At 64.3% G+C, this 57,671-nt stretch carries 47 protein-coding genes, 3 tRNA genes and 6 pseudogenes (2 of these 56 only partly in view); 15 read left to right on the top strand and 41 right to left on the bottom strand.

Annotated features, from left to right (window positions below):
* The 28 genes and pseudogenes from AB3L03_RS36050 to AB3L03_RS35915 all read right to left on the bottom strand — a co-directional run.
* On the bottom strand, positions 1-480 hold the 5' end (the start) of the coding sequence (locus tag AB3L03_RS36050; protein WP_204511344.1) for an ABC transporter ATP-binding protein. 501 nt of this gene lie to the left of the window's left edge; only the first 480 of its 981 coding nucleotides appear in the window; it begins with the start codon at positions 478-480; its stop codon lies off the left edge, out of view.
* Positions 477-1,298 (bottom strand): ABC transporter permease, encoded by an 822-nt coding sequence (locus tag AB3L03_RS36045; protein ID WP_368507979.1) that lies wholly within the window; start codon positions 1,296-1,298, stop codon positions 477-479. Before AB3L03_RS36045 ends, AB3L03_RS36050 begins: the two co-directional genes overlap by 4 nt.
* Positions 1,295-2,218: an ABC transporter permease gene (locus AB3L03_RS36040; protein ID WP_018455074.1), complete on the bottom strand. Its 924-nt coding sequence runs from the start codon at positions 2,216-2,218 to the stop codon at positions 1,295-1,297. Before AB3L03_RS36040 ends, AB3L03_RS36045 begins: the two co-directional genes overlap by 4 nt.
* 60 nt (positions 2,219-2,278) lie before the next feature.
* Positions 2,279-3,864 (bottom strand): annotated as a pseudogene (locus AB3L03_RS36035) (ABC transporter substrate-binding protein).
* Positions 3,865-3,998: 134 nt separating this feature from the next.
* Positions 3,999-5,278 (bottom strand): annotated as a pseudogene (gene mtnK / locus AB3L03_RS36030) (S-methyl-5-thioribose kinase).
* 35 nt (positions 5,279-5,313) lie between these two features.
* Positions 5,314-5,661 (bottom strand): hypothetical protein, encoded by a 348-nt coding sequence (locus tag AB3L03_RS36025; RefSeq protein WP_007603574.1) that lies wholly within the window; start codon positions 5,659-5,661, stop codon positions 5,314-5,316.
* A gap of 30 nt (positions 5,662-5,691) precedes the next feature.
* Complete coding sequence (locus AB3L03_RS36020; RefSeq protein ID WP_018455077.1) at positions 5,692-5,967, bottom strand: DUF1467 family protein; 276 nt, start codon at positions 5,965-5,967, stop codon at positions 5,692-5,694.
* Positions 5,968-5,976: 9 nt separating this feature from the next.
* The gene (mce, locus tag AB3L03_RS36015; RefSeq protein WP_018455078.1) at positions 5,977-6,381 is read right to left on the bottom strand and encodes a methylmalonyl-CoA epimerase; all 405 of its coding nucleotides are present in this window, start codon (positions 6,379-6,381) and stop codon (positions 5,977-5,979) included.
* 12 nt (positions 6,382-6,393) lie between these two features.
* Positions 6,394-8,063: pseudogene (locus tag AB3L03_RS36010) on the bottom strand (ribonuclease J).
* Positions 8,063-8,869, bottom strand: a complete 807-nt coding sequence (locus tag AB3L03_RS36005; protein WP_085394843.1) for a biotin--[acetyl-CoA-carboxylase] ligase — start codon at positions 8,867-8,869, stop codon at positions 8,063-8,065. Before AB3L03_RS36005 ends, AB3L03_RS36010 begins: the two are co-directional and overlap by 1 nt.
* 1 nt (position 8,870) lies before the next feature.
* The gene (nuoN, locus tag AB3L03_RS36000; RefSeq protein ID WP_368507978.1) at positions 8,871-10,307 is read right to left on the bottom strand and encodes an NADH-quinone oxidoreductase subunit NuoN; all 1,437 of its coding nucleotides are present in this window, start codon (positions 10,305-10,307) and stop codon (positions 8,871-8,873) included.
* A gap of 22 nt (positions 10,308-10,329) precedes the next feature.
* The gene (locus tag AB3L03_RS35995) at positions 10,330-11,838 is read right to left on the bottom strand and encodes an NADH-quinone oxidoreductase subunit M (protein WP_018455082.1); all 1,509 of its coding nucleotides are present in this window, start codon (positions 11,836-11,838) and stop codon (positions 10,330-10,332) included.
* Entirely contained in the window at positions 11,839-13,938 is a 2,100-nt protein-coding gene (gene nuoL, locus AB3L03_RS35990; protein WP_247298475.1) for an NADH-quinone oxidoreductase subunit L, read from the bottom strand. It lies immediately after the preceding gene.
* Between the two features lie 61 nt (positions 13,939-13,999).
* Positions 14,000-14,308: an NADH-quinone oxidoreductase subunit NuoK gene (nuoK, locus tag AB3L03_RS35985; protein WP_007603558.1), complete on the bottom strand. Its 309-nt coding sequence runs from the start codon at positions 14,306-14,308 to the stop codon at positions 14,000-14,002.
* Positions 14,305-14,943 carry an NADH-quinone oxidoreductase subunit J gene (locus AB3L03_RS35980; RefSeq protein WP_018455084.1) on the bottom strand — a complete coding sequence of 213 codons (639 nt, stop codon included), beginning with the start codon at positions 14,941-14,943 and terminating at the stop codon, positions 14,305-14,307. Before AB3L03_RS35980 ends, nuoK begins: the two co-directional genes overlap by 4 nt.
* A gap of 9 nt (positions 14,944-14,952) precedes the next feature.
* Positions 14,953-15,441: an NADH-quinone oxidoreductase subunit NuoI gene (gene nuoI / locus AB3L03_RS35975; protein WP_026232873.1), complete on the bottom strand. Its 489-nt coding sequence runs from the start codon at positions 15,439-15,441 to the stop codon at positions 14,953-14,955.
* Positions 15,442-15,455: 14 nt separating this feature from the next.
* Complete coding sequence (gene nuoH / locus AB3L03_RS35970; RefSeq protein ID WP_018455085.1) at positions 15,456-16,523, bottom strand: NADH-quinone oxidoreductase subunit NuoH; 1,068 nt, start codon at positions 16,521-16,523, stop codon at positions 15,456-15,458.
* Between the two features lie 4 nt (positions 16,524-16,527).
* Positions 16,528-18,604: pseudogene (gene nuoG / locus AB3L03_RS35965) on the bottom strand (NADH-quinone oxidoreductase subunit NuoG).
* Positions 18,605-18,609: 5 nt separating this feature from the next.
* Positions 18,610-19,935, bottom strand: coding sequence for an NADH-quinone oxidoreductase subunit NuoF (nuoF, locus tag AB3L03_RS35960; protein ID WP_018455087.1), 1,326 nt, complete (start codon positions 19,933-19,935; stop codon positions 18,610-18,612).
* A 15-nt stretch (positions 19,936-19,950) separates the two neighbouring features.
* Positions 19,951-20,154 (bottom strand): hypothetical protein, encoded by a 204-nt coding sequence (locus tag AB3L03_RS35955; protein WP_026232874.1) that lies wholly within the window; start codon positions 20,152-20,154, stop codon positions 19,951-19,953.
* Positions 20,154-20,765: an NADH-quinone oxidoreductase subunit NuoE gene (nuoE, locus tag AB3L03_RS35950; protein WP_018455089.1), complete on the bottom strand. Its 612-nt coding sequence runs from the start codon at positions 20,763-20,765 to the stop codon at positions 20,154-20,156. The genes AB3L03_RS35955 and nuoE overlap by 1 nt, the downstream gene beginning before the upstream one ends.
* 12 nt (positions 20,766-20,777) lie before the next feature.
* The gene (locus AB3L03_RS35945) at positions 20,778-21,740 is read right to left on the bottom strand and encodes an FkbM family methyltransferase (protein ID WP_162496315.1); all 963 of its coding nucleotides are present in this window, start codon (positions 21,738-21,740) and stop codon (positions 20,778-20,780) included.
* The gene (locus AB3L03_RS35940) at positions 21,740-22,936 is read right to left on the bottom strand and encodes an NADH-quinone oxidoreductase subunit D (protein ID WP_368507977.1); all 1,197 of its coding nucleotides are present in this window, start codon (positions 22,934-22,936) and stop codon (positions 21,740-21,742) included. Before AB3L03_RS35940 ends, AB3L03_RS35945 begins: the two co-directional genes overlap by 1 nt.
* A gap of 2 nt (positions 22,937-22,938) precedes the next feature.
* Positions 22,939-23,553 carry an NADH-quinone oxidoreductase subunit C gene (locus AB3L03_RS35935; RefSeq protein WP_085384778.1) on the bottom strand — a complete coding sequence of 205 codons (615 nt, stop codon included), beginning with the start codon at positions 23,551-23,553 and terminating at the stop codon, positions 22,939-22,941.
* 11 nt (positions 23,554-23,564) lie between these two features.
* Positions 23,565-24,146 carry an NADH-quinone oxidoreductase subunit B family protein gene (locus AB3L03_RS35930; RefSeq protein WP_026232875.1) on the bottom strand — a complete coding sequence of 194 codons (582 nt, stop codon included), beginning with the start codon at positions 24,144-24,146 and terminating at the stop codon, positions 23,565-23,567.
* Positions 24,143-24,508: an NADH-quinone oxidoreductase subunit A gene (locus AB3L03_RS35925; protein ID WP_008136158.1), complete on the bottom strand. Its 366-nt coding sequence runs from the start codon at positions 24,506-24,508 to the stop codon at positions 24,143-24,145. The genes AB3L03_RS35930 and AB3L03_RS35925 overlap by 4 nt, the downstream gene beginning before the upstream one ends.
* Before the next feature lie 569 nt (positions 24,509-25,077).
* Positions 25,078-27,325, bottom strand: a pseudogene (locus AB3L03_RS35920) (TonB-dependent siderophore receptor).
* 187 nt (positions 27,326-27,512) lie between these two features.
* Entirely contained in the window at positions 27,513-28,028 is a 516-nt protein-coding gene (locus AB3L03_RS35915) for a MarR family winged helix-turn-helix transcriptional regulator (protein ID WP_018455095.1), read from the bottom strand.
* A 180-nt stretch (positions 28,029-28,208) separates the two neighbouring features.
* Here AB3L03_RS35915 and AB3L03_RS35910 point away from each other — a divergent pair, with 180 nt between their 5' ends.
* The 6 genes from AB3L03_RS35910 to pepT all read left to right on the top strand — a co-directional run bounded on the left by AB3L03_RS35910 (position 28,209) and on the right by pepT (position 33,198).
* A complete protein-coding gene (locus AB3L03_RS35910; protein WP_368507976.1) occupies positions 28,209-29,399 on the top strand; it encodes a Rieske 2Fe-2S domain-containing protein in 1,191 nt (396 codons plus the stop codon).
* A gap of 60 nt (positions 29,400-29,459) precedes the next feature.
* Complete coding sequence (locus AB3L03_RS35905; RefSeq protein WP_204511351.1) at positions 29,460-30,755, top strand: MFS transporter; 1,296 nt, start codon at positions 29,460-29,462, stop codon at positions 30,753-30,755.
* A 141-nt stretch (positions 30,756-30,896) separates the two neighbouring features.
* A complete protein-coding gene (locus AB3L03_RS35900; RefSeq protein WP_026232877.1) occupies positions 30,897-31,100 on the top strand; it encodes a hypothetical protein in 204 nt (67 codons plus the stop codon).
* A gap of 160 nt (positions 31,101-31,260) precedes the next feature.
* Positions 31,261-31,337: transfer RNA gene (locus tag AB3L03_RS35895), tRNA-Asp, on the top strand.
* 193 nt (positions 31,338-31,530) lie between these two features.
* Positions 31,531-31,845 carry an HU family DNA-binding protein gene (locus tag AB3L03_RS35890; protein WP_018455099.1) on the top strand — a complete coding sequence of 105 codons (315 nt, stop codon included), beginning with the start codon at positions 31,531-31,533 and terminating at the stop codon, positions 31,843-31,845.
* Between the two features lie 102 nt (positions 31,846-31,947).
* Complete coding sequence (pepT, locus tag AB3L03_RS35885) at positions 31,948-33,198, top strand: peptidase T (RefSeq protein WP_204511352.1); 1,251 nt, start codon at positions 31,948-31,950, stop codon at positions 33,196-33,198.
* Between the two features lie 55 nt (positions 33,199-33,253).
* On the opposite strand, the gene AB3L03_RS35880 is transcribed toward pepT, so the two are convergent.
* Positions 33,254-34,147, bottom strand: a complete 894-nt coding sequence (locus AB3L03_RS35880) for a hypothetical protein (protein WP_204511353.1) — start codon at positions 34,145-34,147, stop codon at positions 33,254-33,256.
* 353 nt (positions 34,148-34,500) lie between these two features.
* On the opposite strand from AB3L03_RS35880, the gene AB3L03_RS35875 reads away from it, so the two are divergent.
* The 6 genes from AB3L03_RS35875 (at position 34,501) to AB3L03_RS35850 (ending at position 41,704) form a co-directional block, all read left to right on the top strand.
* On the top strand, positions 34,501-34,725 hold the full coding sequence (locus tag AB3L03_RS35875) for a hypothetical protein (protein ID WP_018455102.1): 225 nt from the start codon (positions 34,501-34,503) through the stop codon (positions 34,723-34,725).
* Positions 34,726-34,845: 120 nt separating this feature from the next.
* The gene (locus tag AB3L03_RS35870) at positions 34,846-35,208 is read left to right on the top strand and encodes a hypothetical protein (protein ID WP_085353356.1); all 363 of its coding nucleotides are present in this window, start codon (positions 34,846-34,848) and stop codon (positions 35,206-35,208) included.
* Between the two features lie 56 nt (positions 35,209-35,264).
* Positions 35,265-36,539, top strand: coding sequence for a divalent metal ion exporter subunit IhpA (gene ihpA, locus AB3L03_RS35865; RefSeq protein ID WP_085353357.1), 1,275 nt, complete (start codon positions 35,265-35,267; stop codon positions 36,537-36,539).
* A complete protein-coding gene (gene ihpB, locus AB3L03_RS35860; protein ID WP_368507975.1) occupies positions 36,536-37,525 on the top strand; it encodes a divalent metal ion exporter adaptor subunit IhpB in 990 nt (329 codons plus the stop codon). Before ihpA ends, ihpB begins: the two co-directional genes overlap by 4 nt.
* Positions 37,518-40,736, top strand: coding sequence for an efflux RND transporter permease subunit (locus AB3L03_RS35855; protein WP_368507974.1), 3,219 nt, complete (start codon positions 37,518-37,520; stop codon positions 40,734-40,736). Before ihpB ends, AB3L03_RS35855 begins: the two co-directional genes overlap by 8 nt.
* Before the next feature lie 2 nt (positions 40,737-40,738).
* Complete coding sequence (locus AB3L03_RS35850) at positions 40,739-41,704, top strand: cation diffusion facilitator family transporter (protein ID WP_018455107.1); 966 nt, start codon at positions 40,739-40,741, stop codon at positions 41,702-41,704.
* Positions 41,705-41,831: 127 nt separating this feature from the next.
* Here AB3L03_RS35850 and AB3L03_RS35845 read toward each other — a convergent pair whose 3' ends face one another.
* From AB3L03_RS35845 to AB3L03_RS35810, 8 genes are all read right to left on the bottom strand, one after another.
* Positions 41,832-42,692 carry a class I SAM-dependent methyltransferase gene (locus AB3L03_RS35845; protein WP_204511357.1) on the bottom strand — a complete coding sequence of 287 codons (861 nt, stop codon included), beginning with the start codon at positions 42,690-42,692 and terminating at the stop codon, positions 41,832-41,834.
* Between the two features lie 128 nt (positions 42,693-42,820).
* Positions 42,821-42,897, bottom strand: a tRNA-Val gene (locus AB3L03_RS35840).
* A gap of 63 nt (positions 42,898-42,960) precedes the next feature.
* Positions 42,961-43,365, bottom strand: coding sequence for a GFA family protein (locus AB3L03_RS35835; protein ID WP_018455108.1), 405 nt, complete (start codon positions 43,363-43,365; stop codon positions 42,961-42,963).
* An 87-nt stretch (positions 43,366-43,452) separates the two neighbouring features.
* Positions 43,453-45,876: an endopeptidase La gene (gene lon, locus AB3L03_RS35830; protein WP_018455109.1), complete on the bottom strand. Its 2,424-nt coding sequence runs from the start codon at positions 45,874-45,876 to the stop codon at positions 43,453-43,455.
* Between the two features lie 322 nt (positions 45,877-46,198).
* The gene (clpX, locus tag AB3L03_RS35825) at positions 46,199-47,470 is read right to left on the bottom strand and encodes an ATP-dependent Clp protease ATP-binding subunit ClpX (RefSeq protein ID WP_007603503.1); all 1,272 of its coding nucleotides are present in this window, start codon (positions 47,468-47,470) and stop codon (positions 46,199-46,201) included.
* Between the two features lie 442 nt (positions 47,471-47,912).
* Positions 47,913-48,548: an ATP-dependent Clp protease proteolytic subunit gene (locus tag AB3L03_RS35820; RefSeq protein WP_007611005.1), complete on the bottom strand. Its 636-nt coding sequence runs from the start codon at positions 48,546-48,548 to the stop codon at positions 47,913-47,915.
* A 331-nt stretch (positions 48,549-48,879) separates the two neighbouring features.
* Positions 48,880-50,241 carry a trigger factor gene (gene tig / locus AB3L03_RS35815; protein WP_085362115.1) on the bottom strand — a complete coding sequence of 454 codons (1,362 nt, stop codon included), beginning with the start codon at positions 50,239-50,241 and terminating at the stop codon, positions 48,880-48,882.
* A gap of 173 nt (positions 50,242-50,414) precedes the next feature.
* Positions 50,415-50,499, bottom strand: a tRNA-Leu gene (locus AB3L03_RS35810).
* Between the two features lie 153 nt (positions 50,500-50,652).
* Between AB3L03_RS35810 and AB3L03_RS35805 the strand changes: the two genes are divergently transcribed.
* On the top strand, positions 50,653-51,957 hold the full coding sequence (locus tag AB3L03_RS35805; protein ID WP_368507973.1) for a multicopper oxidase family protein: 1,305 nt from the start codon (positions 50,653-50,655) through the stop codon (positions 51,955-51,957).
* Position 51,958: 1 nt separating this feature from the next.
* Here AB3L03_RS35805 and AB3L03_RS35800 read toward each other — a convergent pair whose 3' ends face one another.
* Both AB3L03_RS35800 and AB3L03_RS35795 read right to left on the bottom strand, forming a co-directional pair.
* A complete protein-coding gene (locus tag AB3L03_RS35800; protein WP_204511359.1) occupies positions 51,959-52,399 on the bottom strand; it encodes a GNAT family N-acetyltransferase in 441 nt (146 codons plus the stop codon).
* Positions 52,399-53,897 (bottom strand): annotated as a pseudogene (locus AB3L03_RS35795) (NAD(P)H-hydrate dehydratase). The gene AB3L03_RS35800 and the pseudogene AB3L03_RS35795 overlap by 1 nt, the downstream one beginning before the upstream one ends.
* Positions 53,898-54,277: 380 nt before the next feature.
* Between AB3L03_RS35795 and AB3L03_RS35790 the strand changes: the two are divergent.
* On the top strand, positions 54,278-54,616 hold the full coding sequence (locus AB3L03_RS35790; protein ID WP_007603495.1) for a P-II family nitrogen regulator: 339 nt from the start codon (positions 54,278-54,280) through the stop codon (positions 54,614-54,616).
* 149 nt (positions 54,617-54,765) lie between these two features.
* Complete coding sequence (gene glnA, locus AB3L03_RS35785) at positions 54,766-56,175, top strand: type I glutamate--ammonia ligase (protein WP_007603494.1); 1,410 nt, start codon at positions 54,766-54,768, stop codon at positions 56,173-56,175.
* A 318-nt stretch (positions 56,176-56,493) separates the two neighbouring features.
* Here glnA and AB3L03_RS35780 read toward each other — a convergent pair whose 3' ends face one another.
* A complete protein-coding gene (locus AB3L03_RS35780) occupies positions 56,494-57,267 on the bottom strand; it encodes a gamma-glutamyl-gamma-aminobutyrate hydrolase family protein (protein ID WP_018455114.1) in 774 nt (257 codons plus the stop codon).
* Positions 57,268-57,357: 90 nt separating this feature from the next.
* Positions 57,358-57,671, bottom strand: the 3' portion of a protein-coding gene (locus AB3L03_RS35775) for a hypothetical protein (protein WP_204511360.1). The gene runs 391 nt beyond the window's last position; only the last 314 of its 705 coding nucleotides appear in the window; the start codon falls outside the window, past its right edge — the gene reads right to left on this strand; it ends in the stop codon at positions 57,358-57,360.

Raw genomic sequence — 57,671 nt, 5'->3', positions numbered from 1 at the left:
GCCGCCGGACAGCTGGTGCGGGTAATCCTTCACGCGCCGCTCCGGGGCGGGAACGCGCACGCTCGCCAGCGCCTCGACCGCCAGTCTATCGGCTTCCCGCCAGCTCTTGCCCTTGTGCAGCACGAACATCTCGGCGATCTGCCGGCCCACCGGCGAGACCGGGTTGAGCGCCGTCATCGGCTCCTGGAAGATCATGGCGATGCGATTGCCGCGCAGATCCCGTTGCCTGGCGGCTGAAAGGTGCTGGATCTCCCGTCCCTCAAACCGGATGACACCGCCGCCGATCGACAACGGCTGCCGCAACAGGCCGATCAAGGCCAGCGCCGTGATGCTTTTGCCGCAGCCGGATTCGCCGACAAGGCCGAACGTCTCGCCGCGATCGATGCGGAATGAAATGCCCTCGGCCGCCGCAACGCGCCGCGATCCATCGTCGAGATCGATACGCAAATCCTCGACTTCGATCAGCGGCGTGCGGGTCATGTGCGCCGGCTCCGCGATTGCGGATCGAGAATGTCGCGCAGGCCGTCACCGAGCAGATTGAGGCCGAGCACCGTCAGGAAGATCGCAAGGCCGGGAAACACCGAGAGCCACGGCGCGGTCGTGATCTGATCGCGGGCATCCGACAACATGCTGCCCCAGCTCGGAAACGGCGGGCGGACGCCGAGGCCGAGGAACGACAACGCGGCTTCGGACAAGACCGCGCTGCCCATGCCGAGCGTGCCGATGACGACGATCGGCCCTAGCATGTTCGGCAGCAGCTGCGTGATCATGATGCGGAGATCGCCGTAGCCGAGCACGGTCGCGGCCTGCACATAGCCCTTGCTCCTCAGCGACAGCGCCGAGGCCCGCGCGATCCGGCACGTGAAGGACCAGTTGGTCAAGCCGAGTGCGATCAGCAGGCTGGTCAGGCCGGGACCGAGCACCGCCATGATGGCCAACGCGAAGATCAGCGAGGGGATCGCGAGCATGAGATTGGTCAGGCCGTTGACGACATCGTCCCACCAGCCGCCCCAATAGCCGGCGCTCAGGCCCAACGCGACGCCGATGACGCTATTGATGAGCTGCGAGACGATGCCGACCGTCAGCGAAACCCGCGCGCCATAGACGACGCGGGAATAGATGTCGCGGCCTTGGTCGTCGGTGCCGAACCACCAAGTCCAGCTCGGAGGCTCTTCCGCGTTGAGCAGATTGGCGTCCAGGACAGGATCGGTATGCGCCAGCCATGGCGCGAGCAGGCCGACCAGGATCGCAAGCGCGAACAGCGCGCCACCGATGATGAGATTGGCGCGGAGCTTCATGCGTATCTGATCCTGGGATCGATCACGCCGTAGAGCACGTCGATCAGCAGATTGATAGCGAGAAAGGACAGCACCACGACAAGAATGGAGCCCTGGACGGCCGGAATGTCGCGCTGCAGGACACTGTCGACCAGCAGCGAGCCGATGCCCGGCCAGGAGTACAGTTTCTCGACCACGACCGCCTGCCCCATCAGCCCGCCGAACTGCAGGCCGACGGTGGTGAGAATGATGACAAGCGCGTTGCGCATTACATGCCACTTCACGACTCGGGTCTCGCTCATGCCCTTGGAGCGCGCGGTGCGGACGAAATCCGCGGTCATGATCTCGAGGACCGCGGCGCGTGTCGTCCGCGCGAACAGCGCCATCGGCGAGACGCCGAGCGTCACGGCCGGGAGGATCAGATATTTCAGTCCGCCATCGCCATAGCCGAAACTCGGCAGCCAGCCGAGCTTCAACGCGAACAAGTACATCAGCACCAGTCCGAGCCAGAATTTGGCGATCGAAAGGCCTGATACCGCCACGACCATGGCCAGCGTGTCGACGATACCCCCCGGCTTCAGCGCGGCGATGAAACCCAGGGGAACACCGATCACGACGGAAAACGCCATGGCGGTGAAGATGAGCTGGAGCGTCGGCCATATCCGCTTGGCGATCATGAACGTCACAGGCTCGCGCGTCCGGAACGACGTTCCGAAATCACCGGTCGCAAGCTTGGCGATGTAGGCGCCGAAGCGGACATAGACGGGATCGTCGAGCCCGAGCTGCTTCTTCATGCGCAGCTCGACCTGCGGATCGGCATCGTCGCTCATCGACGAGACGATGCTGCCGGGAACGACGCTGAACAGCACGAACACCAGAGCCACCACTGCGAGCACGGTCGGAATGGTCTGCAGCAGGCGGCGGAACAGGAAGGAGAGCATCGGCACTTTTCCTCTCTCCCTCCGTCGTTCATGGCGACGGAGGGAGCGCGAGAGCGCGTGTCACTTCGCGGGCGAGGTCTCGTCGACCCAGAGGTCTTCGACGTTCTGATGGGTCAGTTCGGTCGCATTCAGCTGAACCCCCTTGAGCCACGGCTGCACGGCCATGACCGCCTTGTTGTAGTTGAAGAACCAGACCGGCGCCTCTTCGTAGAGAACAGCATTGGCCTTCTGCAGCAGCTGGGTACGCTTTGCAGCGTCATCGGACTGCCCCGCCTCGTCGATCAGCTTGTCGAACTCGGCATTCTTGAAGTTCATGTAGTTGCAGGCCGACTGCGGTGTCGATGAGTGGAAGCATTTGAGGGCGGCCTGCGGATCGGGTCCGGTCGCCTGCGAATAGACAAAGGCCTGGTAGTCGCCGCTGCGAACCACCTCCGCCAGCACCGCGGTCTCGACCTGCTTGACCTTGGCCTTGATGCCCACCCTGTCCAGCATCGGGATCACGGCCGAGACGATCGGCAGACCCCAGCTCTCGTTCTGGCTGGTGGTCCATTCGAATTCGAAGCCTGAGGGATAGCCGGCGTCGGCGAGCAGCTGCTTGGCCTTGGCGGGATCGAAGGCGTAGGGCTTCATGGCCTTGTCGTAGGCGGTAGAGGTGAGCGGCAGCCAGCTGGTGGCCCGGTAGGCCTTGCCCTTGACCAGCTTGTTGATGATCAGGTCGGTGTCGATCGCGTAGTTGATCGCCTGCCGGACCCGCTTGTCGGCGAACGGCTTGAACGCGGGATTCATCCCCATGTAGCGGGTGAAGACCTCGGCGACTTCCACGACCGTGCCCTTGAGGTCGGCGTCGTTCTGATAGGCGACATATTGCGCCGGTCCCAGCACCGAGGTGTCGATCTCCTTGTTGCGGAAGGCGACATCGCGTGCCGCGGCCTCCCCATGACCGACACAATGATCTTGTCAGCGTAGGGCTTGCCGGGCTTGTAGAACCGATCCCAGCGCTCCAGAACGATGCGCGACCCCGGCACGTGCTCGACGAATTTGAAGGGTCCAAGACCGATCGGCTTCTGGAGAAAGCTCTCCTTGGCGGCCTCGTCGGCGGGATAGATCGACGTGATCGCGTTCCAGAAGTAGAAACCTGGATCGACCTTCTCGGTCAGCTTCATCTCGAAGGTAAAGTCGTCGATTTTCTTCAGGCCGGAGATCTCCTTGGCCTGGCCCTTCTCGACCGCCGCCGCGCCCTCGATCACGCGGACATAGCGCGCACCGGGATAAGCCTTGGTGCCGTCCATGATGCGGTTGTAGGTCCAGATGATGTCGTCGGCCGTCATCTTGCGGCCGTTGTGGAAATAGGCGTCGTCGCGCAGCTTGAAGGTATGAACGAGGCCTCCGCCCGAGACGACGTCCTCCTTGGCAAGCTCCAGAACCGGCTTGCCTTCCGTGGAATTCCAGATGTAGAGCGACCGGTGCAGCGCCTTGGCGTAGATCTCGTCCTGGGCGCGCTGCGTGGTAAGAATGTCCAGGCTGGTGAAGCTCGAGCCATAAGGCGCGGTCATGCGGATGGTTCCGCCCTTGCGCGGCGTCTGGGCCTCCGCCGAGGCCACCAGTGCCAGCCCCAAACCCGCGATGATCGCCACTATCCTGAACATCATGGTCCCTCCGACAACGCAGCGTGCTCTGGTCCGAGAGTTGACCATCCACGGCACGTCGAGCGCAAGCGTCTTGAAGGGGTTGACGTATGCGAGCGTCGCGCGCGGGCCCGACCGATTTGCGCAGAAGCCCGCTAGAACTCCGGCTGCCAGTCGCGCAATTTTCGCGCTGCAGCGGTGACATCCGCGATGGTCGGAAACGCCCCCACCTCGAGCATCATCGCCCTTGCCAGCCTGACGGCGCGTGCTTCGCTGATCGCGCGCCGGCGCGGATCCTCGATCAGCTCGAAGTCGATATTGTGGGCGAGGCCGAAGATGCGGCGGATGGTTTTGCCGCGGCGAAGCCGACCGTGTCCGCGAACAGCCGCTGCATGTAGGCCTGCCGCTCGGCTTCCAGCCGTGCCGCGCCTGTCTCGCCGGCGAACAGTGAGGCGGGATAGGCATCGCCTGCGGCGCCAGCGCGCCAGAGCTCGAGGAACTTTCGCGTAAAATCGTTCCAGACCGTTTCCACCGTCTCCAGCACCCAGGCCTCGAAAGCACGCCGTTCGCCCGGCGTGCGCTCATGCCCGGCGGAGGCAAAATAGGCCATCAGGAGGTTGGCCAGCACGGCGCCGACATCGAAACCCATCGGGCCGTAGAACGCGAATTCGGGGTCGATCACCCGCGTCTCGCCGCCCGTGACCATGATCGAGCCGGTGTGCAGGTCGCCGTGGAGCAGCGCCTCGGGGCTCGCCATGAACTTCAGCTTCAACCGGGAGATCGCGACGTGGAGGTCCATATCCTCGCGAAGCTCTGCGGCGAGCGCATCGAGATACGGCGCAGTCCAGCGGTTCTGCTCGGCGACGCGGTAAGGATCGGTGAAGATCAGATCCTCGGTGATCTTGCACAGCGCATGGTTGCCGGCGAAAGCTGCGATGCCCTGCTTCTTCTCGGCCGCCGACACCGCGAGGTCGGAGGTGAAGAACAATGTCCGCGCCATGAAGGTGGTGATGTCATCGACAAAGCGCGGATACTGCGAGCCCGCAACCATCCCCTTGCGCATGATGATGTGGGGCTCGAGCAGCTCCATCACCGTCAGCGCCAGGGCCTCGTTGTGATGCAGCAGCGCCGGCACGAGGCCGGGCGCGAGCTCGGCCTGCCGCGACAAAGCGAGATATTCGTAATGAGCCCGGGACAACGGCAGCGGCCAGCTCTCGCCGACGAGGCGGACATAGGGCAGCGCCTGCTTCACGGCGATGCCGCCGCGGCCGCCCTTGACGATGAAAACGAGATTGAGATTGCCGTCGCCGACTTCGGTGATCGACCAGGAGGCCGGCTCGCCGCCGAGGGTCGCGGCGAGATCCGCAACGCCCGCGAGATAGTCCCGCAACGCCGCCTCATGCAAAATCCGGTAGTCCCCCTGCCCCTGCGCCATGACGATCCCATCCCATGCTTGGCATGGCCGAATCGTTACTCCCGCTCCAGGAAGCTCGAGCCGATCTCGGCCTTTCTTTTGATCGGATCGTAATCACAATAGACGCTGTCCGCCACCAGCGTGTAGCTGGCGCTGACGGTGTATTTGTCTGTTTTGACCGAGTTCAGGCCGATCACCGCGGTGCTCTTGCCGCCGTTCCATTTGAACGGTGTCGAGCTCTTGGCCTGCTCGCAGGCGATCACGGCCTCATTGAAGACATAGCCCTCGACGAACGCCTTCAGGGTGCGCACCTGCACGGCCATCTTCCACTCGAAATAGCCGATGGCACCGAGACCGGCGACGATAAGCACCAGAAGCGCGACGACGATCCGCTGAAAAGTCATTCTTCCCCCAACCAAGCCAACCACGAAATCCTAAAACGGCATGCCCATCAATTTCGACAGGCGCTCGATCGACAAATAGCCGGCGTGATAGGCGACCATGGCGATCCCGTAGATGACCGCCGAGATGATGGTGGTCCAGATCAGCTTGCCCCCCATCCGTGTCAGGATCGGCGCACCGGGGTCGCTGCCCGGCACTCCGACGCCGTCCTCGTGCTGGCTGCGCACGCCAAACGGCAGCGTCAGGAACAGCGCGACCCACCAGATGACGAAGTAGATCGCGATCGCGGTTGAGATCTGGATGGCCATGGCTTCGGCCTATGCCTGCTCGATTTCGACCAGCGCGCCGGAAAAATCCTTCGGGTGCAGGAACAGCACCGGCTTGCCGTGGGCGCCGATCTTCGGCACGCCGTCGCCGAGCACCCTTGCCCCCTCCTTCACCAGCGTGTCGCGCGAGGCGATGATGTCGACCACCTCGTAGCAGACGTGGTGGATGCCGCCGTCGGCGTTGCGGTCCAGGAACTTTGCGATCGGCGAGGCCTCGCCGAGCGGCTCGATGAACTCGATCTTGGTGTTGGGCAGCGTCGCGAACACCGTGGTGACGCCATGCTCGGGCAGCGCGACGGCCTCCGAGATCTGGGCCCCGAATGCGGTGCCATAGATTTTGGCGGCCTTGACGGCGTCCTTGGTCGCGATCGCGACATGGTTGAGCCGGCCCAGCATGTTTCTCTCCCGTTACACTGTCAGCACATGTACCAGACAGGGGGGCTTTTTGCCCCAATGTTCGTTGATCACGGAGCGGACAGCGCGTCGCACCGACTCCGCCAGCGCATCCGGGTCGCGACGGCGCGCCTTCGGCAGGCCCTCGACGGTGGAGACCACGGCGTCGAAGACGAGGTCGTCGAAGGGCTCGCCCGCTTTGTTCTTCTCGGGGATACCGACGAGTTCGACCGCGGGATCGTCGGCAAGCTCGCCCTGCTCCGTCATGGCGATGGCGACAAAGGCGCAGCCGGAGAAGGCCATGCGGCGCCGCTCGCCCACCGCGCGGGACTTGGAGTCCTCCAGAATCGTGCCGTCCTTGTAGAGACGGCCCGCAGGCACTGCCCAATGATGCCGGGATCGCCGGGGCCGAGCTTGACGAGATCGCCGTTGCGGCAGACCAGCACGCGCGGCACGCCGGCGGCACGCGCGAGCTTGGCGTGCTCATTCAGGTGCAGGGCCTCGCCATGGACGGGGATCAGGAGCTGCGGCCTGGTCCAGGCGATCATGTCGCGCAATTCGTCGCGGCGGGGATGACCGGAGACATGGACCAGCTGGTCGCGGTCGGTGATGACCTCCACGCCCTGCAAGACCAGGCCATTGATGATGGCCCCGACCGCCTTCTCGTTGCCGGGAATGGTGCGCGAGGAGAAGATGACGCTGTCGCCACGGTTGAGCGTGATCTCGGGATGGTCGTCATTGGCGATGCGCGCCAGCGCGGCACGCGGCTCGCCCTGGCTGCCGGTGCAGAGCGCCAGCACCTTGTCCTGCGGCAGATGACCGTAGACCTCGGCGGAGCGGAAACTCTGCACGCCGTCGAGATAGCCGGTCTCGCGCGCGACCTGCACCACGCGTTCCATGGCGCGGCCGACCACGACGACCTCACGGTCGGCGGCCTTCGCAGCGATGGCGACGGCCTTGAGGCGCGCGACATTGGAGGCAAAGGTCGTGACCGCGACGCGGCCCTTGGCGGCCTTGACGAGCTCGGTGATGGAGCTCGCAACCTCGGCCTCCGAGGGTGAGCGGCCGTCGCGCACGGCGTTGGTGGAATCACCGATCAGGGCGAGCAGGCCCGCATCGCCGAGCTCCCGCAGCCGCTTTTCGTCGGTCGGGCGGCCGATGATCGGGGTCGGATCGATCTTCCAGTCGCCGGTGTGCAGCACCGTGCCGACTTCGGTGTGAATCGCGAGCGCATGCGACTCCGGAATCGAATGCGCGACCGGGATGAACTCGACGTTGAACGGGCCGATATCGACGCGCCCGCCCGACGGCACCACCGTCACCGGGATCTTGGGCGCATTGCGCTCGGCGGCGCACTTGGCCTCGAACAGCGCGGCGCTGAACTGCGTCGCGTAGATCGGACATTTCAGCTTCGGCCAAAGGTCGATGATGGCGCCGAAATGATCCTCATGGGCGTGGGTCAGCACCAGCCCCATCAGATTCTTGCGTTCCTTCTCCAGGAAGCTGACGTCGGGCATGATCAGGTCGATGCCCGGCAGATGCTCCTCGTCGCCGAAGGAGACGCCGAGATCGATCGCCAGCCAGGCGCGCTGCTGGCGGTTGCCGAGGCCGTAGATCGACAAATTCATGCCGATCTCGCCGACCCCGCCGAGCGGTGCAAATACCAGTTCTTCCGGCTTCGCCATCACGCAGCTCCCACGGAGGCGGCCGTGCCGAAGAACACCTCGCCCGCGGCGACCGGCACGCGCCGGCCCTCCGCGGTGCGGACGATCAGGCAGCCGGTGTCGTCGATCGTGTCAAAAATGCCGTCCAGCGTCATCACTCCCGTGTGGATCGCGACCCGCTCGCCGAGGCCGGCGGCGCGCTCCAGCCACAATTTGCGAATTTCGGCAAAGCCACGGCCATTGTCCCAGATACCGCGGAATTCCACCCAGGCATCGGAGAGCGCCGAGAACAACTCCTCCGCACTGATCTGGACGCCGAGCGCGGCCAGCGACACCGCAGGCGTCGGCGTACCCTCGGGCGCGGCGACGACGTTGGTGCCGATGCCGACGACGATGGCAAGACGGTCGCCGATGGCTTCGGCCTCCAGGCCGATGCCGACCAGCTTCTTGCCGCCGGCCAGCACGTCGTTCGGCCATTTCAGGGCGTAGCGGGGACGGCCCTCGCCGAGGCGCAGTGCAGCCTCCAGGCTGACCTTCTCCAGGGCGGCCTCCTCGGCCAGCCCGGCCGCAAAGCCGATCGTCGCGGCGACGGAAGGGGCAACGTCCAGGACTTCGAGGACGCTGGCTGCAAGGTTGCCCTTTGGTGCGATCCAGGGGCGCTGGCGGCGGCCGCGGCCGGCGGTCTGCTCCGACGTCACGAACCACATCGGGCCGCGTTCGCCGCGCCTCGCGTGCTCGATCGCCTCGGTATTGGTCGAGCCGGTCCGTTCGAAAGCTGCGAGCTTGTAGCCCGCCGACGCCGCACGAGGACCGAGCGCGAATGCCATCCTAGAACAGCGACTTGGCGGCGGCGGAGGCGACGCTCACCACCAGGCCCGCGAACAGGGCGAACAGAATGTTGAACAGGCCCGCGACCGCCAGCACCGTCTTGACTTCGACGCGCACCGGATCGACCTGCCCGGCCGGCTCGTCGAAATACATCGTCTTGACGATGCTGAGATAGTAGTAGGCGCCGACCACGCTGGAGAGCACGCCGATCACGGCGAGCGTGAACAGGTTCGCCTTGATGGCGGCGACGAAGACGTACCATTTGGCGAAGAAGCCGGCGAGCGGCGGGATGCCGGCGAGCGAGAACAGCAGCATCGCGAACATGAAGGCGAGCAGCGGATTGGTCCGCGAGAGACCCGCGAAATCGCTGATCTGCTCGACCGGCTGGCCATCGCGTTTCATCGCCAGGATGATGGCGAAGGAGCCCAGCGTCATCGCGACATAGATCACGATGTACATCAACACGCCCTGCGCGCCCTCGACCGTGCCTGCGGCAAGGCCGACCAGGGCAAAGCCCATATGGCCGATCGAGGAATAGGCCATCAGGCGCTTGATGTTGCTCTGGCCGATCGCGGCGAACGAGCCCAGCGCCATCGAGGCGATCGACACGAACACCAGGATCTGCTGCCACTGCGAGACGATGCCCGGGAATGCGGTCAGCGTGACGCGGGTGAAGACCGCGAGCGCGGCCACTTTCGGGGCCGAGGCGAAGAAGGCCGTCACAGGCGTCGGTGCGCCCTCGTAGACGTCGGGTGTCCACATGTGGAACGGCACCGCCGAGACCTTGAAGCAGAGGCCGGCGAGCAGGAACACCAGGCCGAACACCAGGCCGACATTCGAGATCGTCGCGGCCGCCGCGATGCCGGTGAAGGCCACCGTGCCCGTGAAGCCGTAGATCAGCGAGGAGCCGTAGAGCAGCATGCCCGAGGACAGCGCGCCGAGCACGAAGTACTTCAGGCCGGCTTCGGTCGACTTGGCGTTGTCGCGGTTCGAGGCCGCGACAACGTAGAGCGCCAGCGACATCAATTCGAGGCCGAGATAAAGCGAGATCAGATCGCCGGCCGAGATCAGCACCATCATGCCGAGCGTCGAGAGCAGCACCAGGATCGCATATTCGAAGATGCGGCGCGACGGATCCGACAGGAACTCGGTCGACAGCACCAGCGTCACCGCCGAGCCGATCAGGGCCAGGATCTTCATGAAGCGGGCAAAATCATCGACGATGAAGCTGCCGCCGAAGGTCACGTGCTTGCCCGCGGGCAGCATGTATTCGAGCACGCCGACAACGATCAGGAGCAGCACCGCAAGCGTCGTGACCGTCTTGGTGGTCTCCTGCCCGCGATAGGCGCCGAGCATCAGGAGTGCCATCGCCCCGACCGCGAGCACGAGCTCGGGCAGCACCGGCGCCAGTTGATAACCTGCAGTCTCAAAGCTCATGGCGATATCCTGACCTGCCCGCTCACTGGAGCAGTGCGGCGGCCTTCACGGCCGTCACAGCGGTGTTGTAATTGTTGACGAGTTGCTGGACCGAGGCCGCCGACATGTCGAGCACCGGCTTCGGATAGATGCCGAACAGGATCGTCAGCGCGATCAGCGGGAACAGCGTCAAGCCCTCCCGGAAGGTGAGATCCTTCATGCTCGCCAGCGACGGCTTGACCAGCGCCCCGAACACGACCTTGCGGTAGAGCCACAGCGCGTAGCAGGCCGACAGGATCACGCCGAAGGTGGCGAAGAACGCGGTCGGGATCGAGACCTTGAAGGTACCGAGCAGCGTCATGAACTCGCCGACGAAGCCGGAGGTGCCGGGCAGGCCGACATTGGCCATGGTGAAGACCATGAAGGTCAGCGCGTAGAGCGGCATCCGGTTGACGAGGCCGCCATAGGCCGCGATCTCACGGGTGTGCATGCGGTCGTAGACGATGCCGACGCAGAGGAACAGCGCGCCGGAGACGATGCCGTGCGAGATCATCTGGAACACGCCGCCGGCGACACCCTGCATGGTACCGGCGAAAATGCCCATGGTGACGAAGCCCATATGCGCCACCGAGGAGTACGCAATCAGCTTCTTCATGTCCTCCTGCATCAGCGCCACCAACGAGGTGTAGATGATGGCGATGGCCGAAAGCGTGAAGACCAGCGGCGCGAAGTCGTGCGAAGCCAGCGGGAACATCGGCAGCGAAAAGCGCAGGAAGCCGTAGCCGCCCATCTTCAGAAGGATCGCGGCCAGGACCACCGAGCCTGCGGTCGGCGCCTCGACGTGGGCGTCGGGGAGCCAGGTGTGCACCGGCCACATCGGCATCTTCACCGCGAACGAGGCGAAGAAGGCGAGCCACGCCCAGGTCTGCAGCGAGCGCGGCACGGCGGTGTGCATCAGGGTCGGGATGTCGGTGGTGCCGCCGTTCCAGTACAGCGCCATGATCGCGAGCAGCATCAGCACCGAGCCGAGCAGCGTGTAGAGGAAGAACTTGAAAGATGCATAGACCCGGCGCGGACCGCCCCAGACGCCGATGATCAGGAACATCGGGATCAGGCCGCCTTCGAAGAACAGGTAGAACAGCACGAGATCGAGCGCCGAGAAGGTGCCGATCATCAGCGTTTCCAGGATCAGGAACGCCATCATGTATTCGCGGACGCGGTTGGTAATCGCCTTCCAGCTCGCGATGATGCAAAACGGCATGATGGCGGTGGTCAGGATCACCAGCGGCAACGAGATGCCGTCCACGCCCATGTGGTAGGTGATGCCGGTGGCAAGCCAGTTCGCCTTCTCGACGAACTGGAAGTCGGCGCTCGACGCATCGAACCGCATGACCAGGATCACCGACACAGCGAAGGTGATCAGCGTGGTCCACAGCGCGATCCAGCGCGAGTTGCGCCGGGCCGCCTCGTCGTCGCCACGGCTGAGATAGACGATCAGCGCGCCGACCAGCGGCAGGAACGTCGTGACGGAAAGAATTGGCCAGGTCGTCATTTACTGGCCTCCAAAGCCGAACATGAACCAGGTGATCAGGCCGGCGGCACCGATCAGCATGGCGAACGCGTAGTGGTAGAGATAGCCGGTCTGGATTTTCACGACGTTGCGGGTGACGTCCAGCACGCGGGCTGAGACGCCATCGGGGCCGAGACCGTCGATGATGAAGCCGTCACCCTTCTTCCAGAGCTGATAGCCAATCCACTTCGCCGGACGGACGAAGATGATGTCGTAGAGCTCGTCGAAGTACCATTTGTTGAGCAGGAACTTGTACAGCATTGGCTGCGTGTTCGCGAGCTCGACCGGCAGATAAGGCCGGCGGATGTAGAACAGGTATGACACCAGGAAGCCCAGCACCATCATCACCGTCGGCAGGAAGGCGATGGTCTCGGGAATGTGGTGCATCTCCTCGATGATATGCGGGTTCATCTTCACGGACTCGCGGAAGAACTCCTCGATGCCGTGACCGGCGAACAGCTCCTTGAACGGGAAGCCGGCCAGGATGGAGCCGACCGCAAGCACACCGATCGGGATCAGCATCCAGATCGGCGCTTCATGCGCGGCCTCGTAGTGGTGCTCGTCATGCGGCTCGCCGTGGAAGGTCTTGAAGATGAGGCGCCACGAGTAGAACGAGGTCAGGCCGGCCGCGACGACCGTCATCAGGAAGCCGTACATCGCGAACGGATTGTGCGAGGCGTAGGCGGACTCGATGATCGCGTCCTTGGAGAAATAGCCCGCGGTCAGCGGGAATCCCGTGAGCGCGAGCGTGCCGACCACCATCACCGCGTAGGTGTAGGGGATCTTGCGCCACAGGCCGCCCATGTTGCGGATGTCCTGCTCGTGATGCATCGCGTAGATCACCGAGCCGGAGCCCAAGAACAACAGCGCCTTGAAGAAGGCGTGCGTGAACAAATGGAACATGCCTACCGAATAGGCCCCTGCTCCCATCGCCACGAACATGTAGCCGAGCTGCGAACAGGTCGAGTAAGCGACGATGCGCTTGATGTCGTTCTGGACCAGGCCAATGGTCGCCGCGAAGAACGCCGTAGTGGCGCCGAAGAACATCACGACGGCCTGCGCGTTCGGCGCGAGTTCGAACAGCGGCGACAGGCGCGCCACCATGAAGACGCCGGCGGTGACCATGGTCGCGGCGTGGATCAGCGCCGACACCGGGGTCGGGCCTTCCATCGCGTCCGGCAGCCAGGTGTGCAGCAGGAACTGCGCCGATTTGCCCATCGCGCCCATGAACAGCAGCAGGCAGGTCAGGGTCAGCGCGTCGGCGTGCCAGCCGAGGAAGTCGATGGTCTTGCCGGTCAACCCGGGCGCAGCGTGGAAGATGGTCTCGAAATCGGTCGAGCCGGCCAGCAGGAAGATCGCGAAGATGCCGAGCGCGAAGCCGAAATCGCCGACACGGTTGACCACGAAGGCCTTGATGGCGGCGGCGTTCGCCGACGGCTTCTGGTACCAGAAACCGATCAGGAGGTAGCTTGCCAGACCCACGCCTTCCCAGCCGAAGAACAGCTGCACGAGGTTGTCGGCGGTCACCAGCATCAGCATGGCGAAGGTGAACAGCGAGAGATAGCCGAAGAAGCGCGGCCGGTTCGGATCCTCGTCCATGTAGCCGATGGAATAGAGGTGCACGAGCGAGGACACGGTGGTCACGACCACCAGCATCACGGCGGTGAGCGTGTCGACCCGCAGCGTCCAGTAGACCTGGAGATCGCCGGAGAGGATCCACGGCAGCAGCGGAATGCGCATGTCGTGGTGCATGAAGCCGACATCGACCAGCGTCATCCAGGACAGCGCCGCCGACACGAACAGCAACGCCGTGGTGATCAGCTCGGCAGCGCGCGAGCCCGCCGCGGGCGGCTCGGAGACGTGGTGGTCGTCGTGGCCATCTCCGGGTTCGTGATGAGTCTCGTGGACGACCGACGCATCCTCGTTGATCGTGTCCGACGCATGGGCGTGCGCGCCATGACCGTGATCATCGTGATGCTCGACCGTGTCGCCCGAGGGGTTGCGGGCATGCGCGCCGAACAGCGCGATCAGGCCAGCCAGAATGGCGCCCAGCAGAGGCAGGAAGACGATTGCCTGGACCATGATTTACTCTTTCCGCATGATCTGGTCGGAAAACCGGTGTCCACTTTTCCGGATCATGCGATCAGCCCTTCATCAGATTGACGTCCTCAACCGCGATCGAGCCGCGGTTGCGGAAATAGACCACCAGGATGGCGAGACCGATCGCGGCTTCAGCGGCCGCGACGGTGAGCACCAGGAGCGCGAAAACCTGCCCGACGATGTCGCCGAGGAAGGTCGAGAACGCCACGAGGTTGACGTTGACCGCGAGCAGGATCAGCTCGATCGACATCAGGATGACGATGATGTTCTTGCGGTTCAGGAAGATGCCGAGGATCCCGAGCGTGAACAGGATCGCGCCGACCGCAAGATAGTGTCCGAGCCCGATCGTCATTTCACCCACTCCGCCGCGTCAGAGTCCTGGAGCCCCTGCCCCGGCGCCACCTTGCGTATCGCCATCGCTATTTCGGGCGTGCGCGCGTTCTGAATGTTGATGTCCTGCCGCTTGACGCTCGCCTTGTGCCGCAGCGTCAGCACGATGGCGCCGATCATCGCGACCAGCAGCACCATGCCCGAGAGCTGGAAGTAGTGGATGTACTTGGTATAGAGCACCAGGCCGAGCGCCTCGGTATTGGAGACGTTGGTCGGGATCGCCGCCGTGATCGTCTTGGCGACGCCGGGGTTGATGACCCAGAAGCCGACCGTGAGCAGCAGCTCGAACAGGAAGATGCCGCCGATCACGAGGCCGACCGGGAGGTACTCGATGAAGCCCTCGCGCAGCTCGAGGAAGTCGACGTCGAGCATCATGATCACGAACAGGAACAGCACCGCGACCGCGCCGACATAGACGACGATCAGGATCATCGCCAGGAATTCGGCGCCCATCAGCACGAACAGGCCGGAGGCGTTGACGAAGGCCAGGATCAGGTACAGCACCGAGTGCACGGGATTGCGCGAGACAATCACCATCACCGCCGAGGCGACACAGACGCCGGCGAACAGATAGAAGAACAGCGCGGGAAGGATCATGCTCTCATCTCACCGGTACGGCGCGTCGAGTTCGATCGCTTTCGCGATCTCGCGTTCCCAGCGGTCGCCATTGGCGAGCAGCTTGGCCTTGTCATAGAACAGTTCCTCGCGGGTCTCGGTCGCGAACTCGAAGTTCGGACCTTCGACGATGGCGTCGACCGGACAGGCTTCCTGGCAGAGGCCGCAATAGATGCACTTCACCATGTCGATGTCGTAGCGCACGGTGCGGCGGGTGCCGTCGTTGCGGCGCGGACCGGCCTCGATGGTGATGGCCTGGGCCGGGCAAACCGCTTCGCACAGCTTGCAGGCGATGCAGCGCTCTTCTCCGTTCGGATAGCGGCGCAGCGCATGCTCGCCGCGGAAGCGCGGGGAGATCGGGCCCTTCTCGAAGGGATAGTTCAGCGTCGGCTTCGGCTGGAAGAAATAGCGCATGGCGAGGAAGAACGCCGAGACGAATTCCGACAGCAGAAGCGAGCGTGCAGTGGCGTTGATGTTGATACCCATGACGGCCCTCACTTCGGCGCGATGTCGGCGAAGTGCAGCACACCGGCCACCACGATCACCATCGCCAGCGACAACGGCAGGAACACTTTCCAGCCGAGGCGCATCAGTTGATCGTAGCGGTAGCGCGGCACGATCGCCTTGGCCATCGCGAACAGGAAGAACATGAAGAACAGTTTCAGCGAGAACCAGATGATCCCCGGCACCCAGTTGAAGGGCGGCAGGTCCACCGGCGGCAGCCAGCCTCCGAGAAACAAGATCGTCGCCATCGCGCACATCGTGGCAATCGCGACATACTCGCCGAGCATGAACAGAAGATACGGCGTCGAGCCGTACTCGACCATGAAGCCGGCGACGAGCTCGGATTCTGCTTCGACGAGGTCGAACGGCGGGCGGTTGGTTTCAGCCAGCGCCGAGACGTAGAAGATCACGAACATCGGGAACAGCGGCCAGACGTACCAGTTCAGGATGGTGAGCTGCGGCAGCCCGATCAGGCTGGCGAGGCCGCGGACATGCTGCGCCTCGACCACGGCCGAGAGGTTCAGCGTGCCGGCGCAGAGCAGCACCGTGATGATGACGAAGCCGATCGAGACCTCGTAGGACACCATCTGCGCCGCCGAGCGCAGCGCCGCGAGGAACGGATATTTCGAGTTCGACGACCAGCCGGCCATGATGATGCCGTAGATCGACAGCGACGAGATCGCGAAGATGAAGAGAACGCCGACGTTGATGTCGGAGATCACCCAGCCGAGATTGGTAGGGATCACCGCCCAGGCCGCGAGCGCGAGCACGCACGAGACCAAGGGAGCAAGAAGAAACACGCCCTTGTTGGCGCCGGACGGGATGATCGGCTCCTTCAGCACGAACTTCAGGAGGTCGGCGAAGGATTGCAGCAGGCCCCAGGGACCAACCACGTTCGGGCCGCGGCGGATCTGCACCGCCGCCCAGATCTTGCGGTCGGCGAGCAGGATGTAGGCGATCGCCACCAGCAGAACGACCAGCACCAGGACGCTCTGCGCGATCATGATGATCAGCGGCCAGAGGAACCCGGTCCAGAATGCGCTTTCGAAGAATTCCATCGGCTCACTCCGCTGCGGTCAGCATCTGCCCGGAGGCAAGCCGCGAACATTCCGCCATCACGGCGGACGCACGCGCGATTGGGTTGGTCAAATAGAAGTCCTCGACAAGCGGCTTGAACGGGGCCTTCTCCGTCGTGCCGCCCTTCCCCGCGAGCTTCTTGATCTGGTCGGCCGAGCCGGGCTCGATCTGGTCGAGACGCATCAGATGCGGCACGGCCTTGAAGATCGCCTGGCGCAGGGCCGAAAGCGAGGTCATAGCCGAGCTTCTTGCCGAGCGCCTCCGACAGCGCGCGGACAATCGCCCAGTCCTCGCGGGCCTCGCCCGGCGGGAATGCGGCGCGTCCGGTCATTTGCACGCGGCCTTCGGTGTTGACGTAGATCGCGGACTTCTCGGTATAGGCGGCTGCTGGCAGGATCACGTCGGCCCGATGGGCGCCGCGGTCGCCGTGGGTGCCGATATAGACGACGAAGGTGCCGTCCGACGGCTTGATCTCGTCGGCGCCGAGCAGGAACAGCAGATCGAGCGTCCCGAACGTCGTCATCTGCGCCGCATTCAGCCCGCCCTGACCAGCGACAAAGCCGATATCGAGAGCGCCGACGCGCGAGGCGCTCTCGTGCAGGACGCCGAAGCCGTTCCAGCCGTCCTTGAGCGCGCCGACGTCGAGTGCGAGCTTGGCCGCGGCTGCGAGAATGGCGGCGCCGTCGTGGCGCGAGGCGGCGCCAGCACCGACCAGGATGATCGGGTTCTTGGCGTTCTTCAGCACGTCCATGAAGGAGTGCTTGCCGGCCGCGAGCTCACCCAGCGTGTCGGTGCCCGCGCCGAGGTGATCATAGTCGTACGTGAGGTCGGGCTTGGCGCCGATCACGCCGACCTTGAAGCCGCCGGCGCGCCAGCGCTTGCGGATGCGGGCATTGAACACGGCCGCTTCTTTCCGCGGATTGGCGCCGATGATGAGCAGCGCATCGGCCTGCTCGACGCCGGCGAGCGTCGGATTGAAGATGTAGGAGCCGCGGCCGAGCGCGGGATCGAAGGCGTCGCCGCCCTGCACCGCCAGATTGGCCGAGCCGTATTTGGCCAGCAGATCCTTCAGCGCGAACATCTCTTCGACGCCAGCGAGGTCGCCCGCGATCGCGCCGATGCGCTTGCCGTCGGTGCGGGCCGCTTTCGCGGCGATCGCGGCAAAGGCCTCGGGCCAGTTCGCCGCGCGCAGCTTGCCGGCTTCGCGGATATAGGGCCGGTCGAGACGCTGGGTGCGCAGGCCGTCGACGACGTGACGGGTCTTGTCGGAGATCCACTCCTCGTTCACGGCCTCGTTGATGCGCGGCAGGATACGCATCACTTCGCGGCCGCGGGTGTCGACGCGGATCGCGGATCCCACGCCGTCCATCACGTCGATCGACTGGGTCTTGCCGAGCTCCCACGGGCGCGCGGCGAAAGCATAGGGCTTCGAGGTCAGCGCGCCGACCGGGCAGATGTCGACGAGATTGCCTTGCAATTCCGAGGTCAGCGCGTGCTCGAGATAGGTCGTGATCTCCATGTCCTCGCCGCGGCCGGTCGCACCCATTTCGGGGGCGCCGGCCACTTCCGCCGAGAAGCGGACGCAGCGGGTGCACTGGATGCAGCGGTTCATCGAGGTCTTGACCAACGCGCCGAGATATTTGTCCTCGACCGCGCGCTTGTTCTCGGCGAAGCGGCTGGTGTCGACACCGTAGCCCATCGCCTGGTCCTGGAGGTCGCACTCGCCGCCCTGATCGCAGATCGGGCAATCCAGCGGATGGTTGATCAGAAGGAATTCCATCACGCCTTCGCGCGCCTTCTTCACCATCGGCGAACGGGTGGAGATTTCCGGCGGCTCGCCCTTGGGGCCTGGACGGCAATCGCGCACGCCCCAGGCGCAGCTCGCGACCGGCTTCGGGCCGCCCTTCACCTCGACGAGGCACATCCGGCAATTGCCGGCGATCGACAGCCGCTCATGATAGCAGAAGCGCGGAATCTCGGCGCCGGCCGCTTCGCACGCCTGGAGCAGCGTGTATTCGGCGGGGACATCGATCTCTTTACCGTCGATGATGAGCTTGGTCATTCTCTCTACTCCGCCGCGACCATGTTCACGGGATCGCGGACGCCGATATCGTCGATGTCGGACTTGTGCGAATATTGGTCGATGCGCGCTTCGATCTCGTGACGGAAATGCGCTATCAGGCCCTGGATCGGCCACGCCGCCGCGTCGCCAAGCGCGCAGATGGTGTGGCCTTCGACCTGCTTGGTGACTTCCAGCAGCATGTCGATCTCGCGCTTGTGGGCGCGGCCTTCGGCCATGCGGGTCAAGACGCGCCACATCCAGCCGGTGCCTTCGCGGCACGGCGTGCACTGGCCGCAGCTCTCATGCTTGTAGAAATAGGAGATGCGGGCGATGGCGCGGATCAAATCGGTCGACTTGTCCATCACGATCACGGCCGCGGTGCCGAGACCCGAGCGCAGCTTGCTCAAGCTGTCGAAATCCATCGGCGTGTCGATGATCTGCTCGGCCGGCACCATGCGCACGGAGGAGCCGCCGGGGATCACGGCCTTGAGGTTGTCCCAACCACCGCGGATGCCGCCGCAATGCTTCTCGATCAGCTCACGGAACGGAATGCCCATGGCCTCTTCGACGTTGCAGGGCCGCTCGACATGGCCGGAGATGCAGAACAGCTTGGTGCCGACATTGTTCGGACGACCGATGCCGGCGAACCATGCCGCGCCACGGCGCAGGATGTCCGGCGCAACCGCGATCGACTCGACATTGTTGACGGTGGTCGGGCAGCCGTACAGGCCGACATTGGCCGGGAACGGCGGCTTCAGGCGCGGCTGGCCCTTCTTGCCTTCGAGGCTCTCGAGCAGCGCGGTTTCCTCGCCGCAGATATAGGCGCCGGCGCCGTGGGCGACGTAGATGTCGAACGGCCAGCCGTTGACGTTGTCCTTGCCGACCAGCTTGGCCTCATAGGCCTGGTCGATCGCCGCCTGGAGATGCTCGCGCTCGCGGATGAACTCGCCGCGGACATAGATGTAGCAGGCATGCGCGTTCATCGCGCAGCTCGCGATCAGGCAGCCCTCGATCAGGAGATGCGGATCGTGCCGCATGATCTCGCGATCCTTGCAAGTCCCGGGCTCGGATTCGTCGGCGTTGACGACGAGATAGCTCGGCCGGCCGTCGGTCGATTCCTTCGGCATGAACGACCATTTCAGGCCGGTCGGGAAGCCGGCGCCACCGCGGCCGCGCAGCCCCGACGCCTTCATCTCGTTGATGATCCAGTCACGGCCCTTGTCGATGATGTTCTTCGTACCATCCCAGGCGCCGCGGCGCCGCGCGCCCTCGAGCCCCCAATCGTGGAGGCCGTAGAGGTTCTTGAAGATGCGGTCCTTGTCCTCGAGCATGTCAGTGCTTTCCGATCAACGGTTGGCTTGCTTGTAGGCAAGCCCGGCGGCGCAGACGGCGAAGGTCAGCGCCCAGAGCAGACTGGATTCCAGCGACGCGTTCAGGGCGAAGCGCTGAAGCAGGAAAATGAATGTGGCCGCCACGGCGGAATGCATTGCGACGAAGCCCCACTTCTTCACAACACTGCTCCCTTCAACTGGCGGTGAGAGATCACGCATCAGGTGATTTCCTTCAGCGTTGTCGGCCCACCGGTCGGCGCCGAGAACTGGCGGCCGTTCTGCGGACCGGGCTTGGGCGGGTTGCCCGAGGCAAAGCCATCGAGCACCTTGCCGAAGCTTTCCTTGGTCAGATCCTCATATGTGTCCTTGCCGATCAGCACCATCGGCGCATTCACGCAGGCACCGAGGCACTCCACCTCCTCCCAGCTGAAATTGCCGTCCTTGGAGAGATGGAAGGGCTCGTGATGAATGCGGTGCTCGCAGACGTGGATCAGATCCTCGGCCCCGCGCAGGCGGCACGGCGTGGTGCCGCAGACCTGGACGTGGGCCTTCTTGCCGACCGGGGCGAGCTGGAACATCGTGTAGAAGGTGGCGACCTCGAGCACGCGGATATAGGGCATGTCGAGCATGTCGGCGATGACGCGGATCGCGGCTTCCGAGACCCAGCCGTCGTGCTGCTCCTGCGCCCGCCAGAGGATGGCGATGACGGCCGAAGCCTGGCGTCCGGCCGGATATTTCGCGATCTGCTGCTTGGCGAACGCGAGGTTCTCCTCCGTGAACGCAAAGCTCGCGGGCTGGACTTCCTTCGGTGCTAATCGGCGAACGGACATCTCTTCAATCTCTCACTGCACACGGCGCGCTGTTTTCGCATTCAGGGCATTGATCCTGTCCTGCCAGAATGCGCTTGCGGTGCCGAAAACATTGTAGCCGACGTGGGTGGAGACCTTGATGCGGTCGAGGATCGACAGCTCGGTCACCGTTTCCATACGTCGGGTGCTGGGATCGTAGACGATCAGCTTCAGCGGGGTGTGTTCGAGGATGTAGCGCGAGACCGCGTGCGAACGGTCGCTGCCGTGCTCCTCGCACATGACGACGCTGTCGGCCTGGAGCAGCCGGGCGCCGCCCTTGATCGCCTCGATCTCGACGCCCTCGACGTCGAGCTTGATCAGGTACTTGCCGGTGCCTGCGATCTTGCCGTCGTCGATCAGATTGTCGAGCGCAATGACCGGCACGTCCTCGCCGCCCGCCGACGCATCGCCGGCGATGCTGAAGGCCTCGTGCTTGGTGCCTGACAGACGCGCGGTGCCACGGGCCGCGCCGATCGCGCATTTCATGGTCTCGAAGCGGCTGGCGTTAATGCGGGCGTTGTTGTCAAGCTTCGGATAGTTCTGCCCCGACGGCTCGATCGCGATCGCCTTGTGCGAGCCGAACGGCTTGCTCGACACCAGCACCGACCAATAGCCGTAATTCGCGCCGCAATCGAGCAGCGTGTAGTCGACGTCGATGGAATCGGCGAACAACAGCTCCAGCTCGTCCTCGTAATTGTAGGAGCGGTTGAGCAGCTTGCTCCAATAGCCGTCGCCGTAGGGAAATTCGAACACGGCGTCGGGATTGAGCTTGATCGCGATGTTGCGCTCGGGCAGCGTCTTGCGCAGCAGATTGGCGCAGGCGATGTAGCCCATATGCGAGAAGTGCGACGAGATCTTCGATCCCGTCACCAGCGCCAAGGCAGCCGTCCGCTCCCACAGGTTGGCCCCTTCAAGGGCCCCCGAGGCGCGGTCAAACTGGATCGGCGCCTGCGCCATCACCGATCGACCTCTCCGAACACGATGTCGAGCGAGCCGAGGATCGCCGAGACGTCGGCGAGCAGATGACCGCGGCAGATGTGGTCCATCGCCTGCAGATGCGCAAAGCCGGGCGCGCGGATCTTGCACTTGTAGGGCTTGTTGGTGCCGTCCGAGATCAGAAAGACGCCGAACTCGCCCTTCGGCGCCTCGACCGCGGCGTAGACCTCGCCGGCGGGCACGTGGACGCCTTCGGTGTAGAGCTTGAAGTGGTGGATCAGCGCTTCCATCGAGCGCTTCATCTCGCCACGGCGCGGCGGCGCGACCTTGTTGTCCTCGACGACGACGGGACCCTTCCCGTCGGCCGCGTTCAGCTTCTGGATGCACTGCTTCATGATGCGCACGGACTGGCACATCTCTTCCATGCGGATCAGATAGCGGTCATAGCAGTCGCCGTTCTTGCCGATCGGGATATCGAAATCCATCTCGGCGTAGCATTCATAGGGCTGCGACTTGCGCAGATCCCAGGCCGCGCCCGAGCCGCGCACCATCACGCCCGAGAAGCCCCACTCCCAAGCTTCCTTCAGCGACACGACGCCGATGTCGACGTTGCGCTGCTTGAAGATGCGGTTGGCGGTGAGCAGCCGGTCGAGATCTTCGACCACTTTCAGGAACGGATCGCACCAGGCGTCGATGTCGTCGACCAGCTTCTGCGGCAGGTCCTGATGCACGCCGCCGACGCGGAAATAGGCTGCGTGCATGCGACTGCCGGAGGCGCGCTCGTAGAACACCATCAGCTTTTCGCGCTCTTCAAAGCCCCACAGCGGCGGGGTCAGCGCGCCGACGTCCATCGCCTGCGTGGTGACGTTGAGCAAATGCGACAGGATGCGGCCGATCTCGCAATAGAGCACGCGGATCAGCTGCGCGCGGCGCGGCACCTCGATGCCGAGCAGCTTTTCTGCAGCCATGCAGAAGGCGTGCTCCTGGTTCATCGGCGCGACGTAGTCCAGGCGGTCGAAATAAGGGATCGCCTGCAGATAGGTCTTCTGCTCGATCAGCTTTTCGGTGCCGCGATGCAGCAGACCGATATGCGGATCGACGCGGGCGACGACTTCGCCGTCAAGCTCCAGCACCAGGCGCAGCACGCCGTGCGCAGCCGGATGCTGCGGTCCGAAGTTGATCGTAAAGTTGCGAAGCTGTTCGGGTTGCTCGTTCATGATCAGACCTTCGGCCCCGCTTTTTCATCGCCCGGAAGGACCGGATAGTCGGCGCCCTCCCACGGGGACAAAAAGTCGAACTTGCGGAATTCCTGGTTGAGCCTGACCGGCTCGTACACCACCCGCTTCTCCTGGTCGTCGTAGCGGACCTCGAGGAAGCCGGTGGTCGGGAAATCCTTGCGCAGCGGATGACCCTCGAAGCCGTAATCGGTCAGGAGGCGGCGCATGTCGGGATGACCGACGAAGATCACGCCATAGAGGTCATAGGCCTCGCGCTCGAACCAGTCGGCGCCGGGAAACACCTCGATCAGCGACGGCACCTGCGTGGTCTCGTCCGCCTGGGCCTTGAGCCGGATCCGCGCGTTCAAGGTCGGTGACAGGAAGTGATAGATCACGTCGAAGCGTTTTTCGCGCGACGGATAATCCGCGGCCGTGATGTCGGTGAAGTTGATGAAGCGGCAGCTCGGGTCGTCGCGGAGGTACTTGACCACCTCGACGATTTTGCTGACCTCGACATCCACCGTGAGTTGGTTGAAGGCCACCGAATGACCGATGGCGGCGCCCGGAAGGGCGCTAACGATCGTCTGCCCCAGGGCGTCGAGCTTGGCGTCGTCCATGACGTAAAACCTTAGCGTTCGATTGTGCCGGTGCGGCGGATCTTCTTCTGCAGCAGCAGCACGCCGTAGAGCAGCGCTTCCGCCGTGGGCGGGCAGCCCGGCACATAGATGTCGATCGGCACGATGCGGTCGCAACCGCGCACGACCGAGTAGGAATAGTGATAATAGCCGCCGCCGTTGGCGCAGGAGCCCATCGAGATGACGTAGCGCGGCTCGGGCATCTGGTCGTAGACCTTGCGCAACGCAGGCGCCATCTTGTTGGTCAGGGTCCCCGCGACGATCATCACGTCCGACTGACGCGGTGAAGCGCGCGGCGCGAAGCCGAAGCGCTCGACGTCGTAGCGCGGCATCGAGACCTGCATCATCTCGACCGCGCAGCAGGCGAGACCGAAGGTCATCCACATCAGCGAGCCGGTGCGCGCCCAGGTGATGAGGTCGTCGGTCGCGGCCACGAAGAAGCCTTTGTCGGACAGTTCCGAATTGACCTCGAGGAAGAACGGATCATTGGCCCCGACCGGCTTGCCGGTCGACGGGTCCAGGATGCCCTTGGGGGCCGGCGCGAGAACCGGACCGGCGGACGACGTAGGGGTCAATCCCATTCCAGTGCGCCTTTCTTCCATTCATAGGCGAACCCGACCGTCAGCACGGCGAGGAACACCACCATGGACCAGAAGCCGGTCGCGCCGAGCTTGCCGAACGCCACCGCCCAGGGAAACAGGAACGCCACCTCGAGGTCGAAGATGATGAAGAGGATGGCGACGAGATAGAAGCGGACGTCGAACTTCATGCGGGCGTCGTCGAAGGCGTTGAAACCGCACTCATACGCCGACAGCTTTTCCGGGTCCGGCTGCTGGAACGCCACGATGAACGGCGCGATCAGCAGCACCAGGCCAATGAGGCCCGCTACCCCTATGAAGACGACGAGTGGAAGATAGTTCTGCAGAATGCCGCTCATTGACGAGCCCTTTTTCCCGCAGCCTCGGGACAGCCACGGATTCGTCCAGTTTGGAATTGTTCTGAGCCTTAGCGCAGTGCACCAATGGGCGCAAGACACGCTCTTTTTAGGCCCTTTGTCGCCCTCAGAACGGTGGAAATCCCGGAATCACCCCGCGGCTGGTATGGAGCAGATCGACAGCCCCAGCAAGGGCGCCCCGATCAGTCCACACGCGCTGGGCCGTGACGTCCGTGGTTGGGAAGGCTCACCTTATCTAGGCCGCGACGCTGCAAAGTCCAGATTATAACGAGGCAAGCGCGCCCATTATCGGGCGAGCGACCCGGGAGCCATGCATCACGATCGGACCTGGGCTCGTCTGGCGAATGTGTCGGGCAGGAGGCCCACTTCGCCCCAGCGGAAAATGGGTGGCGAGCGCGGCGGCGACGTGGCTGGGTCGTCGCGCGCCGCGCTCGCATGAGCTTCGGGCCGGGGGGCATGACCCGCGAGCTCATCGATCTCGTGGTGGAAGCCGGCGACGGGCCGGTCAGGCTCTCACGATGGCCTTCCCTCGCCTGTTCTCGTCATTTGCCTCACCATTTGTAGGAGACGCTGGCGGTGACGCGCCGGCGGTCGCCGTAGAAGCAGGATGACGCCGCCGCGCAGCTCGCGACGTAGATCTTGTCGGTCAGGTTGATCACGTTCAGCGCGGTGCGCCAGTTCTGCCATTCATAGTGGAACGCGAGATCGCCGAGCACGACCGCGGGAACCTCGAGGGTATTGGCGGTATCCGCCCACGACGAACCGATATAGCGGAGACCGCCGCCGAAGCCGAACCCCGCGAGTGGCCCGTCCTTGAAGGTGTAGTCCGCCCAGCCGGACACCAGGAGCTCAGGCGTGTTGGTCGGGGTCTTGCCGACCAAAGACGGGTCCAGATCCCTGCTGTTGAACAAATGGTAGGCCGTGAACGAGCCGATCAGCTTCAGCTCACGCGTGGCGTTCGCCACCGCTTCGAGCTCGATGCCGCGCGAGGTCACCTCGCCGGTCTGGTTCTGCAAGGTCGTGACGACAGGATCGGTCGTTGCCACATGCTGACGTTTCAAGTCGAACACCGAAGCGGTGAAGTAGCCGTCAAATCCCCGCGGCGCGACCTTCACGCCGATTTCCGTCTGCTGGCCGGTCTCCGGCAGGAACAGCTGGTTTTGCGCGTTGAGGCCGATGATCGGATTGTAGCTCGTGGCGTAGGACACATAGGGCGCGATGCCGTTGTCGAAATTGTAGATCAGCCCGGCGCGCCCGCTGAACCTGCTGTCGTCGCGGCTGGCAAGCGTGGCGCCGGTATCACGGGCAGCCTGCGTCGTCTCGACCCAATCGTTGCGGCCGCTCAGCACCAGCGTGAAGTTGCCGAGCTTCATCTGGTCCTGAAGATAGGTGCCGGCCTGCTTCTGCGTGATCTGGAAGTTGCGGAACGGTGCGCCCGTCAACGGAATGTCAAACCCGTAGGCGGGATTGAAGACGTTGATCGAAGGGACGGTGCCGAAGTTGAAAGCCTGATAATCGTCGATCTGGTAGCCCTTCAAATCGACCCCGAACAGCATCGTATGCCGCACCGCGCCGGTGTTGAAGCGGTACTCCAGCTGATTGTCGAGATTGGCCTGGTTGGCGGTGTTCTTCGCATACCAATTATAGCGACCGAGACTGGCCGTGTTGATGTCAGCCCAATTATTGCCGACATAGCCGCGATAGGTCACATCGACATGGGCAAAGCGCGCATTCTGCCGGAACGTCAAATCGTCGGTGAGATTGCGCTCGAACTGATAGCCAAGCATCTCCTGCTCGCGCGTGAACTTGTCGACGCTGGGATCGCCAGCGAAAAAGCTGGTCGGGATCTTGCCGAACCGAGCGTTGGTCACCGTGCCCTCATAGGGCAGGAAGTTGATGCCACGGGTTTCCTGCCGGGAAGCTGAAGCCAGTACCGTGAACCTCGTGTCGGCGTCCGGCTTCCAGGTCACCGACGGCGCGATGAAGTAGTTGTTGTCCGGCGTGAAATTGACCTGCGTGGGGCCGTTCTGGACCTGACCGACGACGCGGTAGAACAGCTTGCCGTTCGTGGCTCGTTGCGACCGGACCGGCAACATCGAAGCCGACATAGGCGTTGCCGAAATTGTTGACGCCGGTCTCGATGAAACGGACGGGCTCCGCCGGCGGCATCTTGCTGATGACGTTGACGATGCCGCTCGGGCTCGATCCGCCATAGAGCACGGCCGATGGACCGCGCAGCACCTCGACGCGCTCCATGTTGGGCGTCTGGAGCTTCCAGCTCGCATAGGAGGTGTAGAACAGCTGCATGCCGTCGAGAAACAGTCCGACGTCGTCGGACTTAAAGCCGCGGATCAGCCACCAGTCGTTGCGCGTGTCCGCGCCGAAGGTCCCGGCGCGAACTCCACCAGTATAGCGCAGGACCTCGTCGAGCTTGTTCGCCTTCTGGTCGCAGATCTGCTCCGCGCCGATCACCGACACCGCCTGCGGCGTCTCCATGATCGGCGTGTTGGTCTTGGTGCCGGACGAGCTGCGGCCGGCGACGTAGCCGTGCACCGGGCCGAGCGGGGTCTCGACGAAACCGACATTGCGCGGCGGCTGCGGCCTGTTTCGGTTGGCGGTCTGCTGGGACGATCGCGGCGCACGGCGCTGCACGGAGATGGCTCGTCGGCGCGCTTCCGGCGCGGTGACGGTCACCGACGGAATGTTCTGCGCGCCAATCTGCGCAGGAGATTGTGCAAGCGATGCCTGCGGCAGCAAAACCCAAGCGGATGCGGTCGCCAACATGGCCGACCGCAGCATTCCAAGACTGTTCACGCGCAACCCCAAAACTGCGTGTTCTGATGGCACATGCTGTCGGCCCATGACGGCATGCGCTTGCGGTGACGCTTAGGGCAGCGCGCGCGAATTCCCTAATTGAAAGCCTCTTAGAAGGAGTCTTAAAAACGGTCTTGGAAGCGATCCAACATGTTCCCGGATTGCCGAAACGTCAGCGCGAAATCTTCTCGCTCTCAAGCATCTCGGCGGCGATTGCCGTCAATTGATCGACCTGCTGCAGCAGCGTCTCGAACTCGGCTTCGCTCAGATGTTCGCGCAAACGCCGATTGCGCTCCTGCGCACCGGCGACGATCGCATCGTGCGCCGCGAGGCCCGTTGCGGTCAGCGAGACCAGCACCTCGCGGCTATCCTTCGGGTTCGCCGATTTCGCGATCAGCTTGCGCGACACGAGTTCCGCAAGCGCGCGGCTGATCTGCCCCTTGTCCTGGCCGACGGCTTCCGCGAGCCGCGCCACGCTCATCGGCGGCCGCCGGCCAAGCGAGGCGACCAGGCCGAACTCGACCGATGACAATCCGGCGAGACGCTTGTAGCGCAGGATGGCGCCGCGCTTGAGCAAATTGGCCAGCACCATCAGCCGCGACGACAGCATGACGGTGATCGGCGCCAGCGACTGACTTTCGTCCGCATCGGACGATGTGCGCCCGTCCCTGCCTGATGTCTGGCTCATGGTCCACCTCTGCCAAGAAAGCCGCGGCGTGCCAAGTCTTGGTAGCGCGACCTCCCCAGCCTGATCCGAATGCGATTAAGAGGCATTTGGAAATCGTTGACATTGTCATCGATCTAATCTTCACTTGGTACAAGGCATCAAAAAAGCCCGGCCGGTACGGCCGATTGCGGGAGGACCAGCATGACCATCACGCAGCGGGATCGCGATCTCGGAACGGCCTATGCGATGAAGCCGGCGCACACCCGCACCGAGCTCACCTCGGTCATGCGCGGCACGCCGATGGGCGAACTGCTCCGCCGCTACTGGCATCCGGTCGGGCTCATCAGAGACGCAACCGACACTCCGAAGAAGGTCCGCGCGCTCGGCGAGGATCTGGTGCTGTTCCGCGACAAGCACGGCCGCGCCGGCCTGCTGCACGCCCGCTGCTGCCACCGCGGCACCACGCTCTATTATGGCAAGGTCGAGGAGGACGGCATCCGCTGCTGTTATCACGGCTGGAAGTTCGACACCGAGGGCAATTGCCTGGAGCAGCCCTGCGAGCCCGATGGCGGCCAGTTCAAGGACAAGGTGCGCCAGCCCTGGTATCCGGTCGAGGAGCGCTACGGGCTCATCTTCGCCTATCTGGGCCCCGCCGAGAAACGCCCGGTGCTGCCGGCCTATGAGTGCCTGGAGACCATGGACGACGGCGAGTTCGTCGACGCCGACGATTCCTCGATCGGCGGCGGTGGTCCCGCGATCATCCCCTGCAACTGGCTCCAGCATTTCGAGAACGTGGTCGATCCCTACCACGTGCCGGTGCTGCACGGCTCGTTCTCGGGTCCGCAATTCACCAACATGATGGCATCGATGCCGGAGGTGACGTTCGACAAGACGCCGCGCGGGATCGCCGTGCGCTCGATCCGCAAGCAGGATGACGGCAAGGTGTTTTACCGCGTCACCGAGGCGGCGCTCCCCACCTTGCGCGTTGTGCCAAACCCGCGCGTGGCGCAATTCGCCCGCGTCGAGTCGATCGGCTGGACGCTGCCGATCGACGACACCTCGTTCCGCATCTACGTCGCCGGCCGCGTCAAGAACGCCGGCGACATCGGTCGCATGCGCTCGAAATTCAACGGCAAATTCTGGTGGGACATGACCGAAGAAGAACATCAGCGATTTCCGGGCGATTACGAAGCCCAGGTCGGCCAAGGACCGCAGACCATCCATTCCGAGGAGCATTTCGGCCAGAGCGACCGCGGCATCCTCATGATCCGACGCATGCTGAGCGACCAGCTCGAGGCGATGGAAGCAGGCCGCGATCCGATCGGAATCTCGTTCGATGCAAGCGCGCCTCCCGTCGAATTCGAAGCGGGGAATTACATCCGCGAAGGCTGACCTGCCAGCCCCAATCAGGGCTGGACCGACAACGATAACAAAGACTAATTGGGGGAAGCGATGGTCGATGTGACGTCACAAATGTCGGTGCAAACGGCCGCGACGGCAAAACCCTCGGCGCGGCGCTATTACGTGCTAGGCCTGCTTACGATCATCTACGCGCTGAACTTCCTCGACCGCACGATCTTCAACGTGCTGATCGAGCCGATCAAGAAGGAGTTTCAGCTCAGCGATACCATGATGGGCCTGCTCGCGGGCTTCGGCTTCGCGCTGTTCTACTCCCTGCTCGGCATCCCCATCGCGCGCGTCGCCGACCGGCTCAACCGGCGCAACATCGTCGCCGCCGCCTTCGCGTTCTGGAGCGCGATGACGGCGTTGTGCGGCGCCGCTTCGAGCGTCACCTCGTTGGCGCTGGCGAGGATCGGCGTCGGCATCGGCGAATCCGCAGGCTCGCCCGCCTCGCAATCGATCGTGGCCGACCTCTTCGCCAAGAACGAGCGTCCGCGCGCGCTCGGCATCTACGCCGTCGGCACCTATCTCGGCGTATTCCTCGGCTATTTCGTGGGCGGGTACGTCAACCAGCACTATGGCTGGCGGATGGCGTTCTACGTTGCGGGCCTGCCCGGCATCCTGCTTGCTGTTGTCCTGTGGCTGACGATCTCCGAGCCGAAGCGCGGCGCCATGCAGGAGAATTTCGTGCCCGAGCCGCTCCGGCCGACGCTGCGCTTCCTGGCCTCGCAGCGAAGCTTCATCATCGTGCTGATCGGCTTCTGTCTCACCACTTACACGAACTATGCGACCGCGGCGTGGATCCCGCCGTTCCTGGCGCGTGTGCACCATCTGTCGAGCGCGGAGATCGGCACCTATGCCGGCACCTTCAAGGGTCTCGCCGGCATGGCCGGCACCCTGCTCGGCGGCTTCGTGGTGGCGCAGATCAGCCGCCGCGACGACCGCTGGAAGCTGTGGGCGCCCGCCATCACCTCGGGCCTTGCCGGCCCGGTGTTCGCGCTGTGCATGCTGACGCAGGACTTTGCGCTGATGGTGGCCACGCTGGCGCTGACCTCGTTCCTGGTCGGCTTCCATCTCGGACCGATCTTCGCGATCGCGCAGACGGTCGCCAAGCCGAGCATGCGGGCGCTGGCCTCCGCCCTGATCGCGCTCACTGCCACCTGCTTCGGCCAGGGCCTCGGCCCGCTCGCCGTGGGCGTGGTCAACGATGCCCTGAAGGGCGCTTACGGCGCCGACGCGGTGCGCTATTCCCTGCTCTCGGCGGCGGTCACGACCACGCTGGGGGCACTCCTGTTCGTCTGGGCGGCGCGCTCGATCCGGGACGATATCGGCCGGGCGGCCGCCTGACGCCGGTACAGGCCGCAAGCCCGGCGAAACCAACCGGGCGCATTAATGAAACCATTTTGCGGAACCCGCGAAACCATCCGGAAACAGACGGTCTTTACAAGACGAGCCATAGACGGCGGCAAAGCCCGTCGGGAGGCTCAGATGAACCACTCTATCCACTCTGCTGATCGTGCGACCCATCTGAAGATCGTGGTGGTGGCGCTGGTGGCCGGAATTACAGTGGCCGGCTTCGGGATCGCAGCCCGCACCAATGCCGATTACAGCCAGACCGCCCAGTCCGCCCATGTGATCAAGGCCGGGAAGCCGGTGGTGGTGACGAGCGCAGGGACGTCGGAGATCCGCTGACACCGCCCCGCTCGGGGCTGACAGAGGCCGCCGCCTGGCGGCCTTTTTCGTTTTCCAGAGCAATGCTTAGCCGGGATGTGCCGGTGAAGCGCAACATCCTTGACTTCACCCAGCCCCGCCTTTAAGTCCCCCCTCGTTCCGCGCGCTGTCAGCGAACCACGCGGGAGTAGCTCAGTTGGTTAGAGCGCCGGCCTGTCACGCCGGAGGTCGCGGGTTCGAGCCCCGTCTCTCGCGCCATTTTGGCAATTCCTTCATAGCCTTAGAACAAACTTCTACACGCCTTTCGCGGCTGTGACGGCGATCGCCGGCATCCGTCGAGAACTTGCGCCATAGTCAGCCGAAGCCCGAATCGTCTAGGCCTTGCAGGACTTGGAGGGATCCCCACCCTTTACCGCCTTTTCCGGGGCCCCTGTGATTGAGGAGGCCAGATATGGCTAAGAAGGATTCCACGAAGAAGCCTGCCGCGCCCGCCACCATCACGCTCAAGCACCTCGCCGCCGACATTGCGGAGAGCCAGGACCTGTCGAAGAAGCGCGCCGAGGCCGTTCTGACCGACATGGTCGAACTCATCACCAAGCACCTGAAGAAGGGCGACCGCGTCCGCATCGTCGGCCTTGGCATCCTCCAGGTCCGCAAGCGCGCCGCCCGCACCGGCCGCAATCCCGCCACGGGCGAGCCGATCCACATCAAAGCCACCAAGAAGGTCGCCTTCCGCCCCGTCAAGGAACTAAAAGAGGCGATCTGACCACTCACGTTTCGTTAAGCCTGATCAGCCTCCTCCGGCCTCACCGCACCCTGCTTTTCTGGTATACCGCCTCTCTCCCCTGACCCGGCGGTTTGACCAGAAATGTCCTCCCTCACCTTTTCGCATACCGTGACCGAGCGCTTCCTGCGCTACGTCACCATCGACACCCAATCCGATCCGGAATCCCCGGCCTCGCCATCGACCGAGAAACAGAAAGATCTCGGCCGTGTGCTCGCCGCCGAGCTCAGGGAGATGGGCGTCGAGGACGCTCATCTCGATGATTACGGCTACGTCTATGGAACGATCCCGGCGAACACGACCAAGAAGGTGCCCGTGATCTGCTTCTGCTCGCACATGGACACTTCGCCCGACGTCACCGGCAACGACGTCAAGCCGCAGATGGTGAAGAACTATCGCGGCGGCGACATCACGCTGCCGGGCGATACCAGCCAGGTGATCCGCTTCGCCGAGCATCCGGCGCTGAAGAACCAGATCGGCAACGACATCATCACCACCGACGGCACCACGCTGCTCGGTGCCGACAACAAGGCCGGCGTGGCTGAGATCATGGATGCCGCGCATTTCTTCATCAACAACCCGCAAGTGAAGCACGGCACCATCAAGATCCTGTTCACGCCGGACGAGGAGATCGGCCGCGGCGTCGACAATGTCGACATCAAGAAGCTCGGCGCTGATTTCGGCTACACCATGGACGGCGAGAGCGCGGGTAGCGTCGAGGACGAGACCTTCTCGGCGGACGGCGCCACCATCACCATCAACGGCGTCAGCGCCCATCCCGGCTATGCCAAGGGCAAGATGGAGCACGCCATCAAGATCGCCGCCGCCATCGTCGAGCGTCTGCCCCGGGAAGGCTGCTCGCCCGAGACGACATCAGGCAAGCAGGGTTTTCTGCATCCGATCGGGATCGAGGGTGCGCTGGAGCAGGCTACGCTCTCCTTCATTGTGCGCGACTTCACCGAGGAAGGGCTGAAGGAGAAGGAGATCCTGCTCGAGAACATCGTCAAGGACGTGATGAAGGATTTTCCGCGCTCGACTTACACATTCGAGGTGCGGGAGCAGTACCGCAACATGAAGCAGGTTATCGATCGCCACCCGCACATTCTTGAATACGCCATCGAAGCGATCCGCCGCGCCGGCCTGCGCCCGATGCGCACCGCGATCCGCGGCGGCACCGACGGCTCCCGCCTGTCCTTCATGGGACTGCCCTGCCCCAACATCTTCGCCGGCGAGCACGCATTTCACTCCCGGCTCGAATGGGTCAGCCGGCAGGACATGGAGAAGGCGGTGCAGACGATCGTCCATCTCGCCATGATCTGGGAGGAGAAGGCTTAGGCCTCTCGTCAAAAGGCAATATGGCCGGGATCGCTCCCGGCCATCGTCCTGCACGTTACGGCACCCGCATCGCACGCGGAGAGCGATGGAAGCGGTTGGAGCTCGCCATCCAGTTCGGGAGCGGCGCGCCGTCGCGATGCCGGCCACCGGCAACAGCCGCAGCCCAGGCCACCGCAGCGCCGATCAGGGTTGCTGCCGCAACGGAGAAGGCGACGATGATGGAGTTACGCCGCGCCCGATTGATGGCCGTCCTTGAATCCGCGATCAGCGTGTCGACCCGTCGCTCCGAGTCGGGTGCTGCAAGTCCCGTCAACGCGGCCACCTGCTGCACGAGGTAGGCCCGGTCATCGGTGCTGACGCCGCTGTGGCTCGACGCCGTCATCAGGATGCGTCCCGCTTCGGCACGAGGTTCCCTGAGGTCGGTGTTGGGGGGCCGCCGCGCTGCGCGAAACAGCTTATCCAGCTCGTAGCTCAACAGAGGCTCGGCGGCGGAGGTACTGCTCGCCGAACTGCGCATCGGCGAGCGGTCAATCGCAGCTGCGCCGAGCATCGCGAGCAGAGCGGCACCAAGCAGCACGGCGAGCGCCCAGGACATCAGGCCATGCAGCCCGTCCCGCCGTTCGCCCTCGTCTTCGATCGTTGTGACCGCCGGGGCTGGTCGCGTCGTCCGGCCGGCGATATAGCCGCCGAAGCCGAAGCTGATAATCGCCTGGATGATCAGATACAGCCCCGACAGCAAAGCCAGCGCCGCCGATGCATCGCGCCATGTCGGCGAGGCTGAACTGACGCCCAGGCCGACGGCGACTCCAAAGCCGACCAGGATGAACGACATTGCGCCGGCAGCCAAAGCGCCTGCGATCACCGAGCTCCACTGGATGATGCGCCTTTCATCGGCAGCGACGCCGCCGCCTTCCACGATGTCTTCCCGTATGAGAGTTTCCATGGTCATCGCCGCTCTCTCAGCGCAAGCCGAAGAACGACAAGATCGCCATGACCACCACGATCAAGCCGATGAGATAAATCAATCCGTCCATGGTCCGTCCTCCTCAATTTCTCCTCGTCGCTAATCACAATGAACAAGGAACGTTCCAAATTGGACCGAGCCAGCGGGAACGAACCCGCGCGATGCGGATTACCTGTCCAAGTCCCAAGGATGAAGTTTGTGAGCACGAAAGCCTCAGCCGGTAAGTCCCGGCTGGGGCTTTCTTTTTGTGCGCCGGTTCCTGTCCTATGTTAACGACGCCGGCTCTCGGATCATCAAGGATGCGCTCGGGGCGGGAACCTCCGGATCGGGAGAGCCGCGTGGATCGCAGAACCGCGTGCCTTCATCAGGCAGATGCATTCCGGGAAAAGGCGATCGCCGATCCCGAGCACCACGACCAGTGGATCGATGAAGCCATCAAATGGCTGGAACGGGCCATGGAAGCGGGCTGCCGCGCCGTCGTCACGGTCGAAGGCGGCGATATGCCGAACGTTGCACGCGGAGCGGCAGCCGATGCTCGGCTGAGCTTGATCACACGCCAATGAGAAGAGCTGCCGTCTTCGCGAGCGCTGCGGCAATTGTTCCCGGAACGTAACAATGTTGCGGGTCGACACTGTTCCCAACGCCATGCTAGGCCGGGCGCAGACCGCAACCAGAGTGACGTCGTGCTCGCGAACCGCCAGCCCTCAGGATCATGCCGGCCGCGCAACTGGCGCGGGCTGCTGTCTGTGCTGATCGCGGTCGTCTACCTGCTCGCGGGAGCGCTGCATGGCCTGCACGACATCGACGTCACCACGCCCGGTGGCGGCTCGGAGATCAGCGCGGTGCTTGACGGCTCGGCGGATCACAACGACCACAAGGCCATCGGCGGGCATCATTGCCATGGCTGCTTCTCGGTGACGGTGGCGCAGCCGACGCCACCGGCCGGATCGATCGGGCTCGTGTCCGCATCGCGCCCGCAACGCGCACCCCGGCTCGCCGGCATTGTTCCCGACACCGACTCCCCGCCTCCCAAACATATGGCCTGAACGGATTGGTCGGGCGCCACGAGCGTCCATTCGGTTCATCCTCACAGGTCGGTTTCATGTTTTTCAGGGGAATGGCCGCGCGCCTGGCGTGCGCGGCAGCGTGTCTGATTGCCGGATCGGCGCTTGCGCCATCTCACGCCCAGACTCTGACGATGCGGAGCGCGCTTTCGCGCGCGCTGGCCGCGAGCCCGCGGCTGACCGCGGCGGAGCGCGATGTCGGCATCGCCACGGGCCAGCGCATCCAGGCAGGTGCGCTTCTCAATCCGGAACTGACCTACGAACAGGACAATTCGTTCGGGTCCGGCATCTATCGCGGCACACGATCGGCCGAGACCACGCTCCAGATCAGCCAGGCCTTCGAGCTGTTCGGCAAGCGCGACGCGCGGATTGCAGCTGGCGTCGCCGGCATCGAGGTCGCCGCGATCCAGCGCAAAGCCGTCAGGCTGGAGGTGCTGTCGGAGACCGCGATCGCCTTCCTCAGCGTGCTCGGCGCACAGCGGCGCATCCAGATCCTCGACGAGCAGATCACCGCCATCGACCGGCTGACGCCGCTTTTGCGCCGACGCGTCGAGGCCGGCGCCTCCTCGCCGGCCGAGACCGGCCGTGCGGAGGTGGCGTCCGCACTGGTGAAGGCCGACCGCGAGCGCTTCAAGGCGACGCTGGCCAGCGCCCGGCGCGAGCTTGCGGTCCTGATGGGCGACGCGGCACCGAAATTCGGCGAGGTCTCCGGCCGGCTCGACACCATGGGACGGCCGCCGACGTTCCAGTCGGTCGTCGCCGCGATCGATGCCAATCCGCAGCTGGTGCGCTGGACCGCGATCTATGCCCAGCGCAACGCCGAGCTGTTGCTGGCGCGGCTACGGCCCTATCCCGACGTGCGGATCGCCGCCGGCTGGCGCCATTTCAACGAGACCAATGACGACGCGGCGCGCCTCACCGTCTCGGTGCCGATCCCCGTGTTCGACCAGAACCAGGGCAATATCCTTTCGGCCCAGGAAAGCCTCGCCAAGACCAAGGCCGAGCGCGAGGCCAACCGCAACACGCTGATCGTGGTCGCCGGCCGCGCCTACGACTCGCTGCAGGGCTCGCTGCGCGAGCTCGCGGTGCTGCGCGAGAGCGCCATTCCCAAGGCCACCGAAGCCTCGGACGCCATCGCGCAAGGCTACGGCCAGGGCCGCTTCAGCCTGCTCGAAGTGCTCGATGCCCAGGCCAGCGTCACCCAGGCGCGGCTGCGCGAGCAGGAGGCGCTGCAGAATTTCCACGCGGGGGTGGCGACCATCGAAGGGCTCGTCGGCAATCCCTTTACGCTGGCGCGGGAGAGCGCACGATGAAGACGTCCTCCACCATCCTCGTCGCATTCGTTGCCGCCGCACTTGGCGTCGCACTTGGCGCTTACGGATATTCCCTGCTCGGCCCGGCCAGGGTCGAGCATGCCGAACACGCCGCGGACAAGAAGCCGGAGAAGCCGAACGACCATGTCGAGCAGGACGAGCACGGTGCCGACCGGATCCGCATCTCCGACGTCAAGCTTGCCGCCGCCGGCGTGACGCTGGCGGAAGCCGGGAGCGTCACGCTGACCGACACGCTCGCCTTCAACGGCATCCTGCGCGCCAACCAGGAAGCCGTGGTGCAGGTGACGCCGCGCTTTCCCGGCGTTGCCAAATCGATCCAGAAGCACATCGGCGACGAGGTCGGCAAGGACGATCTGCTCGCCGCGATCGAGAGCAACCAGAGCCTCACCGTCTACGAGCTCAAGGCGCCGCTTGCCGGCACCGTCATCGAGCGGCAGATCTCGCTCGGCGAATACGCCTCCGAGCAGAAGCCGGCCTTCGTCGTCGCCGACCTCTCCACCATCTGGGTCGATCTGTCGATCTATCGCCAGGATCTGCGGCGCGTTCGTCTCAACGACGAGGTGCTGATCGATCCCGACGACGGCCGCGGCGAGATCAAGGGCACGATCGCCTACATGGCCCCGATCGGCTCGAGCGAGACCCAGACGGCGCTGGCGCGCGTGGTGCTGCCAAATCCGGACGGGCGCTTGCGTCCCGGCCTGTTTGTCACGGCACGGCTGATCCTCGCCGCCCGCAACGTCGCGGTCGCGGTGCGCAAAAGCGCGATCCAGACGCTGGAGAACAGGACTATCGTGTTCGTTCGTGAGGACGGCGACAAGATCGAGGCGCGCCCGGTGGAGCTTGGCGATTCCGACCCGCGCCATGTCGAGATCAAGGCCGGTCTATCGGCCGGCGAGCATTACGTCGCGGAAAACAGCTTCGTCGTGAAGGCGGAGATGGGCAAGGGCGAGGCCGAGCATGATTGAGCGTCTCATCGCGGTCTCGCTGCAGCAGCGTTGGCTGGTCCTGCTGCTCGCGCTCGGCGCCGTCACTTTCGGAGCGTGGAATTTCCAACGCCTTCCGATCGACGCCGTGCCTGACATCACCAACGTCCAGGTCCAGATCAACACCCGCGCCCCCGGCTATTCGCCGCTGGAAACCGAGCAGCGCATCACCTTCCCGGTCGAGACCGCGATGGGCGGGCTGCCCAAGCTCGACTACACGCGCTCGCTGTCGCGCTACGGCCTGAGTCAGGTGACCGTCGTCTTCAAGGACGGCACCGACATCTATTTTGCCCGCCAGCTCGTCGGCGAACGGATCCAGCAGGTGAAGGACCAGCTTCCGGCCGGCGTCGAGGTCGCGATGGGACCGGTCTCGACCGGGCTCGGCGAAATCTTCATGTACACCGTCGAGGCCAAGGCGGGCGCGAAGACGCAAGGCGGCCACGACTATTCGCTGACCGACTTGCGCACCGTGCAGGACTGGATCATCAAGCCGCAGCTTCGCAACGTGCCGGGGGTGATCGAGGTCAACACCATCGGCGGCTTCGAGCGGCAATTCCATGTGCTCCCCGATCCCGGCAAGCTGATGGCCTACCGGCTCGGCTTTCGCGACGTCATGACGGCGCTCGCCGCCAACAATGCCGATGTCGGCGCCGGCTATATCGAGCGCAACGGCGAGCAATATCTGGTTCGCTCGCCGGGCCAGGTCGGCAATGTCGGCGAAATCAGGGACATCGTCATCGGCTCGCGCGGCGGCAATCCCGTCAGGATCAGGGATATCGCGACCGTCACCGAAGGCCGCGATTTGCGCACGGGAGCCGCAACGCGCGATGGCGAGGAAACCGTGCTCGGCACCGCCATGCTTTTGATCGGCGAGAACAGCCGCACCGTGGCGCGCCGTGTCGCGGCCCGGCTGGAGGATATCGCCAAATCGCTGCCCGACGGCGTCGTGACGCGGACCGTCTACGACCGCACCGATCTGATCGAAGCCACCATCCGCACCGTCGAGAGCAATCTGCTGGAAGGCGCGGCCCTGGTCGTGGCCGTGCTGTTCCTGATCCTCGGCAACATCCGCGCCGCGCTGGTGGTGGCTTGCGTCATTCCGCTGTCCATGGCCATGACGGTCACCGGCATGGTCGAGACCAAGGTCAGCGCGAACCTGATGAGCCTGGGTGCAATCGATTTCGGCATCATCGTCGACGGCGCCGTGATCATCGTCGAGAACTGCCTGCGCATGCTGGCCGAGGTCCAGCGCGAGAAAGGCGGCCTGCTCACGATCTCCGAACGGCTGCGCGCGATCCGGAGTGGGTCGAGCGAGGTGATCAAGCCGAGCCTGTTCGGAACGCTGATCATCGCAGTGGTCTACCTGCCGGTGCTGACGCTGACCGGCGTCGAGGGCAAGATGTTCACGCCGATGGCCCTGACGGTGCTGATGGCGCTGGGTGCCGCGGTGCTGTTCTCCATCACCTTCGTGCCGGCGGCGGTTGCCATCTTCGTCACCGGCAAGGTGTCCGAACACGAAAACCTGTTCATGCGGCTGGCGAAGCGCGCCTATCTCCCCGTGCTCCGGCTGGCGATCGACCATCGCCTCGGCGTCGCAATCATGGCCGCCATCATCGTGGTCGCAAGCTGCGTTGCCGCCGCGCGCATGGGCGGCGAGTTCATCCCGAGCCTGGACGAAGGCGACGTCGCGCTGGCCTCGATCCGGATTCCCGGCACCAGCCTGACCCAGTCGCTGGACCTGCAAAAGGCGCTGGAAAAGCGCGTCAAGCAGATTCCGGAGGTGAAGGAGTTCTTCACCCGCATCGGCACCGCCGAGATCGCAACCGACCCGATGTCGCCGGCACAGACCGACGGCTACATCATGCTGAAGCCGCGCGCCGAATGGCCCGACCCTGGCAGCTCCAAGGCCGAGGTGATCGAGGCCATCGCCCGTGCCGCCGACGACATCCCCGGCAGCGCCTATGAAATCTCCCAGCCGATCCAGTTCCGCGTCAACGAGTTGATCTCCGGCGTGCGAAGCGACGTCGGCGTCAAGATCTTCGGCGACGACCTCGACATCCTGCAAGGCGCGGCAAAACAGGTCGAAGCCGCGATCCGCGGCATCCGCGGCGCCAGCGACGTCAAGATCGAGCAGGTCTCGGGCCTGCCGATCCTCACCGTCCGCCTCGACCGCCAGGCGCTCGCCCGGTATGGGCTCAGCATCAGCGAGGTGCAGGGCATCGTCGAGATCGCGGTCGGCGGCAAGTCGGCCGGCAAGCTGTTCGAGGGCGACCGCCGCTTCGACATCGTCGTGCGCCTGCCGGAACATCTGCGCGGCAATCTCGAAGCCATCAGGGCAATCCCGATCCCGCTGCCGCCGGGTGAGGATGCGACAATCGGTGCGCCGATCCGGACGGCACTGCCCGGCTCCCCCCTCGCCCAGATGCGCTATGTGCCGCTGTCGTCGGTTGCCACCGTCGATGCGACGCCCGGCCCCAACCAGATCAGCCGCGAGAACGGCAAGCGGCGCATCGTGGTCACCGCCAATGTCCGCGCGCGCGATCTCGGCTCCTTCGTCACCGAGGCGGAGGCGGCCGTCGCGGAGAAGGTCAAGCTGCCGCCGGGCTACTGGATCGGCTGGGGCGGACAGTTCGAGCAGCTGGTCTCCGCCACCAAGCGGCTGACGCTCGTGGTGCCGTTGGCGTTGCTGCTGGTCTTCCTGCTGCTGTTCATGGGCATGGGATCGGCGGCTGATGCGGCCCTCGTGTTCTCCGGCGTGCCGCTGGCACTGACCGGCGGCGTCATGGCGCTGCTGCTGCGCGGTATTCCGCTGTCGATCAGCGCCGGCGTCGGCTTCATCGCACTGTCGGGCGTCGCCGTCCTCAACGGGCTCGTCATCATCGCCTTCATCGAGCGGCTGCGCAGCGAGGGCCACCCCGTTGCCGACGCGGTGCGCGAGGGCGCGCTGACACGCCTGCGTCCGGTGCTGATGACGGCCCTCGTCGCGTCCCTCGGCTTCGTGCCGATGGCCCTTGCCACCGGGGCCGGTGCCGAGGTGCAGCGGCCGCTTGCGACCGTGGTGATCGGCGGTATCATCTCCTCGACCGTGCTGACGCTGCTGGTGCTGCCGGCGCTCTACGTGCTGTTCCGCCGTGACGGGGCTGCCGAAACGCCTACAATAGCGCCTGATTTGGCAGCGTCCGGGGAGCGGTAGAGGTGGGCAGCCACGACCATCACGGCCATCACGGCCATCATCACGATGATCATAGCCACGATCACGATCATGGTGGCCACGCCCATGCCCATGCGCCCGCCAGTTTCGGCAAGGCATTCGCGATCGGCATCTCGCTCAACACCGCGCTGGTCTTGGCGGAGGCCGTCTACGGCTATATCGGCAACTCCACGGCTCTGCTTGCGGACGCCGGCCATAATCTTTCCGACGTGCTCGGCTTGGTCGTGGCCTGGTGCGCGTCGATCGCGGCGCGGCGCGCGCCCAGCGGCCGCTTCACCTATGGCCTGCGCGCCTCCACCATCCTGGCGGCGCTGGCGAACGCGGTGTTCCTGCTGGTCGCAACCGGCGCGATCGGCTGGGAAGCGATTTTGCGCCTGCGGGAGCCGGAGCCGGTCGCCGGCATCACCGTGATGGTGGTCGCCGGCATCGGCATCCTCATCAACGGTTTTACCGCCATGTTGTTCGCGCGCGGTCGCAAGGACGACATCAACATCGAAGGCGCCTATCTGCACATGGCGGCCGACGCCGCGGTCTCGCTCGGCGTCGTCATCTCGGCGGCGCTGATCATCTGGACCGGCTGGCTCTGGCTCGATCCCGTCACCAGCCTCGTCATCTGCGCCACCATCCTCTGGAGCACCACCAGCCTGCTCCGTGGCTCCATCGACATGTCGATGGCGGCGGCGCCCAGGGGCACCGACATTGCCGCGATCAAGATCCTTCTGCTGGAGCGGCCCGGCGTCACTGCGATCCACGATCTCCACGTCTGGCCGATCTCGACCACCGAGACGGCGCTGACCTGCCACCTCGTCATGCCCACCGGCGCCGGCGATGCCTTCCTGATGGAGACGGCGCAGATGCTGAAGCGCTCCCACCGCATCGGCCACACCACGCTTCAGATCGAGACGCATCCGGACAATGGCTGCGCGCTGGCGCCGGATGACGTGGTGTGAGGTAGTTGCGTTGCTGCGTCCCCATCGTCATTGCGAGGAGCGAAGCGACGAAGCAATCCAGACTGCCTCCGCGGAGAACGGTCTGGATTGCTTCGCTGCGCTCGCAATGATGAGGACAGAGCGACGCCTACGCCGCCTTCGCCGTCACGATCCAGATCGCGCCCTGGAGCGCCACGCTCTGACCCTTCAGGAACGGCGCGAGCGTCTCGCGGATCGAGGCTTTTGCCGCGGCATAGGTCTCCGGCGGATGCCCTTGCAGCGCGCGGCTCGCCGGGCCGATCTGGAGCGAGCCTTCGACCGCGGCATCGAGCCCGCCGCCAATCGCGACGTCCATCGCGAGATTGTGCGGCTCCATCGCGACGTCGACGAAGCCCGCGCCTTTCAGGATGCGCGTCACGCGCTCTTCGGAGGCGAAGGCGAACGGGCCCGGCTCCTCCGGCCCGACCGGCGGCATCTTGGGAACGTGCTTGTAGACCGCCATAAGCGGCGCCATCATCCACGGATTTTCCTTCGGCTCGCGCCAGCAGGCAAACGCCAACCGTCCCGTCGGCTTCAGCGCGCGGCGGAGATTGGTGAAAGACGCGATGGGATCGGCGAAGAACATCACGCCGAACCGCGAGGCCAGCAGGTCAAAGCTCGCCGGCTCGAACGGATGCACCGTCGCATCGGCCAGCACGAAATCGAGCGGCAGGCCTTTTGGCGCAAACGCGCGCGCCTGCGACAGCATCGGCTCGGAGACGTCGAGCCCGAGCGCAAAGCCATCAGGCGCGACAGCCTTCGCGAACGCGAACGTCGTCGCACCGGAGCCACAGCCGATGTCGAGGACGCGCTCGCCCGGCTTCGGCCTGGCGCGGGCGATCAGCACGTCGGCAAGGGGTCCCAGCAGGCTCTCCTGCGCCGCATGGCGATCGGCCCAGCGCTGCCCGCTGGGGCCATTCCAGTAGGCGATCTGATCGGCGTTCTGCTCGTGTCCGCTTGGTTGTTGCATCAGGGCCTCTGTGGCTCGGTATCGCCCGCCTGCGCCTATCGGCTTCGGCGCGGCAGCCTTCGTTCGCTTCGCGCCAATAACGTGTGAGGCTGGCTCGCCGAGCCGAAGCTCGCGAAGCGAGCAAAGGCTGGTGGGCGGTGAGAGATTCGAACTCCCGACCCTCTCGGTGTAAACGAGATGCTCTAACCAGCTGAGCTAACCGCCCCTCGCCGCTTCTTTATCCCTACCGGCCCCGAACGGGCAAGCGCGGAACGCCAATTCCAGGGCCTCAATCCTGTGGCCGGCCCGGCAGCAGCGGCACCGCGTCGATCCACACCGCCGCCGACTGGCACCAGATCTGCCTGACGGGCCGCAATTTGTCGCGCTGGCGGATGCTGCCCCAGCGGATGCCCCAATCGTCCTCCTGGTCGCCGTCGCCGCTCGTGAACAGCGGGGAACCGCAGTCGGCGCAAAAGTGCTGGAAGCGCATCCGGCCGTTGTCGCCGCGCTTGCCGTAGATCCTGGGCGTGCCGGCAGTCAGGCGGACTTCGGCGCCCGAACAGACGGCCGTCACCCGGAAGGGCGAGCCGGTCAGTGTCTGGCAATCGGTGCAGTGGCAGACCGACACCGTCTCCGGGTCGATCTCGGCTTCAAAGGTAATCTCGCCGCAATGGCATTGCCCGTCGATGTGCATTGTCGTCATCCGCTGCCCAAAACAAAATGCCCCACAAAAAAACGGCGCCCGAAGGCGCCGTTTTATCATCTTTTTCGAGCTGCGATCTCAGTGAGCGGTCAGGCCGCCGGCGGCTTCGTCGCCGTCCGGCTTCACCGTCACCTTGGTGTCCTCTTCCCAGACGATCGGCACTGGCTTCTTGACCAGCGCCTTGGCGACGACGTCGTCGAGGCGCGAGACCGGGATGATCTCCATGCCGCCCTTGATCGCATCGGAAATCTCCGTGAGATCCTTGGCGTTGTCCTCAGGAATCAGCACCGTCTTGATGCCGCCGCGGGCAGCAGCCAGCAGCTTCTCCTTCAGGCCGCCGATCGGCAGCACGCGGCCGCGCAGCGTGATTTCGCCGGTCATCGCGACATCGTGGCGGACCGGGATGCCGGTCATGACCGAGATGATCGCGGTGGCCATCGCCACGCCCGCCGACGGACCGTCCTTCGGCGTCGCGCCTTCCGGCACGTGCACGTGGATGTCGCGCCGGTCGAACAGCGGCGGCTCGATGCCGTAGACGATCGCGCGCGAGCGGACATAGGACGCCGCCGCCGAGATCGATTCCTTCATCACGTCACGCAGATTGCCCGTGACCGTCATCTTGCCCTTGCCGGGCATCATGACGCCTTCGATCGTCAGCAACTCGCCGCCGACATCGGTCCAGGCAAGGCCGGTGACGATGCCGACCTGCGGCTCGCTCTCGATCTCACCGTAGCGGTACTTCGGCACGCCCAGAAGCTCTTCGAGAGTCTTCTCGGTGATCTTGACCGACTTCTTCTTGGAGATCATCAGCTCCTTCACCGCCTTGCGGGCGAGTGTGGAGAGCTCACGCTCCAAATTGCGCACGCCCGCTTCGCGGGTGTAGCGGCGGATCAGAAGCAGCAGCGCGTCGTCGTCGATCGAGAACTCCTTGGAGTCCAGGCCGTGCTTGGACACCGCGGTCGGGATCAAGTGCTTGCGCGCGATCTCGACCTTCTCGTTCTCGGTGTAGCCCGCGATCCGGATGATCTCCATGCGGTCCATCAGTGGTCCCGGAATATTGAGCGTATTCGCGGTCGTGATGAACATCACGTTGGACAGATCGTAGTCGACCTCGAGATAGTGGTCGTTGAAGGTCGCGTTCTGCTCGGGGTCGAGGACCTCGAGCAGCGCCGAGGACGGATCGCCGCGGAAATCGGCGCCCATCTTGTCGATCTCGTCCAGCAGGAACAGCGGATTGGACGACTTCGCCTTCCGCATCGACTGGATGATCTTGCCGGGCATCGAGCCGATATAGGTGCGGCGGTGCCCGCGGATCTCGGCCTCGTCGCGCACGCCACCGAGCGAGACGCGCACGAATTCGCGCCCCGTCGCCTTCGCGATCGACTTGCCGAGCGAGGTCTTGCCGACGCCGGGAGGGCCGACGAGGCACAGGATCGGGCCCGTCAGCTTGTTGGCGCGCGACTGTACGGCGAGATACTCGACGATGCGGTCCTTGACCTTCTCCAGCCCGTAGTGATCCGCATCCAGAACCGCCTGCGCGGCTTCCAGATCCTTCTTCACCTTGGACTTCTTGTTCCACGGAATCGACAGCAGCCAATCCAGATAGTTGCGCACGACGGTCGCTTCCGCGGACATCGGCGACATCTGGCGCAGCTTCTTCAATTCATGCTGCGCCTTCTCGCGCGCTTCCTTGGAGAGCTTGGTCTTGGAGATCTTCTCTTCGAGATCGGCGAGCTCGTCGCGACCGTCGTCGTCGCCGAGCTCCTTCTGGATCGCCTTCATCTGCTCGTTGAGATAGTACTCGCGCTGGGTCTTCTCCATCTGGCGCTTGACGCGCGAGCGGATGCGCTTCTCGACCTGGAGCACCGAGATCTCGCTCTCCATCAGGCCCAGCACCTTCTCCAGGCGCTGCGTGACCGACAGCGTCTCCAGGATGCCCTGGCGATCCGCGATCTTGACGGCGAGATGCGAGGCGACGGTGTCGGCGAGCTTGGCAAAATCGGTGATCGCCTGCACGACGCCGACGACCTCGGCCGAGATCTTCTTGTTGAGCTTCACGTAGCTCTCGAAGTCGGACACGACGGAGCGCGCCATGGCCTCCGCCTCGACCGACTTCGCATCGGTATCGGCGAGCGCAATCGCGGTCGCTTCGTAATAGTCGGCGCGATCGGTGTACTTCTGCACGCGCGCCCGCTCGAGCCCTTCGACCAGCACCTTCACAGTGCCGTCGGGAAGCTTCAAGAGCTGGAGCACGCTGGCAAGCGTACCGGTCTCGTAAATGGAATCGGGTGCCGGATCATCGTCGGACGCGTTCTTCTGGGTCGCGAGCATGATCAGCGCGTCGTTCTTCATCACCTCTTCGAGCGCGCGGATCGACTTCTCGCGGCCGACGAAGAGCGGAACGATCATGTGCGGGAAGACGACGATGTCGCGCAGGGGCAGCACGGGATAGGCGTGCGTTTCGCCATGGACGATGGTTGGCCTGGGTTTTGGATTGGTCATGGCCTTTTCCTTTTGCTTTGCCCCCTTGCACGCAGCCCGCCATGCTCATGCGCAACCGCCACAAGGTGCCGAGGTGACCCGCAATACCGATCGGTCCTTTTGAGGTTGGACCGGCTTGCCGAATCGGAACTGAGGCGAATCTTGAAGAGAATTTTTACTCGCCGCCGACATTAGGTGGCTATCGACCCGGGGGGTGTCAAGTCATTGAAAGACGCGCGCCATCAGGCGCTTACGCACGCAAATAAGCGACGCAACACCGGCTGCGGAGATACTTTCCGCAGCCCCTGCTTGAGGAGACGATTGGAGCGTTCCAGCGCCGAAATCAGGCGCTGGCGTTCTCGACGGCGCGATCGGACCGATCGGCGTAGATGTAGAGCGGACGCGCCGTTCCTTCCACGACTTCGCGGGAAATCACGACTTCTTCCACACCTTCGAGGCCCGGCAGGTCGAACATGGTCTCGAGCAGGATCGCCTCGAGGATTGAACGCAGCCCCCGCGCACCGGTCTTGCGCTCGATCGCCCTGCGGGCAACCGCGCCAAGCGCCTCGTCGGCGAAGGTCAGCTCGATGTTCTCCATCTCGAACAGCCGCTGGTACTGCTTCACCAGCGCGTTCTTCGGCTCGACCAGGATCTTCTTGAGCGAAGCCTCGTCCAGATCCTCCAGCGTCGCCACGACGGGCAGACGGCCGACGAATTCCGGGATCAGGCCGTACTTCAGGAGATCCTCAGGCTCGACATGACGGAAGATTTCGCCGGTGCGGCGGTCTTCCGGTGCGAGCACCTGAGCGGCGAAACCGATCGAGGTCGAACGTCCGCGTGCCGAGATGATCTTTTCGAGGCCCGAGAACGCACCACCGCAGATGAACAGGATATTGGTGGTGTCCACCTGCAGGAACTCCTGCTGCGGATGCTTGCGGCCGCCCTGCGGCGGGACCGAAGCCACCGTGCCTTCCATGATCTTGAGCAGCGCCTGCTGCACGCCCTCACCCGACACGTCGCGCGTGATCGAAGGATTGTCGGACTTGCGGCTGATCTTGTCGATTTCGTCGATGTAGACGATGCCGCGCTGGGCACGCTCGACATTGTAGTCGGCGGCCTGGAGCAGCTTCAGGATGATGTTCTCGACGTCCTCGCCGACATAGCCGGCTTCGGTCAGCGTCGTCGCATCCGCCATCGTGAACGGCACGTCCAGGATGCGGGCGAGCGTCTGCGCGAGCAGGGTCTTGCCCGAGCCGGTCGGACCGATCAGCAGGATGTTCGACTTCGCAAGCTCGACGTCGTTGTGCTTGGTCTGGTGGTTGAGGCGCTTGTAGTGATTGTGCACCGCGACCGAGAGGACCTTCTTCGCATGGTTCTGGCCGATCACGTAATCGTCCAGCACCTTGCAGATTTCCTTCGGCGTCGGAATCCCGTCGCGCGACTTCACCAGCGAGGATTTGTTCTCCTCGCGAATGATGTCCATGCAGAGCTCAACGCACTCGTCGCAAATGAAGACCGTGGGACCCGCGATCAGTTTGCGCACTTCGTGCTGGCTCTTGCCGCAGAACGAGCAATACAGCGTGTTCTTGGAGTCGCTCGTGCCGACCTTACTCATTCATGTCTCCGTCCGCGGTTCGATCCCGTCCGCTCGATCGCCCTATTCCGGCACGACAGCCGGTACAGTCCTTCAAATAGAGCAAATTCCGTACCAAAAAAGACCCTACGCGTTACATGCCGTGCAGAATCGCGGTCATTCGATTCCCCGCGATCATAGCCGATCAGTCATAGCGAACCATGCTGGCACCCGACTATCAAGAATTCGCTAATCGGGGGTCGCCGGCTACCCGTGACAATACCGTGATTTCCGGTCTTGGCACGGGCGAAGTGATCGAAATCACCCCGGCGTTGCTGGATTGCCACGAAAAACAAGCACGAAAGCGGAACTTTCTGCCTGTCGCAGGGCGCAAAAGTGCGTTTTGCGACGCGCGCACGTGTCCTTAACGTGAACGCTCCCTGATGGTGCCCGCGGTCCCAGAGGGATTGCCGGCACAGTAGTGCTACGGGGTCTTCGGCGACGCGGTTTCCTCGGCGCGCTTGTCGATCACCCTGTCGACCAGGCCGAACTCCTTGGCGTCGCTCGCGGTCAGGAACTTGTCGCGTTCCAGCGCGTCCTCGATCGCCTTGTAGGTCTGGCCGGTGTGCTTCACGTAGATCTCGTTGAGCCGCTTCTTCAGGTTCAGGATTTCCTGGGCGTGCAGCATGATGTCGGTGGCCTGGCCCTGGAAGCCGCCGGAGGGCTGATGCACCATGATGCGCGCGTTCGGCAGCGAGAAGCGCATGTCCTTCTCGCCGGCGCAGAGCAGCAGCGAGCCCATCGAGGCGGCCTGGCCGGTGCACAGCGTCGAGACCGGCGGACGAATGAACTGCATGGTGTCGTAGATCGCGAGGCCCGACGTCACCACGCCGCCCGGCGAGTTGATGTACATCGAGATTTCCTTCTTCGGATTTTCCGCCTCAAGGAACAACAGCTGCGCGACGATCAGCGTCGACATGCCGTCCTCGACCGGCCCGGTCAGGAAGATGATGCGCTCTTTCAGAAGGCGCGAGAAAATGTCGTAGGCGCGCTCGCCACGGTTGGTCTGCTCGACCACCATGGGCACGAGGTTCATGTAGGTTTCAACCGGATCGCGCATGAGTCACCTAGGGTTTTGAAGAGGCGGACATCGCCAGGCCCGGCTGCCAGTCGGGGCTGGATCTGCCGGAAGGCCGATGGACGTCCCGTGATGCAGGAACTTGGCAGAAGAACTTGGTAGAGGCACTTGGCAGAAGCAGAGGGCGTAGCGACAGATATAGCCCAATTCGCGCCTGACAAGTGCGGAGCGAATTAAGGCTTAATCCGTGAGGCAGTTGAAGCTGATTCGTACAAAGAGGCCCAGCCGGCCACCTGGCTAGCTCGACCTCTTCGCTGATCATCCTTAATGCAAGGCTATCCTGGAGGCTCTCCTAAAGGCTCTTCTGGAGCCCTCAGGCCGCGGTCTTTTCCGCCTCGTCGTCCTTGTAGAGATCGTCGCGCGAGACCTTCTTCTCGGTCACCTTGGCAAGCTCGAGGATGAAGTCGACGACCTTGTCCTCATAGATCGGTGCACGAAGCTGGGCCAACGCTTGGGCGTTGCTGCGGTAATAGTCCCAGACCTCCTTCTCGCGGCCCGGCATCGAGCGCGCCCGCTCGATCACGGCGCGGCCGACCTCGTCATCGGTCACGGAGATCTTGTTCTTCTCGCCGATCTCCGAGAGCACGAGGCCGAGCCGCACGCGACGATCGGCGATCTTGCGGTACTCTTCCTTGGCGGCGTCTTCAGTGGTGTCTTCGTCGGCGAAGGTCTTGCCGGCGGAGTCCATCTCGGCCTTCACCGAGTTCCACATCAGATTGAACTCCTCGTCGACCAGCGAGGGCGGAGCCTCGAAGCGATGGGCCTCGTCGAGGCGGTCGAGCAGCGCGCGCTTGACGCGCTGGCGGGTCGCGGTCGCGAACTCGGCCACCAGCCGCTCGCGCGCCGCTTCCTTCAGCTTGTCCAGCGATTCCAGGCCGAGCGTCTTCGCGAACTCGTCGTCGATCGCGAGATCCTGCGGCGCCTCGATCAGCGTCGCGGTGGTCTCGAACTCGGCCGGCTGGCCGGCAAGCTTGTCGTTCATGTAGTTCTTGGGGAACGCCACCTTCAGCGTGCGGGTCTCGTTGGCGGCGATGCCGATGAGCTGCTCTTCGAAGCCGGGGATGAAGGTGTTGGATCCGATCACCACCTGGATGCCCTCGCCGGCGCCGCCTTCGAAGGCTTCGCCGTTGATGGTGCCCTTAAAGGCGACGGTGACGCGATCACCCGATTCGGCCTTGGCGCCCTCGCCCTTCGCGGCATAGCCACGGTTCGAATCGGCGATGCGCTTGATCGCCTCGTCGACGTCGGCGTCGGTGACTTCGGCCACGGGCTTTTCGACCTCGAAGGTCTTGAAGTCGGCGAGCGCAATCGACGGCACCACCTCGATCGCAACCGTGTAGGTCAGATCGGTTTTGCCGTTGAGCAGCTCCTCGACCTCGGCCTGCTCGGTCGGCATGGTGATCTTCGGTTCGGTCGCCAGGCGGAAGCCGCGCTCGGAGAACAGCTGAGTGTTGGTGTCGCGGATGGTCTGGTCGATGGTCTCGGCCATCACCGAGCGGCCATAGACCTTCTTGAGGTGCGTGACCGGCACCTTGCCGGGACGGAAGCCGTTGATGCGAACCTTGTCCTTGAGGTCGACGAGCTTGGCACCGGCCTTGGCGTCGAGATCAGACGCGGGAACGCTGATCTTAAACTCGCGCTTCAAACCTTCCGAGAGGGTTTCTGTGACCTGCATGGTGTCCAATCTTCTTCTCGTTCGGTCCCGGCGCGCATGCGTCGGGACGCTGTCATTAATCGATCCGGCGCGAGGCGAACGCCTCAACGCCGGTGGTTCATCGGACCGACTTCCGGCGGACAAACATCCGCGCGGGAGCAGATCGCGTAATCCGTGCAAACGCTGAAAGCGCTTGGTGCGGGCGGAGGGACTCGAACCCCCACAACTTTCGTCACTGGAACCTAAATCCAGCGCGTCTACCAGTTCCGCCACGCCCGCGTAAATTTGCATCAAGACCGGCCGCGATGCCGCGGGCGGCGGGCTTATAGCATGTGCCCGCCTGTTCGCAGCAAAAAAATGGCCCGATAGAGGCAGGCTTCACCTAGGCACGACGGCTGGACTTATCCAGCACGGCGTGGTCCGGATCGGCCCATGAAAACGCGGATCTTCGACCTGACGAGGCGCGAGGTTTTGGCCGGATTTGGCGCCTCTGCGGCCGGGCTGACGGCGGGCGGCGCAGTCCCGGCCGTGACCGCCCAACTCGCGCTTCAGGCAAGGCCGGCAACGCTGGCTCTGAGGTCGGGGCAGCCGGCTACAGCCATCTGGGAGCTGGCCGCCGTCAGCCATCTCGGGGATGTCCGCCTCAAACGTGGCGACCGCTGCGAGGTGGTCTTCCGCAACGACCTGCCTGTGCCGCTTGCACCAGTTTGGTACGGCCTCAATGGCCCGGCCGCGGCCGACCCGCTTCGGGGTCGCGCACCGACGGCCCCGGACGCGACGGAAACATCAATCATTTCAGTGCCAACCGCGGGAACCCTGTTGGCCGACTTCCGGCTGTTCGAGGACGGCCTGAAGCAGCCCGCGCGCCCCCTTCCGATCATCGCCACCGAGACCAACACGGTCGCCGCCGATCGCGACGTGGTCCTCTTGATCGAGGAGTGGCGGCTGCGGCCGGATGGGACCGCACTTGCCCCGGGCCGGGAGCCGAAGGACACATCCCCGCTCTATACAATCAACGGAACGACTTCATTCGAACTCTCAGCTTCAGCAAATGAGCGGCTGCGGCTGCGCTTTATCAACGGCTCGCAACGTTCTGTTCTGGCGATCAAATTGGAAAGTCACGAGGTCCACGTGGTGGCCTTGGACGGACAGCCGGCTGAGCCGTTCCCGGCTCGCAACGGCGCGCTGGTGCTGGCTCCCGGCGCACGCGCCGACGCCTTCGTGGATGCGGCCACATCGGCCCCATTCCTGCTGCATGACGGCAAGGAGGCGCGCCAGGTCGGCCGCCTGATGGTCTCCGGCCAGCTTGAGCGGCGTGCGCCGCCGTTGCCGCTCTTGCCACTCCCTCCGAATGACCTGCCCGACCGGCTCGATCTGAGGGGCGCCCTGCGATTCGATGTCGCTCTCGGGGCAGCCGACGCCGGGTGGGTACGGGCCGCAAATTTCTCGACGTCCTCCGCCCCCGCCTTTCGCACCAAGGCCGGCCGCACCGTCGTGTTGGCCCTCAAGAACCCCGCCTCCGTCGCAACCGTCTTCCATCTCCACGGCCACCATTTCCGCCTGCTCGACAAGCTCGACGACGGCTGGAAGCCCTATTGGCTCGACACGCTCGCGATCGAACCCGGCCAGACCCAGCGCATCGCATTCGCTGCGGCCTCTCCCGGGCGGTGGCTGATCGAATCCGTCGTCACCGACTGGGCCGCGCCGCGGCTGGTGCGCTGGTACGGGGTGGAGTGAGCTATCGGCCACGCGTCCAAAGATAGCGAGCGTCCGGTTCTTTCTCCTCGTTTCGGGTCCCGTTGGTCTGCTCGATCAGCGTGAACCCGCGCGCTTCATAGAAGCGGCGCGCCAACGCGTTGCGCTGGAAGGTCCAGAGCTCCAGCTGTTCGCTGGCCTGCTTGGCGATATCGAGGAGTTCGGTGCCGACGCCGCGCCCTTGAACAGCAGGAAGCACGTAAAGCTGCTCGACCCAGCCGTCACGGACAGCGATGATTCCGCTCAGTACATCGGCATCGAAGCGTCCCCACACGCGGCACGTCGCCAAGACATGCTCGCGGTAGAACCAGCGGTCCTCATCCGGCGTATGCAGCCCAGCAAGCCAGGGCATCGCATGGTCGAATGCAGCCCGGTGAACCTGCGCCGCCGCGCCCATATCGGTGAGCGCGAGCGGCCTGAGCATTAGTACTCGATCCCCAGCGCATGATAGATCCGTCGGTGCACGGCGGGCAGCGTCTCGGTGAGATCCTCCGCGATCAGGCCCGGCCCCGCCTCGCTCGCCGCTTCGCCATGCATCCACACCGCGATGCTGGCGGCTTCGAACGCCGGGACGCCCTGCGCAAGGAGGCCTGCGATGATGCCGGCGAGGACGTCGCCGGCACCCGCGGTGGCGAGCCAGGGCGGAGCGTTGGCGGCGATAGTGGCGCGGCCGTCGGGCGCGGCAATCGTGGTGTCGGCGCCCTTCAGCAGCACGACCGCGCCGGAGCGCTCGGCGGCGGCGCGCACGCGCTCGATCTTCGAGCGCCCCGGATGTTTATTGCTGAGGTCGGAGAACAGCCGCGGGAACTCGCCCTCGTGCGGCGTCAGCACCACCGCCTTGTCCTGCGACGTCTTGATCGATTCGAACAGGCGCTCGGGATTGGCGGCAAAGCTCGTCAGCGCATCCGCGTCGAGCACCAGGCGCCGCTGGGAGGTAAGCGCCGTGTGGACGAGATCGCAGGTGCGCTCGCCGACGCCCGCGCCAGGGCCGATGATGCAGGTGTTGTAGCGCTTGTCGCCGAGCAGCTCGCCGAACTCGATGGCGGTATCGACGGGGTGAACCATCACCGCGGTGAGCGCAGCCGCATTGATCGCCAGCGCATCACGCGGCGTGGCCAGAGTCACCAGGCCCGCGCCGGCGCGCAGCGCCCGCGCGCGGCGAGCCGCGCCGCACCGGTCGCCGCCGCATCGCCCGAGACCGCCAGCACATGACCTCGCGCGTATTTATGGCCGTCGATGCGCGGCACCGGAAAGGCCGAGCCCCAGAAGTCCGGATCGTTCTCAAAAATCCGCGGCGCGATCTCGTCCAGCACCTGCGCCTCGATGCCGATGTCGGCGACGCGGACGTGACCGCAATGCATGCGCCCCGGCAGCAGCAGATGCGCCGGCTTCTTGCGAAAGAAGGTGACGGTCTCGGCGGCGTTCACGGCCACGCCCAGCACGGCCGCGCTGGTGCCGTTGATGCCGCTCGGCAGGTCGACCGCGAGCACCGGCGCACCATTGGCGTTGATCGCCTCGATCATCTCACGCGCCTCGCCCTCGACGGGACGGCTGAGGCCCGCGCCGAACAGCGCATCGATGATCAGCGCCGGTCGCCCGATCGCCTGCGGGTTGAACGGGAGCACCGGGTGTTTCCAACCCCGCGCCGCCGAGGCCGCGTCGCCCTGGAGCTGGTCCCGCTCGCACATCAGGATCACCGAGACCTCGCGGCCTTGCGCGGCGAGCTCGGCGGCTGCGACAAAACCGTCCCCGCCGTTGTTGCCCGGGCCGGCCACGATCAGGATCGGCCCCTGCTCCACCAGTGCGTTCGCGGCCTCGGCGACCGCCTGGCCGGCGCTGAGCATCAGCTTGAATCCGGGGGTGCCTGCTGCAATGCTGAGCTGGTCGGCGCGCTGCATTTCGGCGTTGGTCAGAACTTCCATGCCACTTCCCTGTCCAAAAGCCTTTTCAACAGGCACGTTCCGCACCGGGCTATCCGGCGGAACAACGGTCTGCACAAATATTCAACCGTTTGCCTATTTCGTAGTCTGCGGTATTTTGTGCGGGTCGGCGCCACCTATCAGAGCTGCACGTTAAAAGGCTGATAACGCTCCAATAATCAGGGCATTTGCAACTTGGCATAGACCCTGCTTTCGCGGAAGTCGCTTCGGTTCGTCGTGCTCACTGGCATTTATCAGGGTGTGGCCGGCCGTTGTTGCCGGACTGGTCAGGGATCCCGGCATAGCGAAGACAAGATCGTGCGTTAAGAAAGCGCATCCTGACGAAGACGTTGCTATTTGTTCGAAAGGCCGGGAGGCGCGCAGTGAAGAAAATCGAAGCCATCATCAAGCCATTCAAGCTCGACGAGGTGAAGGAAGCGCTTCAGGAAGTCGGCCTTCAGGGCATCACCGTCACCGAAGCCAAGGGCTTCGGCCGGCAGAAGGGTCACGCCGAGCTGTACCGCGGCGCAGAATACATCGTCGACTTCCTGCCCAAGGTGAAGATCGAGATCGTGATCGGCGACGATCTGGTCGAGCGCGCCATCGACGCAATCCGCCGCGCCGCGCAAACCGGGCGCATCGGCGACGGCAAGATTTTCGTCTCCAACATCGAAGAGGCGATCCGCATCCGAACCGGCGAATCCGGGCTGGACGCTATCTGAGCCGGGTGCTATCCCGCATTTTGCGACATTCTGACAAGAAATAGGCTGCTTCGGCGGCCTCGTTTTGTTTGTGCCTCGCGCGCCTCAAGAAGCGTGAACACGGTCGCTCGAAGTTTGGAAACCGACCCGCAGAGCCAAAAGGGGTATGCATGAAGACCGCCAAAGACGTCCTGAAATCGATCAAGGACAACGACGTCAAATACGTCGACCTGCGCTTCACCGATCCGCGCGGCAAGTGGCAGCACGTCACCTTCGACATCAGCATGATCGATGAGGACATTTTCGCCGAAGGCACGATGTTCGACGGCTCATCGATCGCCGGCTGGAAGGCGATCAACGAGTCCGACATGTGCCTGATGCCCGATCCGGTGACCGCGACGATCGATCCGTTCTTCGCCGAGACCACCATGGTCATCACCTGCGACGTGCTCGAGCCGACCACCGGCGAGCCCTACAACCGCGATCCCCGCGGCATCGCCAAGAAGGCCGAGGCGATGGTGAAGTCGATGGGCGTTGGCGACACCGTCTTCGTCGGCCCCGAAGCCGAATTCTTCGTGTTCGACGACGTGCGCTTCTCCGCCAATCCCTACAGCACCGGCTTCCGCCTCGACTCCTCGGAGCTGCCGACCAACTCCGACACCGAATATGAAGGCGGCAATCTCGGCCATCGTGTCCGCACCAAGGGCGGCTACTTCCCGGTGCCGCCGCAGGATTCCGTGCAGGACATGCGCTCGGAGATGCTCGGCGCCATGGCCAAGATGGGTGTGAAGGTCGAGAAGCACCATCACGAAGTCGCCTCCGCCCAGCACGAGCTCGGCATGAAGTTCGACACGCTGACGCTGATGGCCGACCACATGCAGATCTACAAATACTGCATCCACCAGGTCGCGCACATCTACGGCAAGACCGCCACCTTCATGCCGAAGCCGGTCTTTGGCGACAACGGCTCGGGCATGCACGTGCACCAGTCGATCTGGAAGGACGGCAAGCCGGTGTTCGCCGGCAACAAATACGCCGACCTGTCGGAGACCTGCCTCCACTACATCGGCGGCATCATCAAGCACGCCAAGGCGATCAACGCCTTCACCAATCCGTCGACCAACTCCTACAAGCGTCTGGTCCCGGGCTATGAGGCTCCCGTGCTGCTCGCCTATTCCGCGCGCAACCGCTCGGCCTCCTGCCGGATCCCCTACACTGCTTCGCCGAAGGCCAAGCGTGTCGAGGTGCGCTTCCCCGATCCGCTCGCCAATCCCTATCTCGGTTTCGCCGCGATGCTGATGGCTGGCCTCGACGGCATCAAGAACAAGATCGATCCGGGTCCGGCGATGGACAAGGACCTCTACGATCTGCCGAAGGAAGAGCTGAAGCAGATCCCGACGGTGTGCGGCAGCTTGCGCGAGGCGCTCGAAAACCTCGACAAGGACCGCGGCTTCCTGAAGAACGGCGGCGTGTTCGACGACGATTTCATCGACGCCTATATCGAGCTGAAGATGACCGAAGTCGCCCGCTTCGAAATGACCCCGCACCCGGTCGAGTTCGAGATGTACTATTCGGGCTAGGTGGCCCGAACGACCACGACGCACGAAAGGCGCCCCTCGGGGCGCCTTTTTTGTGGTCATCGAGTTTCGTTCTGCGTCTGACTCCATTTCGTTCTCAAAGAACGAATCGGAATCGAGAAAACTGGCGCGCATCAATTCTTGATATCTGGTTTATTGCGCCCGAGAGATCGCGAGCGCTGTTGGTAATTCGCAGGATGCATTCAGCGCCGCGAAATCCATCCTGGAGACTAGTTCTCGTGCCTGTTTGCGAAAATCGCCAATCCTCCGCCGCCGGTCGCAACGATCGATAGCCTTATAGGCCTCGGCGCAGCCCCGCAGCTACGCCGCCGCGCGCTGCTTCGCCACCATGGCCTGACCGAACGCCTCGAACAGTTTTCGGTTGATCGGATTGTGCTGCGGGTCGTATTCGGCGTGCCATTGCACGCCGAGCGCAAAGGTCTTGGCTTCCGCGATGCGGATCGCCTCGATGGTGCCGTCCTCGGCAATGCCCTCGATCAGCACGCGCTTGCCGGGATCGAGGATGCCCTGGCCGTGCAGCGAATTGACCCTGATCTTGTCACAGCCGAGCAATTCCGCGAACGCGCCGCCCGGTGTCAGATCGACGTCGTGACGATCGGCGAACACCACTGTCGGGTCGGGATGGATCTCACCATTCTCAAGCCTTGGCATGCGATGGTTCATGCGGCCCGGGATTTCGCGGATCTCGGGATGCAGCGAGCCGCCGAAGGCGACGTTCATCTCCTGGAGGCCCCTGCAGATGCCGAACAGCGGGATACCGCGGGCAACGCAGGCGACCGAGAGCGCCAGCGCCACCTCGTCGCGGTGGATGTCGTAGGGCTCGTGCGCCTCACACGGATCGACGTTGAAACGGGTCGGATGGACGTTGGCGCGGGCGCCGGTGAGCACGATTCCGTCGACGGTATCGAGCAGCGCGCCGATATCGGTGATGTCGGGCGAGCCCGCGAACATCACCGGCAGGCCGCCGGAAACCTCGGCCACGGCGCGCAGATTACGCTCGCCGACCATCTGGACCTGAAATCGATTCTCAACGCGATGGGCGTTCCCGATCACGCCGACGACCGGCTTTCTCATCTCCCGTTCAGACCTCTCGCCGAAGACGATTCTCCAAACATGCCCCTGGGGTGGAACAAATTCAACAGAAGGGTACGCGGGACGGCAATGCTATTTTCGCGCAAATGCCTCCCGGGCCACGATCGCGCCGCCAAGGGGCAGGCCGGCGGTCTTCAGCGCGGTCGCCGCCGGGTCGCCCGGCGCAGCCAACCAGGGCAGTTTCGTCTCGATTCCGCGCGTCATGGGCTCCCCGAGCGCGCCACCGAAATCAATCGGCCAAAGCCCGTTGGGCACTATTTCGGCGGTAAGGCCACGGAGTGCGTAACCGTCGCCCAGCACCGCCTCCACATGGTCGCCGGCGACAAGGCGCGCGGTCGTAGGGTCCAGGGGATCGCCAAAGCTCACCAGCGCGGGCATTAGGTCGC

Origin of the sequence: Bradyrhizobium lupini (genome assembly GCF_040939785.1) — a bacterium.
Taxonomy (GTDB): Bacteria; Pseudomonadota; Alphaproteobacteria; order Rhizobiales; family Xanthobacteraceae; genus Bradyrhizobium; species Bradyrhizobium canariense_D.
Note: the sequence above shows the minus strand (reverse complement) of the source record. Positions and strands in the feature narration are given on the sequence as shown.

Coding starts and splice junctions, on each gene's coding strand:
- AB3L03_RS36045 (WP_368507979.1), bottom strand. CDS start 1,298: ATGAAGCTCCGCGCCAATCTCATCATCGGTGGCGCGCTGTTCGCGCTT.
- AB3L03_RS36040 (WP_018455074.1), bottom strand. CDS start 2,218: ATGCTCTCCTTCCTGTTCCGCCGCCTGCTGCAGACCATTCCGACCGTG.
- AB3L03_RS36025 (WP_007603574.1), bottom strand. CDS start 5,661: ATGACTTTTCAGCGGATCGTCGTCGCGCTTCTGGTGCTTATCGTCGCC.
- AB3L03_RS36020 (WP_018455077.1), bottom strand. CDS start 5,967: ATGGCCATCCAGATCTCAACCGCGATCGCGATCTACTTCGTCATCTGG.
- mce (WP_018455078.1), bottom strand. CDS start 6,381: ATGCTGGGCCGGCTCAACCATGTCGCGATCGCGACCAAGGACGCCGTC.
- AB3L03_RS36005 (WP_085394843.1), bottom strand. CDS start 8,869: ATGGCATTCGCGCTCGGTCCTCGTGCGGCGTCGGCGGGCTACAAGCTC.
- nuoN (WP_368507978.1), bottom strand. CDS start 10,307: ATGAGCTTTGAGACTGCAGGTTATCAACTGGCGCCGGTGCTGCCCGAG.
- AB3L03_RS35995 (WP_018455082.1), bottom strand. CDS start 11,838: ATGACGACCTGGCCAATTCTTTCCGTCACGACGTTCCTGCCGCTGGTC.
- nuoL (WP_247298475.1), bottom strand. CDS start 13,938: ATGGTCCAGGCAATCGTCTTCCTGCCTCTGCTGGGCGCCATTCTGGCT.
- nuoK (WP_007603558.1), bottom strand. CDS start 14,308: ATGACGATCGGGCTCGGACACTATCTTGCGGTCGGCGCGATCCTGTTC.
- AB3L03_RS35980 (WP_018455084.1), bottom strand. CDS start 14,943: ATGATCCTTCCCGCGCTGTTCTTCTATCTGTTCGCCGGCGTCTGTGTC.
- nuoH (WP_018455085.1), bottom strand. CDS start 16,523: ATGGAATTCTTCGAAAGCGCATTCTGGACCGGGTTCCTCTGGCCGCTG.
- nuoF (WP_018455087.1), bottom strand. CDS start 19,935: ATGCTCGAGGACAAGGACCGCATCTTCAAGAACCTCTACGGCCTCCAC.
- AB3L03_RS35955 (WP_026232874.1), bottom strand. CDS start 20,154: ATGCGTGATCTCTCACCGCCAGTTGAAGGGAGCAGTGTTGTGAAGAAG.
- nuoE (WP_018455089.1), bottom strand. CDS start 20,765: ATGTCCGTTCGCCGATTAGCACCGAAGGAAGTCCAGCCCGCGAGCTTT.
- AB3L03_RS35945 (WP_162496315.1), bottom strand. CDS start 21,740: ATGGCGCAGGCGCCGATCCAGTTTGACCGCGCCTCGGGGGCCCTTGAA.
- AB3L03_RS35940 (WP_368507977.1), bottom strand. CDS start 22,936: ATGAACGAGCAACCCGAACAGCTTCGCAACTTTACGATCAACTTCGGA.
- AB3L03_RS35935 (WP_085384778.1), bottom strand. CDS start 23,553: ATGGACGACGCCAAGCTCGACGCCCTGGGGCAGACGATCGTTAGCGCC.
- AB3L03_RS35925 (WP_008136158.1), bottom strand. CDS start 24,508: ATGAGCGGCATTCTGCAGAACTATCTTCCACTCGTCGTCTTCATAGGG.
- AB3L03_RS35915 (WP_018455095.1), bottom strand. CDS start 28,028: ATGAGCCAGACATCAGGCAGGGACGGGCGCACATCGTCCGATGCGGAC.
- AB3L03_RS35910 (WP_368507976.1), top strand. CDS start 28,209: ATGACCATCACGCAGCGGGATCGCGATCTCGGAACGGCCTATGCGATG.
- AB3L03_RS35905 (WP_204511351.1), top strand. CDS start 29,460: ATGGTCGATGTGACGTCACAAATGTCGGTGCAAACGGCCGCGACGGCA.
- AB3L03_RS35900 (WP_026232877.1), top strand. CDS start 30,897: ATGAACCACTCTATCCACTCTGCTGATCGTGCGACCCATCTGAAGATC.
- AB3L03_RS35890 (WP_018455099.1), top strand. CDS start 31,531: ATGGCTAAGAAGGATTCCACGAAGAAGCCTGCCGCGCCCGCCACCATC.
- pepT (WP_204511352.1), top strand. CDS start 31,948: ATGTCCTCCCTCACCTTTTCGCATACCGTGACCGAGCGCTTCCTGCGC.
- AB3L03_RS35880 (WP_204511353.1), bottom strand. CDS start 34,147: ATGACCATGGAAACTCTCATACGGGAAGACATCGTGGAAGGCGGCGGC.
- ihpA (WP_085353357.1), top strand. CDS start 35,265: ATGTTTTTCAGGGGAATGGCCGCGCGCCTGGCGTGCGCGGCAGCGTGT.
- ihpB (WP_368507975.1), top strand. CDS start 36,536: ATGAAGACGTCCTCCACCATCCTCGTCGCATTCGTTGCCGCCGCACTT.
- AB3L03_RS35855 (WP_368507974.1), top strand. CDS start 37,518: ATGATTGAGCGTCTCATCGCGGTCTCGCTGCAGCAGCGTTGGCTGGTC.
- AB3L03_RS35845 (WP_204511357.1), bottom strand. CDS start 42,692: ATGCAACAACCAAGCGGACACGAGCAGAACGCCGATCAGATCGCCTAC.
- AB3L03_RS35835 (WP_018455108.1), bottom strand. CDS start 43,365: ATGCACATCGACGGGCAATGCCATTGCGGCGAGATTACCTTTGAAGCC.
- lon (WP_018455109.1), bottom strand. CDS start 45,876: ATGACCAATCCAAAACCCAGGCCAACCATCGTCCATGGCGAAACGCAC.
- clpX (WP_007603503.1), bottom strand. CDS start 47,470: ATGAGTAAGGTCGGCACGAGCGACTCCAAGAACACGCTGTATTGCTCG.
- AB3L03_RS35820 (WP_007611005.1), bottom strand. CDS start 48,548: ATGCGCGATCCGGTTGAAACCTACATGAACCTCGTGCCCATGGTGGTC.
- tig (WP_085362115.1), bottom strand. CDS start 50,241: ATGCAGGTCACAGAAACCCTCTCGGAAGGTTTGAAGCGCGAGTTTAAG.
- AB3L03_RS35805 (WP_368507973.1), top strand. CDS start 50,653: ATGAAAACGCGGATCTTCGACCTGACGAGGCGCGAGGTTTTGGCCGGA.
- AB3L03_RS35800 (WP_204511359.1), bottom strand. CDS start 52,399: ATGCTCAGGCCGCTCGCGCTCACCGATATGGGCGCGGCGGCGCAGGTT.
- glnA (WP_007603494.1), top strand. CDS start 54,766: ATGAAGACCGCCAAAGACGTCCTGAAATCGATCAAGGACAACGACGTC.
- AB3L03_RS35780 (WP_018455114.1), bottom strand. CDS start 57,267: ATGAGAAAGCCGGTCGTCGGCGTGATCGGGAACGCCCATCGCGTTGAG.